The sequence below is a fragment of the Chitinimonas taiwanensis DSM 18899 genome (assembly GCF_900119825.1).
In the GTDB taxonomy this organism is placed as follows: Bacteria; Pseudomonadota; Gammaproteobacteria; order Burkholderiales; family Chitinimonadaceae; genus Chitinimonas; species Chitinimonas taiwanensis.
The window spans coordinates 113,751-169,171 of sequence record NZ_FPKR01000004.1 but is presented as its reverse complement, the minus strand read 5'-3'; the positions used below and the strand labels follow the sequence as shown (position 1 = coordinate 169,171).

Below are 55,421 nucleotides of genomic sequence, written 5' to 3'. Positions count from 1 at the left end.
GCGCGTGACTTCGCCGGGCGCGGCCAGCTGGAGAAGGTGGTCGAGCTGACCGCCAATACCGACGGCACCGCGCTGGAGATGTATCCGCGCTACTGGATCATCTCGGCACAGATCGACGAGATGCCCGAGTCGGAGCTGAATTTCTTTCTCGAGCGCTATGCCGGCAGCGTGCTGGCCGACCGCCTGCGCGGCGAATGGTTGAAAAGCCTGGGCAAGCGCGGCCAGTGGACGCTGTTCGAGCGCGAATGGCCGCGCCTGATCCAGTGGGAAGCCGGCAGCGAGCTGCACTGCTATCGCCTGCAGCTGGCCCAGCAGCGCAACGATGTCCGCCTGCTGCAACGCGAAGGCCGCCCGCTGTGGTTCAGCGCACGCGGGCGTAGCGATGCCTGCGCGCCAATCTTCGAGGCACTGTTCGATAGCGGCAGCCTGCGCCAGGACGATGTCTGGGCGCGCATCCGCCTGGCCCTGGAAGCGAATAGCCCCGACTTCGCCGCCCAGCTGCTACCGCGGCTGAACAATCCGGCCGGCCTGGACCGCGAACGCCTGCAAGCGATTGCCGCTAATCCGGCCAAGGGCAGCAAGGGCTTGGCGCTGAATAGCCGTGGCGGGCGCGAGGCCGCCTTGTTCGCCATCAACCGTGCCGGACGCACCAATGCCGCCGCCGGCCTCGTGCTGCTGCAACAGCTAGGGGGCGATCTGCCCGAGGCCGAGCGCCGCTATGCCTGGAGCCGGCTGGGCTACCATGCCGCACGCCAGCTGCGCCCCGAGGCACTCGATTACTACGCCCGCGGCCTGAGCCTGAAGGAGCTCGACGATGAGTCGCGTGACTGGTTGGTGCGCTCGGCCCTGCGCGCCGGCGACTGGAAGCAGGTCGCTGCCGCCATCGACGCCATGCCTGCCGAAGAACAGAAGGAGGCCGCCTGGCGCTACTGGCGCGCGCGTGCCCATGCGCAGGCCGGCCAGGTGCCGGAAGCCAACCGCCGCTATGTCGAGCTGGCCGGCGAGCATCATTTCTACGGTCTGCTGGCGCGCGAGGAACTCGGCGCAATCGCCGAGGTGCCCCAGGTCGGCTACAAGCCCAGCGCAGCCGAGCTACAGGCAGTGCGGCAGATTCCCTCGGTGGAGCGCGCACTGGCCCTGAACGATCTGGAATGGCGCACCGAGGCGCTGCGCGAATGGAACTGGGGCATGCGCGGCCTGAGCGACCACCAGCTGCTGGCCGCCGCCGAGGTAGCCAGGCAAAGCCGCTGGTATGACCGTGCCATCTATTCGGCCGAGCGCACGCGCGAGCTGCATGACTTCGGCCTGCGCTTTTTGGCCCCCTACCGCGATGTGACCCAGGTCTATGCGCGCCAGATCGATCTGGATGAAGCCTGGGTCTACGGCCTGATCCGCCAGGAAAGCCGCTTCGTGACCGTGGCCAAGTCCAGCGTGGGTGCGCAGGGCCTGATGCAGCTGATGCCGGCCACCGCCAGCTGGGTGGCCAAGAAAATGGGCATGCGCGATTACACCCCGGCCGCGGTGAATGAGATCGGCACCAATGTGCAGCTCGGCACCTATTATCTGAAGCACGTGCTGCAAAGCCTGGGCGACCAGCCGGTAATGGCCACCGCCGCCTACAACGCCGGGCCGGGCCGCGCGCGCAACTGGCGCGCCGATCATGCGCTGGAGGGCGCGATCTACGCCGAGAGCATTCCCTTCAGCGAGACGCGCGACTATGTGAAGAAGGTGATGGCGAATGCCATTTACTACGCGCAAGCCTTCGGACGCGGCGAAACCTCGCTGAAGAAACGCCTCGGCACCATTCCCGGCCGCGCCAGCAATGATCTGGCCATCGAAGACGGCACGCCCTGAACCACGGAGAAAATCCCCCATGCCCATTGCCCGCACCGCGCCCATCCTCGTTATCGGCGGCACCGGCTTTATCGGCCAGAGCCTGGTCGAGCGCCTGGTCAGCCGCGGCCATACCGTCACCCTGCCCTGCCGCGATCGTGAGAAGGTGCGCCAGAACCTGATTCCGCTGCCCGGCGTGACCGTGCTGAGCGCCGATGTGCACGACCCGCACGTGCTGGCCGAGCTGGTACCCAGCCATGCGGCGGTGATCAATCTGGTCGGCATCCTGCACGGCTCGCCTGCCGCCTTCCGGCGCGCCCATGTCGAGCTCAGCGACAAGATCATGGCCGCCATGCAGCAGGCTGGCGTGCGCCGCTATCTGCATATGAGCGCACTGGGCGCCAATCCGCAGGGGCCGTCGCAGTATCAGCAGAGCAAGGGCGAAGCCGAAGCCCATGTGCGCGCCAGCAAGCTGGCCTGGACCATCTTCCGTCCCTCGCTGGTATTCGGGCCGGGTACCTGCTTTCTGAGCATGTTCGCCGACCTGCTCAAGCTGGCCCCGCTGGTGCCGCTGGCCGGCGCCCAAACGCGCATGCAGCCGGTGTGGGTGGAGGATGTGAGCCGCGCCTTTGTTCGCGCGCTGGAGGACGATAGCCTGATCCAGCAGAGCCTGAACCTGGTCGGACCGACCGTGTACAGCATGCAAGAGCTGGTGCGCTATGTGGGGCGCACGGCCGGCACGCCGCGCCCGGTGTTCGGCATTCCCGACTGGGCCGGCCAGCTGCAGGCAGCCCTGCTGTCGGTGCTGCCCAATCCCCCACTGACCCGAGACAATCTGACTTCGCTGAAGGTCGACAATATTGACCCGGCCGGCTTCCCCGCTCAGCTCGGCTGGCAGCCGACTGCGCTGGAAGCGATTGCACCCGTCATGCTGGCCCGTGGTCGTGCACGCGATCGTTATCTGGCCCTAAGACAACAACACCGCCACTGAGGAAACCCCATGCTGCAGCTCGTCATCGGTAACAAAGCCTATTCATCCTGGTCGCTGCGCCCCTGGCTGCTGCTGCAGCAGTTCGGCATCCCTTTCGAGGAGGTGCTGATCCCGCTATACGCGCCCGACACCGCCAGCCAGATCCTGCGCTACTCGCCCACCGGCAAGGTGCCCTGCCTGCTGGACGGCCCTATCCAGGTGTGGGAATCGATTGCCATCTGCGAATACCTAGCTGAGCGCTATCCCGAGCATGCGATGTGGCCACGCGATATCGCCCAGCGCGCCGAGGCGCGCGCGCTGGCCGCCGAGATGCATGCCGGCTTTGGCGCGCTGCGCACCCATCACCCGATGAATGTGCGCAAGGTGAAGCCCGCCCGCCCGCTACGGCCCGATGTAGCCAGCGAGCTGAATCGTTTTGGCGCCATGGTGGCCGATCTACGCGGCCGCTTCGCCGCCCACGGCCCCTTCCTGATGGGCGAATTCAGCATCCTGGATGCCATGTACGCGCCGGTCGCCACGCGCTGCCGCACTTACAGCCTGCCGCTGCCACAGGCCGCCCAGGCCTGGGTCGACCATATGCTGGCCCTGCCGGCCATGCAAAGCTGGTTTGCGGCCGCCCAGGCCGAGCCTTGGGTAGTGGAAGCCACCGAGGCCGCCGGCGAATAGTCGCAAGCCTGCAAAGAAAACGGCGCCCTATCCATTGCGGTACGGCGCCGCTTTTTTTGTTTGCGCGCAGACTCAACCCCAGTGGCGCATCTCTTCCCTGCCCGGCTGCTGCGCGTTGCTGCCGATATTGACTTCGGCGCTATCCGATTCGAACAGGGCCTCAAGCTCAGCCATCGCATCGCGCGAGGTCTGCATCAGCTGGGTTTCGTCATGATGCACCGCGTACTGGCGCGCTAGCAGCGCCTCGTCGTGGCGGCGGAACAGGCTGAGCGTTTCATGGGTCTGCGCGGCATTCAGGCCAAGACCACCGAGCACTTCGCCGGCCAGTTCCAGGCTGGCGGCAAAGGTTTCGCGCGTAACCACCTCCACACCCAGATCGCGCAGCCGGTAGTAATGGAAGCGGTTACGGGCGCGCGCATAAATCTTCAGCTGCGGGAAATGCTGGCGCGCCGTCTCGGCCGCCTTGATCGAGGCTTCGACCTCGTCGATGGCCAGCACGAGTACCTCGGCCTTGTCGGCGCCGGCCGCGCGCAGCAATTCCAAGCGGGAGGCATCGCCATAGTGAATGCGGTTGCCAAAGCGGCGCACGAAATCGACCTGCTCGGGGCTGGCTTCCAGCACCGTGGCGGCAATCTTGCGCGTACGCAGCACGCGTGCCACGATCTGCCCGAAGCGGCCGAAGCCGGCAATGATCACCCGATGCTGCGCGCTGTCGATCGCATCGAAATCGCGCGGCGGCTTGGCCTCCAGGCGCGGCGCGATCCAGCGCTCATGCACGCTGACCAGCAGCGGGGTCAGCGCCATCGACAGCGTTACCGTCATGGTCAGAAGCTCGGCAGTGGGCTGGTCGAGCAATTGCTGACTGACCGCCAATGCCAGCAGCACGAAGGCAAATTCACCGCCCTGGGCCAGGAAGATAGCCAGGCGGCGCCCGGCCGGGTCATCCAGGCCCGCCACGCGGCCGATCAGATACAGCAGCAGCGCCTTCAGCAGCATCAGGCCAAGCGCCAAGCCGAGCAGCAAGAGTGGCTGGTTGAGCAGCAGGCCCAGATTGGCCGCCATGCCCACCGCCACGAAGAAGAGGCCGAGCAGCACGCCCTTGAAGGGCTCGATATTCGCTTCCAGCTCGTGCCGGTATTCCGAATCGGCCAGCAGCACACCGGCCAGGAAGGCACCCAGCGACATGCTGAGCCCGGCCGCATCCATGCCCCAGGCCATGCCCATCACCACCAGCAGGGTGGCCATCACGAAGATCTCATGGCTCTTGGCGCGCGCGACCAGGGCAAAAGCCGGGCGAAGCAGATAGCGCCCGCCGATGATGACCGCGAGCACGGCCAGAATGGACACCCAGGCCGGCGGGCGGCTCAACGTGCTGGCGGCCGGCGACAGCAGGGGCAGAATCGCCAGCAGCGGAATGACCGCTAGGTCCTGGAACAGCAGCACAGCGAAGCCATCACGGCCGTGCCGGCTGGTCAGCTGGTTCTTCTCCGCCAGCATCTGCAGCACAAAGGCGGTGGATGACAGCGACAGCGCGAGACCGGCCACGATGGCGGCGGTGGGTGGCAAGCCGAGCACCCAGGCCACGCCAGCAATGGCGGCGCTGCTGAGCAGCACCTGGGCACCGCCCAGGCCAAACACCGCCCGGCGCAGCACCCACAGGCGCGCCGGCTGCAGTTCCAGGCCAATGATGAACAGCAGCAGCACCACGCCAAATTCGGTGGCATGCAGGATAGCGCCCGGATCGCCGATCAGGCCCAGACCCCAGGGGCCGATGGCCACACCGGCGGCCAGATAGCCGAGCACCGAGGCAATGCCGAAGCGCTTGAGCAGGGGAACGGCAATCACGGCCGAGGCCAGCAGGACAACGGCTTGGGACAGAACAGACACGGCAGCACTCCGGAACAGGTGCCGCGATCATCGCAAGCCCGCCGCGTTTGTGCCAGCGACTCGCGCCGGGCACTAAATGGTGATTTCGATCCGATTGCCTTCCGGATCCAGCACCACGCTCTCGTAATAGCCATCACCGGTCAGGCGCGGGCCAGACAACAAGGGGCTGCCGGCCGCGCACAGCTGCTCGGTCAGCTCTTCCACCGCGCGCGCCGAGCCAGCCGAGAAAGCCAGATGGATGAGCCCGCGCGCCTGGCGCTGCACATCGTTGGCATTGGGCGGAATGCCATCCCGCTGCATCAGCTCGAGCCGCGCGCCCGAGTCGTAGTAGATGAAATAGGACTGGAAGCCGCTATGCGGATTCCGGTAGCGCTCGCTGGCCGAGCCGCGAAAGGCGCGGGTGTAGAAGTCCTTCATGCGCTCCAGGTCGGCCACCCACAGCGCCACATGTTCAATACGCATGCCAATCTCCGCACAAAGCAGCACAATCAGGCGCGAATAATGGCAGAATATCGGCAAAAAAACGAATATATCGGCATTGCAAGCCAGCAGAATCCCGCAAGACAACGCAAAGGTTGCCCATGTTTCTCAGCGAACGCCGTCAATTCATCTTGGATGCCCTGACCCGCGATGGGCGCGTGGAGGTCGCCCAGCTGGCCGCTAGCCTGGCCATCTCGGAAGACACGGTCCGGCGCGACCTGAAAGCGCTCGCGGAACAGGGCGTGCTGCAAAAGACCCATGGCGGCGCGGTTTCGCTGCTCAGCAGCCAGATTGCCTTCCCGATGCGCAGCCAGGTGCGCCGTGAGGTGAAGACGCGCATTGGCGAGCTGGCCGCCACGCTGGTGCAGCCTTACCAGACCGTGTTTATCGACGCGGGCAGCACCGCCACCGCGCTGGCGCGCGCGCTGACCGTGCAGCCGCTGCGGGTGATCACCAATTCCCTGGATGTGGCGCAATGCCTGAGCGATCAGGCGCAGATCGAGCTGATCGTGACCGGCGGCAGCTGGTCGACCAGCGAACACCATCTGAGCGGCAATGCCGCGCTGGCCACCGTGGCGCGTTACCGCGCCGATCTGGCCTTTATCGGCGCCTGTGCCGTGCATGCGCGGCTGGGCGTGACCGCCACCACGGCCGCCGATGCGGAACTGAAGGCCGCCATGCTCGCCCATGCGGCCCATGGTGTCTTGCTCAGCGATGCGAGCAAATTCGGCCAGATTGCCGCCCACCATGTGGCCAATCTCGATGCCTTCCACACCCTGATCTGCGAGCAGCCAGCCGAAGCACTGGGTGTGCTGCCGGCCGGCTTGCAGCTCCTGCTGGCCCAGCCGGAAGCAGAGCCCGGCAGCTCAGGCCAGGCCTAGGCTGCCCAGATGCTCGGCCAGATGGTAGGCATGCAGGCGCGCGTACTGATCGGCTGGCAGTGGGCCATAGGCAAAATGCTCGGCCAGCGGCCGCCCATGCGCTGCGGCCTGCTCGAAGGCATCCAGCGCGCGGTGCAGGCGTGCAAAGGCTTCGCTCAGGGCGCCGTCGGGCGCGATGGCCGGTGCGCCGGGCAGGGGTGCGTCCAGATCGTGCTGCATAGCGCCGCGCCATAGAAAATACTGAGCGGCCGAACGGCCCAGGCTGGCGCGGAACCAGCGCGGCTTCAGCTGCGGGTAGCCACTTAGCGAGTATTCAATGCTCTGCGCGCAATGCACGAGCGTGCGGTAGGGTGACATGCCGGCGCTGGACTGCAGCGTGCTGCGCGCTTGCAGCTGGCGGATGGCCGCACGGGCGGCCGGCAAGTCCGCCAGGCGCAACTCGCCAGCCAGGGCCGGCCCCCCTGCGGCCGCCACCCCCAGCAGCACGCCCTGCTTGAGCAGGCGGCGACGCGATGGATTCGGGCCACGCATCTCAGTAGCGAATCTGCAGGCGGCGGTAGACGAAGCCAAGCAGCCAGGCCGGCCCGACCAGCAGGAACTTCAAATCGTCGAAGAAGGACGGCTTCTTGCCTTCCACCTTGTGACCAATGAACTGACCGATCCAGGCCAGCACGAAAATGGCCAGACTCGTATACAGCACCTCGGGCAGCACGCTCAGTACCAGCAGCATGCTGCCGGCCAAAACTAACATGCCCAGCGCAATCGGCACGCTCAGGCGCAGGTAGAAGCCAAGCGAAAACACGGCAAAAACCAGCGCCAGCCAAGGGCTGGCGGCCCAGAGCAGGCCGAGCAGGCTGAAGGTGATCAGCGGTACGCACACCCAGTGCACGCGCTTATTGAAGGGGTTCTGATGGCTTTCGCCATAGCGCTCGAACAGCGTGTCGATCTGCCGCATCAGTGCATGCTCCTCGTCTTATTGGAGCGGCAACTCTAACCTGCGCACCCACAGCCGCGCTTGAACGATGCTGCTATCGCCTGGATGGCGCGGCGGACCGATGCCTGCGCCGTCTACTGCGCGCTCTCGGCACTGATCGCCACCCGGCTCAGCGTGGAAGGCACCACCCCGAAAGTGGCATGGAAGACCCGGCTCATATGCGCGAGATCGGCAAAACCCGCTGCATGGGCGGCGGTGGTCAGGTTCGCCCCATCGGCCAGGCGGGCAACCGCATCCAGCAAACGCATCCACAACACATAGCGCCGATAGGGCAAGCCGGTGTGCTGGCTGAATAGATGGCTGAAACGGCTGGGCGACAGGCCGATCCGCGCCGCCAGCTGGGCAATATCCTGGGCCGGATCCGCCTCGAGCAGGCTCAGCGCCTCGGCCACGCGTGCATCGAATACCGCAGCGCGGTCAAAACCGGCTAGCCAGCTGGCCTGCCAGTCGGCCAGCAGTGTCTCGCACTGGGCAAGTGGGCGCGGCGTGCGCCAGGCATCCAGCAAGGCGCTGCGTAGACCGGGCGCCAGCGCATCGGGCGCATTCAGATGCTGCCAGGCGTGCAGCGCACGCTGGCCGGGGTCGATAAACAGGTGGGCAATCAGTGCGCCATTGGCGGCGATCTTGTGCTGCTGGCCTGGCCACAGCATGGCGGCCTGGGTGGCTTGCAAAGAGCCGTCGCCACGGGCGAGACGGAATTCCCCTTCCAGGGCCAGGCTGAGCTGGATCGCGTGGTGGGCATGCGGAATCGAATCGGTCTCCACCCCCAGCACCAGCGCCTTGCCGCGCCATAAATACATGCGTCCTTGTCTCATGCGCCCAGTATAGGAGCGCACCCGCGGGGCTGCAGCACGGTGCGGCGGCAGTGGCGCGCGCCTGCAACAGCCGCGCTCAGACCTGGCCGAGGAACCAGTTCACGATATAGAAGTGGTCTTCGAACAGCTGCTCTTCCATGCGGTTAAACTCGAACAGCGGCACCCATTTGGCGCGCTCGGCATCGTCGTCGCCACGCACCTTGGGCAGGCCCTCGCTGGTCGGCGCCAGTTCGATCAGGAAGGCGTGGGTGATGGTGCGCCCGCGCAGGCTGCGCTGCGGATGGTCGAACACGCGGTTGGCGCGCATGGAACCGGCCAGCACCGGCGCCGGCACACGCAGGCGGGCCTCTTCGCGCAGCTCGCGGATCACCGCGTCCTTGATACGTTCGTCCGGATGCACAAAGCCACCCGGCAGCGCCCACAGGCCCTTGCCTGGCTGCGAGCGACGCCGCACTAGCAATACGTGTCCCGAGTGGATGACCACCGCATCGACGGTGACAAAGGTGGGCGGATAAGGCGCGGCCGCCCAGCTTTGCCGGTAGCGCTTGAGGAACAGGTATTCGCTTTGCAGATTGGCAAAGGTCTCGCTGGCGCGAAACGCATTCAACCAGGCGAATACCGGCGGCGGCAGCAGGGCCGCACAAGCCGGCCAATCGCCCTCGCGCTCGGGGTCGAAGAATGCATGGCGTACGCGCGAAGCATGTACATCGGGCAACTCGGGCGCTTCCACGCGCTGCCACTGCGGAAACAGCTCCAGGTATTCGGCATTGCCACGCTTGGCCCCGCCGATTGCCACGCCGCCATCCGCATGGCGGGCGCCGCGTGGCGGCCCAACGATACCGATGCGGAACTGCGCCTGGCGGCTGCCCACATCGGAGTTGTCGACCGCGATCACCCGGTCGACCAGGTTCTGCACCTCGGTCAGCCATTGCTGGTCGTTGTACATGCGGTCGGAAATCCCCACTACGAACACGCGCGACTGCACGTCCTCGGGCAGGGCCAGACGCATCATACGTTCGCGGTCTTCCACCGTGAACGGGTGCATGGGATTGCGCGCCTGGCGCGCCGAACCACACAGCACCACCACCTTGTCAGCGCGCTCAAGCGCATGCTGCAAGGTCCACAGATGGCCATTGTGAAAGGGCTGGAAGCGGCCAATGAAGATCAGGTAGTCGAATTCACGCATGGTCTTGAAATCCAAGTCTGGCACCGCGAAGCACACAGAAGATGCAGAGCCGGCCCGATGCGAAGCCGGCATGAAAAAGGGCAGCCTAGACTGCCCTGATTGCAAACGATGCTGGCTTAAGCCGGTACGGCCACCGGCTTGGGTGCCGTAGCCTTCTGCATCTGTGCCTCGCTGAAGGCCAGCATGCGTTCGATCGGCAGGCGGGCGGCGTCCATCTGTTCCGCCGTCAGGTAGTCGATACGCGTGCCCTCCCCGGCCTGGGCGCGCTGCACGCGTTCAACATTATTCATCTTCATATATGGGCACTGATTGCACTGGCAGCCGGCATAGATCGGCGCCTGCACGATCTTCAGGTCCGGCCGCGCCAGGCCCATGTTGTAGAGGATGCCGTCCTCGGTAGCAACGAAGATGGTGGCATCGGGCTCGCGCTGGAAGCTCTTCACCCAGTTCAGCATGCCGCTGGTGGAACCGACGTAATCGGCGCGCTTGAGCACCGGCAGCGGGCTTTCCGGGTGGGCGATCAGGTATTTGGCGCCTTCCACGGCAGCCATGCCCTCGTTCAGTGCGGTCTCGTTGAACTTGTCGTGCACTTCGCACACGGCCGACCACAGCGGCATATCGTAGCCGTACTGGTAGTTCAGATAGGCGCCCATATTGCGGTCGGGCGAGAAGATTACCTTTTTCCCCTCGGCATACAGATGGGCAATGATGTCGTCCACATTGCGGCTGGTGACGATCCAGTCGCTCAGTGCCTTATGTTCGGCCGAGCTATTGATGTAGGACACATGCACGTAATCGGCATGCTTTTCACGCCAGGCCTTCAGGCGCTTGACGTCGGTCTGGGTGACCAGCGAGCAGGTGGAGCCGGCATCGGGCAGGATCACCTCGGCTTGCGGGTTCAGAATCTTGGCGGTCTCGGCCATGAAGCGCACACCGGCGAAGACGATCACATCGGCATTGGCATCACGCGCATACAGAGAGAGTTCGAGCGAATCACCGACCTTGTCGGCCATCTGCTGGATTTCTGGCGCGGTGTAATAGTGCGCCAGCGTAACAACACGCTTGGACATGGAACTTCCTTCCACTTTGAAAACCGCCTCTCTGGCGGCTGACTGAGCCTCTTGCGAGGCGGTTCTTGCAGGCTGCCGGCGGAATCCCCGCCGTTTTTGCATCGCAGCACGCGCGAACCATAACAAAATCAAGGCCTTTGCGCTACCCGCCGGCTGGCGTATTTCCGGCCCCGCCTGCCTTGGTGTAGGGTTCGTGCGAATCCCCAACCTGATCGCCCCTGCCCCACGACGAGCCGCCCATGTCCCTGCTGTCTTTCGATGCCGCCCGGCAAGCCTTGCTGGATGCCGCCCTGCCCACCACCAGCCAGGAAACCCTGTCGCTGCAAGCCTGCGATGGGCGCGTGCTGGCCCAGACGCTGCACGCACCGCTCGATGTGCCCGGCTTCGACAATAGTGCGATGGATGGTTATGCCCTGAACCTCTTGGACCTGACCGCGCCGCCGGCGCGCCTGCCGGTCGTGCAGCGGATTGCCGCGGGCGAGACCGGCAGCCCCTTGGCCGCCAATAGCGCCGCGCGCATCTTTACCGGCGCACCGGTGCCCCCGGGCTGCAATCTGGTGGTGGCGCAGGAAGATACCGAGGCGGGTGAGGGCTGGGTCAGCCTGCGCAGCGCGCTCAAGCCAGGCCAGCATATCCGCCGCCGCGGCGAGGACATCGCAATCGGCAGCAGCGTGCTGGACGCCGGCCAGCGGCTGGGACCACAGCATCTGGCCCTGGCTGCCTCGCTGGGCATTGCCGCCCTGCCGGTATACCGCCGCCTGCGCGTCGGCCTACTGTGCACGGGCGACGAGCTGACCGCGCCGGGCCAGCCCCTGCCCGCGGGTGGCATCTACAACTCCAATCAGTTCGCGATTGGTGCGCTGATCCAAAGGCTGGGTGGCGAGCTGATCGACTTCGGCCAGGTCGCCGATACACGCGCAGCCACCGAGGCCGCCTTGCAGCGCGCCGCGGAGGCCTGCGATGTGGTGATCAGCTGCGGCGGCGTCTCGGTGGGCGAGGAAGACCATGTGAAAGCCGCCGTCAGTGCGCTGGGCCGGCTCGATCTGTGGAAGATCGCCATCAAACCGGGCAAGCCGCTGGCCTTTGGCAAGTTGGGCGCAGCCGACTTCATCGGTCTGCCCGGCAATCCGGTCAGCGCCTTCCTGACCTTTCTGCTGCTGGCACGCCCCTTTCTGCTCAAGCGTCAGGGCGCAGCGCCGGAACAGGCCACCAGCATCACCCTGCCGGCCGCCTTTCACTGGCCGCGCGCCGACAAGCGGCGTGAATTCCTGCGCGCGCGCCTGCTCACGCAGGACGATGGCGGCCTGGCCGTGGCCCTGTACCCGAATCAAGGCTCGGCGGTGATGAGTGGCCTGGCCTGGGCCGATGGCTTGGTCGACCTGCCACCCGACACCGTGGTGCAGCCCGGCCAGCCAGTGCGCTATCTTTCCCTTGCCTCCCTTTTGGCCTGAACCCATGCAAATCACCGTGCTCTACTTCGCGCGCCTGCGTGAAACCTTTCAGACGCCTAGCGAAACGCTGGACCTGCCCACGGGCGTGCAAAGCGTGGCCGGTCTGATCGCCCACCTGGCCGCACGCGGCGGTGCCTGGTCCGAGGAGCTGGCTGGCGGCAAGGTTTTCCGGGTGGCGATCAATCAGGAACTGGTCGACTTCACCGCCCAGCTGCAGGCCGGCGCGGAAGTGGCGATCTTTCCACCGGTAACCGGAGGCTGAATGGACAAGCTGCCGCAAGCGCGTATCGCGATCTCGGTCCAGACCGAGGACTTCGACCTCGGCCACGAGGCCGATGTGCTGAGCGCGGGCGACCGCGGTATCGGTGCTATGGTCAGCTTTGTCGGCCTGGTGCGTGATCTGAACCTGGCCGAGGATGTGGTGGCGCTTGAGCTCGAACACTATCCGGGCATGACCGAGAAGGCGCTGCTCGGCATTGCCGAAGAAGCCGCCGTGCGCTGGCCGCTCAATGCGGTGCGTATTGTGCACCGGGTCGGCCGCCTGCATCCGGGCGAGCGCATCGTGCTGGTGCTGACTGCCAGCCCGCATCGGCACGCGGCCTACGAGGCGAATACCTTCATCATGGACTTCCTGAAAACCCGCGCGCCGTTCTGGAAAAAGGAATGGACGCCGGATGGGCCACGCTGGGTGGAGGCACGCGATAGCGACCTATCCGCCGCCGCGCGCTGGCATCAGGTCGTCAGCAAGCAATACGGCAATACCGACCACGATTAAGCGCGAGAAACGCATGAGCCAGCCCCTTACCCATTTCAACGCCGCCGGCCAGGCCCATATGGTCGACGTGGCCGCCAAGCCGAAAACCCATCGCCTGGCCATTGCGGCCGGTCGCATCCATATGCAGCCTGCCACCTTCGCCCTGCTGGCCGCGGGCGACGCCAAGAAGGGTGATGTGCTGGGCGTGGCACGCTTGGCCGGCATCATGGCCGCCAAGCGCACCGGCGAGCTGATTCCACTCTGCCATCCACTGCCGCTCACCCATGTCAGCGTGGACTTCAGCCTGGATGCCGCGACCTCCAGCGTGCTTTGCCAGGCCAGTACCGAGACGGTCGGCCGCACTGGCGTCGAGATGGAGGCGCTCAGCGCGGTCAGCGTTGCACTACTGACGATTTACGACATGCTCAAGGCGGTGGACAAGGGCATGTGCATTGATGGACTGCAGCTGATCGAGAAGCGCGGCGGCAAGTCTGGCCACTGGCAGCGTCAGCCCTGAACGGCAAGCACGTCGCGCAAAAAACAAAACCCGGCAGCACGCCGGGTTTTGTTTGACCACGTGCAGCGCTCAGCCCATGCTCGGCCGCGCCGGGCGTAAATGCTGGGTGCCCTGCTTGAGCCAGTTGGCCAGGCCATCGCCCTGGATCGGCTTGGACACATAGAAACCCTGCGCGACATCGCAGCCCAGCAGACGGATCAGCTGCCAGTCGGAGGGGTTCTCCACCCCCTCGGCCACCGTGGTCAGGTGCAGCTTCTTGCCCATCTCTATCGTGCTTTGCAGCATCACATGCAGATGGGGCTTTTCCGATGCGCCGTGCACGAGCGAGCGGTCTATCTTCAGCTCGGTAAATGGGATGCGCGACAGCTGCTGCATGGACGAGAAACCGGTGCCGAAGTCGTCAATGGACAGGCCAAAGCCCTTCAGACGCAGACGCGCCAGCGTGCCCAGTGACAGGGCCAGATCGGACATCACTGCGGTTTCGGTGATTTCCAGCACCAGGTATTTGGGCTCGATGCCGATACGGCTGGTGGCGGCTGCTACCCGGTCGGCCAGATCGGGCGTGGATAGCGAACGCGCAGACAGATTGACCGCCACACTAATAGTCAGCCCGCGCGCATGCCAGTCGCGCAGCTGCTTGAGCGCGGTTTCCAGCACCCAGTCGGTCAGCTCGTCGATCAGGCCGTTTTCCTCGGCAAAGGTGATGAAGTGCGCCGGCGCCATCAAGCCATGCTGTGGATGCTGCCAGCGCACCAGTGCCTCCACGCCACGCATGACGCCCGAGTGGGTGGTGACCTTGGGCTGGTATTGCAGCAAGAGCTGCTTATTGATGATGGCTTCGCGCAATTCCTGTGCGCTGAAGTGGTATTGCGCCTCGCTATTGCGCGCGCCCACCTGGCCCGGCTCGAACTTTGCCAACAGACCGGCCAGATTGTCGTAAGACAGCGGCTTCTGGGCGATGCCGAGCACGATCAGGCCATGCTCGCGCGCCATGGTTTCCACCGTGGACAGGATGGTGGTCTCGCGGCTCGACACCACGATCAGCGCATTCACCTGATGGCTTTCGGCGATATGGCGGATCAGCTCGACGCCGTCCATATCAGGCATTTCCAGGTCAGTAATCAGGATGTCGATATGCCCCGCGCCGCCCAACACCTCGAGCGCATGCCGGCCGTTCTCAGCTTCCAGCGTGCGCTTGATACCCAGATTGGCCAAGAGATCGAGCGCGTGCATGCGTTGCACCGCGCTGTCCTCCACCACCATGACGCTGAGTTCTGTATTCACAAACATGCTCACCCCAGCCAGTGCCAAACATCAACAAAAGATAATATAGCGAATAGACTGCCAAAACGCCGCCAGCCCATCACGGCGAGCGGCTGTTACTACGTTCTATCAGACCCGGTATGTCCTGCAGACTGGCCACCGTATCGGCCGCCCCGAGGCGTATCGCTTCCTTGGGCATGCCAAACACGATGCAACTGGCTTCATCCTGCGCAATGGTGGGCGCGCCGCTGTCGTGCATTTCCAACAGGCCGCGCGCACCGTCGTCGCCCATGCCAGTCATGATCACACCCAAGGCATTGCGCCCCGCGCATTTGGCGGCAGAGCGGAACAACACATCCACCGAGGGTCGATGTCGACTGACCAGCGGGCCATCCACCACTTCCACGTAGTAGTGACTGGGCGCGCGCTTGACCAGAAGATGCTTGCCGCCCGGTGCAATCAGGGCCCGGCCGCGCATCATGCGGTCATTATTCTCGGCTTCCTTTACTTCAATACGCGACAGGTTATGCAAGCGTTGCGCAAACGTCGCTGTAAATTTTTCCGGCATGTGCTGGACGATGGCCAGTGCCGGGCAGGCCACCGATAGCCTGGGCAGCAATTCCTCCAGTGCCTGCACCCCGCCCGTTGATATGCCCAGCACCACAATCCGCTCGGTGATCGCCAGGCTGCCATTGCCGCTGGGGGCGGCCAGAATGGCATCGGCACTGAGCTTAGGCGACTGTATCTTCTCGGCAACAAAGGACAGACCGCTCGCCGGTCGGGCCAGCGGCGGTGGGCTGGGCGCGCGGGCAGGCGCTGGCGCTGGCGCAGCCGCCGGATCAGGCCGGCTGGCCAGCGGGCGCAATAGGCGCAAGCGACCAGTAGCGGCATAGGCCGCACGTATCGCCACCAGCAAGTCGGCCGAGCTGTCCTGCAGGAAGTTGCGCACCCCGATCGAGGGCTTGGTGATGATGCCCAGGGCCCCCAGCGACAGCGCCTCCATGGTGATCTTGGCGCCCTTCTCGGTCAGGCTGGAACAGATCACCACCGGAGTCGGGCGCTCGGCCATCAGTTGGCGCAGAAAGGTCAGCCCGTCCATGCGTGGCATCTCGATATCGAGAATGATCACATCGGGCCACTGCAGCTTCATGCGTTCCTGGGCAAAGATCGGGTCGGCCGCCGCGCCGATCACCTTGATATCGGGCTCACGGCCAAGCTCCTCGGTCAGTACCTGGCGCACGACAGCGGAGTCATCAACGATCAGCACACTGATGGGCATGACACTTTCCGTTGCAAGTCCGATCGGACCGGGCGCCCGGCATGGGCGTCAGGATTTTGGTAGGGGCGGCAGCTCGTCCTGCTGCGGGCGAAAGCGCACCCAGACATCGCCGGTCGCCACATCGAACACGATATGCCGATGGCCATGGCCGGCCAGGTGTTCGCGACTGAGGCGAAAGCCATGTTGTGCGAGCCAGTGCTTGCCGAACTCGATATTGCGTTCGCCCACGGCCGGCAGCTTGCCCCCCTCGGCAATCAACATCTGCCCGCCGCCGAACATCTTGACCTGGTAATCAGCTGGCAGCGTGCCGGCGGCTTGAATATAGCGCATGGTCAGCTGGAAAGCCTCCTCGGCATAGCGCCCATCCAGGGGGCCATCGCCGCGCGGATGACCGTGCGGGCGCTGCGGCAGCAGGTAGTGGCACATGGCGCCGATCTGGCGCTGCGGGTGCCACCAGGTGATGGCGATGCAGGAGCCAAGCAGCGTGCGGATACGCGTGTCCCGGTCCCCGAAATAGACCTCGCCCGGCTGCAGGAAGATATCGATCTGGAAGCTCATTGCTTGCAGTAGATCGTCGGCAGGATGGGCAGCAGATTAGCCGGCTGGCCGATCAGCGACTCGGAATGGCCGACCACCAGCCAACCACCAGGTTTGAGACGCTGGGACACCGCATTCACGACACGACGCTTGGTCTCAGCATCGAAGTAGATGATCACATTGCGCAGGAAGATCGCATCGAACAGGCCGATTTCCGGCAGCGGCTCGATCAGATTGATCGGCTTGAAGCGCACCCGCTTGCGCAGGCCACTCTCCACCAGCAGGGTGCCCATATAGTCGCCAGTGCCACGCAGGCAAAAGCGCTTGAGCAGCTCGGGCGGAATATGGTGGCCGCGTTCCATCGGGTAGAGCCCACGCTGGGCCGAGGCCAGCACGCGGCTGGAGATATCCGAACCCAGCACTTCCCAGGCGGCCTGTTCGCCCAGGACATCGGCCAGCACCATGGCCAGGCTGTAGCACTCCTCGCCGCTTGCGCAGGCGGCGCTCCAGATGCGCACCGGCTGGCCATTGCGCGTGGGCAGCAGGCGGCTGCGCAGCGCGTCGAAATGCTTGGGTTCGCGAAAGAAATAGGTTTCGTTGGTAGTGATCAGATCAATGGCGATCTGCCGCTCCTGCGCATCGCCGCCTTCGGCGATCCGGCGGAAATACGCGCCATAGCTGTCGAGCTGGCAGTCGCGCAGGCGCTTGGCCAGGCGGCCGGCCAGCATGGCCTTCTTGATCGGCGCCAGGTGGATGCCAGTCAGCCGCTCGATGAACTGCTGGTAGTCACGAAACTCCGCATCGCTCATCGCCACCAGGCCAAAGCCGGGCGGCAAGGACAGCAGTTCGCTGGGCGGCATGGCGGACACCGTGTCAGCGCTCCGTCTCGGCATCCAGCAAGCTGTCCACCCCGGCCAGCTCGGCCATTTCGCTGATGGACAGCACATGCTCCAGTGCCAGCACGATCACGAAGCGCCCATCCAGCTTGCCCATGCCGCGGATGAATTCGGCGCGCAGCTGGGCGCCGAAGGCCGGTGCCGGCTCGATGTCGTCGGGGCGCAGCTCGAGCACCTCATCCACCGCATCCACAATCACACCCAGGTCATGCCAGCCATCCGCATATTCGACCTCGACGATCACGATGCAGCTGCGCCGACCGATCTCGGTGGCCGGGCGGCCAAAGCGCACCGCCAGGTCGATGACTGGCACCACGGCGCCGCGCAGATTGATCACCCCGCGCAGAAAGCGCGGCATCAGCGGCACCTCGGTCAGCCCGCCATATTCGATGATCTCCTTGATATGCAGGATCTCCAGCGCATACACCTCGGCGCCGAGGCGAAAGGTCAGGTACTGCGGCTGCTCTATCGGTTCGACCTGCGGTGCGCTGCCGCGGCGCAGGGGCATCAGGGACTGGCTCATGGCGGCTCTCGTCAGAAGCGGACAAACTGGGTTTCATCGACCGGGCGAGCCGGCTGGCTCAGGGCGGTCGGCGTGGGCAACAGCGGGCGCGGGGCCTCCGTGGCGGGCGGCTTGCCTGGCGACGGCTTGGCAATCGGCTCAGCCGGACGGCTAGTCGATGCGACGGGCTTGGCGACCCCGCCCAACTGCAGGCTCGCCAACAACGCCTGCAGGCGTCGGGCATTGCTGTGCAGCTCTTCGGCCGAGGCCGACAGTTCTTCCGCCGAGGCCGCATTCGACTGGGTGGCTTGCCCGAGCTGCACGATGGCGGTATTCACCTGCACGATGCCTATGCTCTGCTCATTGCCGGCGGCGCTGATCTCGCCCACCAGCTCGGCGGTGCGGCGGATTTCCGGCAGCACACCATCGAGCAGCGTGCCGGCCTGTGCCGCCAGCGCATCCGATTCGGCAGCCAGGGTGCCGATCTCCGCCGCCGCGGCCTGGCTGCGCTCGGCCAGCTTGCGTACTTCCTGGGCAACCACGGCGAAGCCCTTGCCATGCTGGCCGGCCCGCGCAGCCTCGATGGCCGCATTCAGGGCCAAGAGATTGGTCTGGTAGGCAATCTCGTCGATCACGCCGATCTTGCGCGCGATCTGGCGCATGGCCTGGATGGATGCCACCACCGCCTGACCGCTCTCACTCGCCCCCTCGGCCGCCCGGCCGGCCAACGCGTCGGTTTCCTGCGCATGCTGAGCGCTGTGCGCCACGGCAGCACTGATCTGCTCAAGCGATGCTCCCGTCTGTTCAATACCGGAAGCCTGCTCGCTGGCTGTGTGCGCCAGTGCCATGGCAGCTGACTCCACCTGCGCGGAGATACGCACATTCGCTTCCGCTGCATCGCGCACTTCACTCAAGATGCGCGCCAACTGGCTCTGCATGCCGGCCAATGCGGCCATCAGACTGCGCTCAGCGCCAGGTTGGATCTGTACCGCGCTGCTGAGGTCCCCCTCAGCGACCCGGCGGGCAATGCGGAGCGCATCTTCCGGCTCCCCGCCCAGCAATCGGGTGATGTATCGCGCCACGAAGAAGCCGAGCAGCACCGCCAGTGCAAAGCCCAGCAACACCAATCCGCCACTATTACGCGCCACCACCAGCGCGAGCTGATGGCTTTCCTCCATACGCTGACGCGCGGTATTCAAGTTCACCGTCGCATTGCGTTCCAGGGCGCTTGCCAGCGGGCTGAAAGCCTCATCCAGGCGTCCGCGCGAGAGGGCGACCGCTTGCTCGGTTTCACCCAATTGCACGAGGCGCAACACATCCTGACTCACCGCAAGATAGGCCGGCCAAGCGGCCAGAATCTGTGCACGCAGCGGCACCTCCTCGGCCACCATGCTGGTGCGCAGATAGCGTTGCAGGCTCTCGTCCACCTTGGCCCGTGCGGCCTGTAAATGTCCAAATGCCAGGCTACGCTTGCTTTCGTCTGGCGCGAGCATCACATCGCGCAAAGCCAGGCGGTGCTGCAGCGCCCCGATCTGTGCCTGAGTGAGCGCCCCGGCACCTTCCAAGTAATTGCTACGCACGGACTCGAAACGCAGCTCGACCTGGCGCATACCCTGCACGGCACTTTGTCCCACCACCAGCAACAGCAGTGCCATCAGCCCGAAAGCCAGTAGGAGCTTCTTGAAAAGGGATAGACGTATCAGCCATTTCATCGGGTGTTTTCCTCGCGCAGGCTCAGACGTTTGGCCTCTTGCTGACTGGAGACGGCCAGACGGCGCTGCTCATCGATGGCGGCGCGCTGGATCAGATCAGGCACATCGAGGATCAGCGCCACCGCGCCACTGCCCAAGATGGTGGAACCGGCCAAGCCCTTCACGCCGCGGAACAGCTGGCCGAGCGGCTTGATCACCGCCTGCAACTCCCCTTCCAGACGGTCGACCACCAGGCCGGCGCGGTGGCTGCCGTATTGCACCACCACCACGGCCTGGCGCTGCGGGGCGATCCCGCCCACTTCGAACAACTGGCGCAGATTGAGGAAAGGCAGTACCTCACCACGCAGATTCAGGTAGTGACGGTTGGCTGCCACAGTGTCGGCCGGCAGGTCCAGGCATTCCAGCACCATATCGAGCGGAATCACGAAGGTGCTCTTGCCGAGCGCGACCTGGAAGCCATCGATGATGGCCAGGGTCAGTGGCATGCGCAGGCGCACCACCGTGCCTTCGCCGGGCATGGACTCGATCTCAATATTGCCCTTCATGGCCTCGATATTGCGTTTGACCACATCCATGCCCACCCCGCGCCCGGATAGGCTGGTCACGTTGTCGGCAGTGGAAAAGCCCGGCTCGAACACCATCTGCAATAGCGCCTGGTCGCCGATCACTTCGTCGGCACCAAGCAGGCCGCGCTCGATGGCGCGCACACGGATGCGCTCGCGTTGCATGCCGCCACCATCGTCGCCCACCTCGATCACTACACTGCCCGACTCATGGTAGGCATTCAGCCAGACCGTGCCGTAATCGGCCTTGCCGCGCTGGCGGCGCAGCTCGCTCGACTCGATACCGTGGTCAATCGCATTGCGCACCAGGTGCAGCAGCGGGTCGCCGAGCTTATCGACCATGGACTTGTCGAGCTCGGTGTCCTCGCCGGCCAGCTCGAGCTGGATATCCTTGCCCAGTTCACGCGCCGCATCACGCACCACGCGCGGGAAACGGCTGAAGATGTCGCCGACCGGCACCATGCGCAGGCTGAGCGCCTCGTCACGGATACGCTCGACCAGCTCGGACAAGGAAGACAACGACTCGAGCAGGGTAGCATTGCCGATCTGCTTGGCGAACAACTGGGAGGCCGCGCCGGCAATCACCAGCTCGCCGACCAGATCGATCAGCCCATCCAGACGTGCCGCATCAACGCGCACCGCGCGGTGCTCGCGCGTCTTGTGCGCGACCTGCTCGCGCTGCTTGTCCAGCGCCGCTTCCACGGCCTGCGGCGGTGCCAGCCGCTCTTCCACCAGCAACTCGCCCAGTTGGCGATGCTCGCCCGCCTCGGCCTGCTCGCGCTGTATGCCTAGCACCTCGTCCAGCTCCAGCGGGGTCAGCGCCCCGCCGCGCACCAAGATCTCACCCAGGCGCGACGCCCCTTCGGGCATCTCCTTGATCAGGCGTACATAGTCGGCGATGTGCGCATGCGGCGGCAGGATGCGCACATTGCTGTCATCGCGGATGAAGTCGAACACATTCTCGATGGCCAGCTTGTCCACATGGGCGGCGGCGGCAAACTGGATTTCCAGGCCCAGATAGCAGCTCTCCGCATCCATCTGATCGGGCTCGGGCAGCGCGTCGTACAGCGTGGTGATATAGACGATGCGCCCGAGTGAGCCGAGGTAGCGCACAAAGGAAATCGGGTCCATGCCATTGCGCAGCACGTCCGGGCCAAAGCGCAGCGAGATATGCCAGTAATCGGACGCCACGCCGTGCTCGCCGCTCCCCTGGCGCTCAACCTGGGCCTCGGGCCGCCTGGCCGGCGGCAGCGCGCTGCTATCGGCCGGCTGGTTCAGATAGGCATCCAGCTGTGCCTCCAGCGCTGCCGAATACGGCATCGCGCGCTTATCGTGCACGGCGGCCAGCATGGCCGACATATGGTCGCGGCAGGCAAACAGCAGTTCGATCAGATCGGCAGTCAGCGCGAGTTCGTTCTCGCGCAGGCGGTCGAGCAGGCTTTCGCAACGGTGGGTGAAGGCGACCATCTCGCCCAGGTCGAACAACCCGGCCGAGCCCTTGATGGTATGCGCCGCGCGGAACATGGCGTTCAGATGCTCGGCTCGCTGGGTACCAGACGAGGTCTCGACGGCGAGCAGGGCCGCCTCCATGGCCGCCAGCAGCTCCTCGCTTTCCTCATAGAAAACCTGCTTGGCGGCCTCGAGATTCATGCCTCATCCCCACTGGCCAGCACGACCGGATCGCCGAACACCCCGGCCAGGTTATAGAGGTCGAGCACCGCCAGCACCGCCTTGGAATGGCCGAGAAAGCGCAAGGGCTTGTCCAGCCGCCCCGCCTCGCGCTTGAGCAGCAACAGTATCTGCATACCGGCGGTATCGAATTCGCTCACCCCGGCCAGATCGATATCGAGCTCGCGGGCCAGGTTCAGCTCGTCCAACAGGCGCTGCTTGCTCTGGCGCGCCTCGTAAATGGTCAGCGGGCCATCCAGGTGCAGCGCGCAGCGATCATGGTGGTAGGCGGACGAGATCGGCATCGCGGCGGCGCTCAGGGCAGGATCAGCTTGGACACCGCGCGCAACATCTGCTCGGGCTGGAAGGGCTTGACCACCCAGGCCTTGGCGCCGGCCATCTGCCCCTCGATCTTCTTGTCCTCCTGCGCTTCGGTGGTCAGCATGATGATGGGCACGAAGCGGTAGTCATTCAGCTGCTTGACCGCGCGCACAAAGGCGATGCCGTCCATATTCGGCATGTTCACATCGGAAATGATCAGGTGGATGCGCCGGCCGTCCAGCCGGGCCAGGCCCTCGAAGCCATCGGCCGCCTCGATCACCGCATAGCCGGCCTCGACCAGGGCCAGGTGCACGACCTGACGCAGACTGGCGGAGTCATCAACGATGAGGATGGTTTTCTTGCTGTCAGCAACGGCCATGGAGCGGGTCTTCTCTCGATGATTCGTTGCATTGTAGTGCAGGCGGGCTAGCGCCTGCCAAACGGTATTGACGGCGCGTTCAGTCGCTTTCCGGCAGGCTGGGTGGGGCCGCATCGGGTAAGGGACGCGGGCGGCGGCCGTCGCGGTGCAGCAAATGTGGATGCTGACGCCACATCTCCAGACGTTCGCGGCGCTTCTCCAGCCGTTCGCGCAAGCGCTCGGCCTCGTGCGGGGTCAGGTCGCCGCGCTCAAGTGCCTCACGGATGCGTGCTTCGCGGTGCTGAAAGCGCAGCTCCATGCGCTCCGCCTTGTGCAGCGCAGGCGGCAGCGGCGCAGGCGGCTCGGCGGGCGCGGCCAGCACGGCGGGCAGGGCAAGCAGCAGGGCAAGGCGTACAGGCAGGCGGAACATGGTGGTGGGGCGAGGACAGATGGCTCAAGCATACGCGGCCCGGCGGGGCGCTTCGCGGCGCAATTGTAAACGGGCTTGCCCAGGCGCTACGCTGGCAATGCTTTTTTACAACTGTGACTGCCCGGCCCACAGCCAGCCGCTACACTGCCGATCATGACCTCTAGCCCCCAGCCCAGCAAGAAGATCCTGCTCATCGACGATGACCCGCGCCTGCGCGAACTGGTGCAGCGCTATCTGAACGAACAGGGCTTTTCCGTCGACGCCTTCGAAGATGCCAGCAAACTGGAAGCGCGCCTGCAGCGCAACCGCCCGGCCCTGGTGTTGCTCGACCTGATGATGCCGGGCGAGGATGGCCTGGCCGTGTGCCGGCGCCTGCGCGCTATGGGTGACAATATCCCCATCATCATGCTGACCGCGCGCGGTGACGATATCGACCGCATCATCGGCCTGGAGATGGGTGCGGACGACTATCTGCCCAAGCCCTTCAATCCGCGCGAGCTGCTGGCACGCATCAATGCCGTACTGCGCCGCCAGAAGGAGCCGTCGGCCCTGGCCGCGCCGCTGACCGAGGGCGAGCATTTCGAGTTTGGCGGCTTCCGCCTGGAAATCAGCAATCGCAAGCTGCTGCGCGGCGAGGAGCCGATTCCACTTACCAATGCCGAATTCGCCCTGCTGCGCGTATTCGCCAGCCACCCACGCCAGCCGCTCAGCCGTGAGCGCCTGATGGAGCTGGCGCGCGGACGTGAACACGAGGCTTTCGACCGCAGCATCGATGTGCAGGTCTCGCGCCTGCGCAAGCTGATCGAGGACAACTCGGCCGAGCCGCGCTATCTGCAAACCGTTTGGGGCTTTGGCTATGTGTTTGTGCCGGATGGCGGCGAACGCTGATCGCCGCCATGCGCCTGCCCCCGCTCTTTCCACGCACCATCTTCTGGCGCCTGACCTGGCTGACCGCGCTGGCCCTGATCGCCAGCCTGGCTTTCGTGGTGGCACTGTCCGGCTATAACCGCCAGCAGATGGTGGCGCGCCAGACCAGCGAGCAGATCGGCGAAATGCTGGCCGATCTGGAAGACCAGCTGGATGGCATGAGCGCCAGCGAGCAGGCGGAATGGATCGCCCTCACCCATAGGCCGTATGCGCCACATCTGGTAGCGCTGAACAGCACGGATGCCCCACCGGCCAAGGCGCCGCGCAGCCCGCAGACGCGCGCGATCGCCGCCGCGCTGCAGCAGCAGCTCGCTGGCGTGGGCGAGGTGCGCGAAACCCGCCAGCCCAAGAAGCAGCTGTGGGTGCGCGTGAATATGCTTGGCCAGCCCTACTGGCTGGTGATTCCCCTCGGGCGTTTCCAATCCGACCCGACTTGGACGCTGGCCGCCGCCGCCGCGGTCTTCGCGCTACTGGCGCTGAGCGTGGCCGGCCTGTTCGCCTGGCGGCTGAATCGCCCGCTGCGCGAATTGGGCGTGGCCGCCGCACGACTCGGACGCGGCGAGCGCCCCGAACCGCTGCCGGAAACCGGCCCGCGCGAAGTCGCGCAGCTCTCGGCCAGCTTCAACCGCATGCTGGCCGATCTGGATGCCACCGAGCGCGAGCGCGCGGTGATGCTGGCTGGCATCTCGCACGATCTGCGCACACCGCTGGCCCGCCTCAAGCTTGGGGTGGAAATGATGCAGGACATGAGCCTGCAGGATGGCATGCGCGAGGATGTGGAGGACATCGAGCGCATCCTCGGCCAGTTCATCGACTTTGCGCGCGGCCTGGGCGAGGAGGCGCTGCAGACCGTGGACCCGGCCGAGTTGGCGCGCAGCGTGCTGGCCCGCTTCGCGCGCACTGGGGTGGAGATCGAGCTGCATCTGGACGACGAGCTGCCGCTGGCCAGCCTGCGCCCGCTGGCGCTGACCCGCGCGCTGGTCAATCTGCTCGACAATGCGTGCCGCTATGGTGCCGCGCCGCTCAGCCTGAGCGTGCAGCAACACGCACAGCAGCTGGTCTTCCAGGTCTGCGATAGCGGCAGCGGCATCCCGCCCGCCCAGCTGGGCGATGCGCTGAAACCCTTTCACCGTCTGGATAGCGCGCGGCGCGCCGATGGCGGCAGCGGCCTGGGGCTGGCCATCGTCGAGCGCATCGCGCGCCTGCATGGCGGCATGCTGCAGCTGAGCAATCGGCGCGAGGGTGGCCTGTGCGCCGCGCTACGCCTGCCGCTGGCACGGGGCTGATACGCAAGCCGCCGCCCGCTGCACTATATTGGCCTGCATACCCCTTCTCCGGAGTGCTTGCGATGCAGCGTATCAAGCAAATCGTGCTGGGCCTCGTGGGCCTCATCGCCCTGATCGTGGTGGTCGGTTTCTTTCTACCCAGCGAATTCGCCATTGCGCGCAGCACGGTGATCAACGCCCCGCCCGAACGCATCTTTGCCCAGCTGGACGACCCGCGTGCCTGGAAGCACTGGACGGTGTGGAACCAGCGCGATCCGCAGATGCAGCTCAGCTATAGCGGCCCAGCGCGCGGCCTGAACGCGGGCTGGCAGTGGCGGAGCGCCAGCGAGGGCAATGGCGAGATGGTATTCACCGCCATCGATCCGAACCGCCAGCTCGATTACACGCTGAGCTTCCCCGACATGGGCATGCGCTCAAGCGGCGTGTTGCGCCTGGAAGCCAGCGGCAGCGGCACCCGGCTGACCTGGACCAATGCCGGCGATATGGGCATGAACCCGATCAATCGTTACTTCGGCCTGTTCATGGACCAGTTGGTCGGACCGGACTTCGAGGCCGGTCTGGCCAATCTGAAGCGGCGCGTGGAGCAAGGCTAGCCGCGCAGTAGGAGCAAAGCAAAACGGTGCCACAGGGGTACCGCTTTCTTTTCCGTCATCGATGTGGCTACTCGACACTCTGCACGCCGGTCACGTAATACATGGTTTCGCCAAAGCAGCTAGTGGGCACGCCCACGTGCTGGTCGTACTTGAGCGAGACCTTCTTGCCCAGCGTGGCATTGATCTGCTCGACCACCTTGTCATCGTGCACGGTGAAGAGGAATTTCTCCGACAGGGTGCCGGGGATATTGATCATGGCCAGCTCACCTTCCCAGGTCTTGCACAGCCAGCCCTTCTTGGACAGCTTCTGCACATAGCCGGCCCGCTCGCCCTCGGCATAGTTCCAGTTCAGCACCACCCACAGATAGGCGGCGCACAGCACCACGATCAGCATCAGGAAGCCGAGCACCCAACGGCCCCAGCGGATATTGGCAAACGGGTTCTGCATGGTTTTCCTCTCGCTTGTTATGGCTTGATTGTCTTGTGGCTCTTTAGGCGCCAGCCAGCAACTTTTTCAGATAATGCCCGGTGTGGCTCTTGGGGTTGGCGGCGATATCTTCCGGCGTACCGCTGGCCAGAATCTGTCCGCCACCGGCACCACCCTCCGGCCCCAGGTCCACGCACCAGTCGGCGGTCTTGATCACGTCCAGATTGTGCTCGATCACCACCACGCTATTGCCGTGCTCGCGCAGGCGGTGCAGCACCTTCAGCAACAGGTCGATATCGTGGAAATGCAGGCCGGTGGTCGGCTCGTCGAGGATATACAGCGTGCGGCCGGTATCGCGCTTGGACAGTTCCAGCGCCAGCTTCACGCGCTGCGCCTCGCCACCGCTCAGGGTGGTGGCACTCTGGCCAAGGCGGATATAGCTGAGGCCGACATCCATCAGTGTCTGCAGCTTGCGGGCGATTGAGGGCACGGCGTCAAAGAACTCGCGCGCATGCTCGACCGTCATCTCCAGTACCTCGGTGATGTTCTTGCCCTTGTACTGCACTTCCAGCGTCTCGCGGTTATAACGCTTGCCGTGGCAGACATCGCAGGGCACATACACATCGGGCAGGAAGTGCATCTCGACCTTGATCACGCCATCGCCCTGACAGGCTTCGCAGCGGCCGCCCTTCACATTGAAGGAGAAGCGCCCCGGCCCGTAGCCGCGTTCGCGCGCGGTGGGCACGCCCGCATACAGATCGCGGATTGGTGTGAACAAACCGGTATAGGTGGCCGGGTTCGAACGTGGCGTGCGGCCAATCGGCGACTGGTCGACATTGATCACCTTGTCGAACTGCTCAAGGCCGACGATCTCGTCGTGCGGCGCCGGTTCAGTATTGCTGCCATAGATGCTGCGCGCGGCGGCCGCGTACAGCGTGTCATTGATCAGGGTGGACTTGCCCGAGCCGGAAACGCCGGTAATGCACACCAAAAGACCAAGCGGCAGAGCCAGATTCACGCCCTTCAGATTATTGCCGCGCGCGCCCTTCAGCAGCAGCCAGCGATCAGGATCGGGCTGGCGGCGCACGCTGGGCACTTCGATCTTGCGCTGGCCGGACAGGAACTGGCCGGTAACCGAGGCCGGATTGGCCATCACCTCGCCCGGCGTGCCCAGCGCCAACACCTGGCCACCGTGCTCGCCCGCACCGGGCCCCATATCCACCACGAAGTCGGCCGCGCGGATCGCATCCTCATCGTGCTCGACCACGATCACGCTATTGCCGAGGTCGCGCAGATGCATGAGCGTGCCCAGGAGGCGGTCGTTATCGCGCTGGTGCAGGCCGATGCTCGGCTCATCCAGCACATACATGACGCCAGTCAGGCCCGAGCCGATCTGGCTGGCCAGACGGATACGCTGCGCCTCGCCACCGCTGAGCGTATCGGCCGAACGATCGAGGCTCAGGTAGTCGAGGCCGACATTGACCAGGAAGCCGAGACGGTCGCTGACCTCCTTGACGATCTTCTCAGCAATCTGCGCTTTATTGCCCTGCAGGCTCAGCTCGGCGAAGAACTTGCTCGAATCGCGCAGCGCGAGCTGACTCACGTCGTAGATATTCTTGGCGCCAATCAGCACATGACGCGCTTCCAGGCGCAGGCGTGCACCCTGACAGCTGGGGCAGGGCTGGTTGTTCAGGTATTTGGCCAGCTCCTCGCGCACCGCGGTCGAATCGGTTTCGCGGTAGCGGCGTTCGAGGTTCTGGATGATGCCCTCGAAGGGATGGATGCGCTCGAACTTGGTGCCGCGCTCGTTCAGGTAGATGAAGGCGATTTCTTCCTTGCCCGAACCGTGCAGCACCACCTCGCGCACTTCCTCGGTCAGCTCGTCGAAGGGCGTATCCACGCTGAAGCCGTAATGCTCGGCCAGGCTAACCAGCATCTGGAAGTAGAACTGGTTGCGCTTATCCCAGCCCTTGATGGCCCCGGCCGCCAGGCTCAGATGCGGGAAGGCGACCACGCGCTTCTCGTCGAAGAACTGGATGGCACCCAGGCCATCGCACTTCGGGCAGGCGCCCATCGGGTTATTGAAGGAGAACAGGCGCGGCTCGAGCTCGGGCAGCGAATAGCTACACACCGGGCAGGCAAACTTGGCCGAGAACCAGTGCTCCTTGCCGCCATCCATCTCCACCGCAATCGCGCGGCCATCGGCATGGCGCAAGGCGGTCTCAAAGCTTTCCGCCAGGCGCTGCTGCAGGTCGGCGCGCACCTTCAGGCGGTCAACCACCACTTCAATCGTGTGCTTCTTGTTCTTGTCCAGCTTCGGGATCGCGTCGATCTCGAACACCTCGCCATCCACGCGCACGCGCACGAAGCCCTGCGCGCGCAGCTCATCGAACAGATCCAGGTTTTCGCCCTTTTTGCCCATGATGACCGGCGCCAACACCATCAATTTGGTGTCCTCGGGCAAGGCCAGCACATGGTCGACCATCTGGCTGACCGTCTGCGACTCCAGCGGCTGCTGGTGATCGGGGCAGTACGGTGTGCCCACGCGCGCGTACAAAAGGCGCAGATAGTCGTGAATCTCGGTCACCGTGCCCACGGTGGAGCGCGGATTGTGGCTGGTCGCCTTCTGCTCGATCGAGATGGCCGGCGACAACCCTTCGATCAGGTCCACATCCGGCTTTTCCATCAGCTGCAGGAACTGGCGCGCATAGGCCGACAGGCTCTCCACATAGCGACGCTGCCCCTCCGCATACAGGGTATCGAAGGCCAGTGAGGACTTGCCCGAACCGGACAGGCCGGTGATCACGATCAGCTGATGACGCGGCAGATCGAGGCTGACGTTCTTCAGATTGTGCGTGCGGGCACCGCGGATGCGGATCAGATTATTCGGATCTATGGGGCGATAGCTCATGGCCGGCTCGGAGTGGCTGAAAAGCAATCGGCGAGTTTACCGGAGTTGGCGCCAAAGAGCGTGGCTAGCCTGCGTCTGTTGTACTGCTCATCCATGCCCCTCGCCGGCCTCGCCGCGACCAGATAAGCGCCGGGCCCGCCTCGGCTTTTGCTAGAATCGCGCCTTTCGCTGTTGCCGCATCGCTATCGCCCATGTCCCCGTTCGAACTCCGCGCTTCTGCTGGCCTTGCCGGCCTGTACGCCTTGCGCATGCTGGGCATGTTCCTGGTGCTGCCGGTGTTCGCCCTGTATGCCAGCCAACTGCCCGGCGGCGATAACCACGCGCTGGTCGGCATGGCGCTGGGCGCCTATGGGCTGACCCAGGCCCTGCTGCAGTTGCCGCTGGGCATGCTGTCCGACCACATCGGCCGCAAGCCGGTCATCTATGCCGGCCTCGCCCTCCTGGCCGTCGGTAGCGTGGTGGCCGCCTGCGCGCAGGATCTGCTCTGGATCACCATCGGTCGCGCCATGCAGGGTGCGGGCGCGATCTCCGCCGCCATCACCGCCCTGTTGGCCGATCTGACCCGCGAAGAAAACCGCACCAAGGCGATGGCCATGGTGGGTGGCTCCATCGGCCTGACCTTCGCCGTCTCACTGGTGGCGGCCCCGGCACTGGCTGCCAGCATCGGCCTATCCGGCATCTTCTGGCTGACCGCCGCGTTGGCCGTGGCCGCCATATTCGGTGTCTGGCAGATCATTCCCGACCCGTCGCGCAGCCGCTTCCACTCCGACGCCGAGGCCAATCCCAAGCGCCTGGGCGCGGTACTGCGCGATCCGCAATTGCTGCGCCTCAACTACGGCGTGTTCGCCCTGCATGCGGCGCAGATGGCGCTATTCGTGACCCTGCCGCTGGCGCTGGTGAACAGCGCGGGTCTCGCTTCCGGCGAGCATTGGAAAGTCTATCTGCCGGTGATGGCCATCGGCTTTGTGCTGATGGTGCCGGCCGTGATCGTGGCCGAGACCCGCAACAAGCTCAAACCGGTGTTCATCGGCGCGGTGGCACTGATGCTGCTGGCCCAGCTAGGCATGGCGGCCCAGTTCGATACCCTGACGCGCATCCTGGTCTGGCTGGGCGTGTATTTCATCGCCTTCAATATCCTGGAAGCGACCCAGCCCAGCCTGATCAGCAAGATCGCCCCGGCCGATGCCAAGGGCACGGCAATGGGCGTCTATAACACCACCCAGTCGCTCGGTTTCTTTGTCGGCTCGGTGGCGGGCGGCTGGCTGTACCACCAGGGCGGCGTGCTGCCGGTGCACCTGTTCTGCGCGGCGCTGATCGGCCTGTGGCTGCTGGTCACCCTTGGTTTGCGCCCACCGCTGCCGGTACGGACGATGATGTACCATATCGACGATATGTCGACTGAAGCCGCTGCCGATCTGGCCCGCCGGCTCAGCCTGCTGCCCGGCGTGAAGGAGGCGGTGGTCATCGCCGCCGAAGGCGTGGCCTACCTGAAGGTGCTGCGCGAGGGCTGGGACGAGGCCGGTGCACAGGCACTGCTGGCCGAGCAAGCCGCGTAACGGTATCAAGGCAGTCAGCTGAACGCGCTTCCCTGCGGCAGCGATGGCCTGCAGCAGCATCAACCCTTATCAAGGCCGGCTAGCGCCAGGCCTTAGCCGATGGGGAACGGCGGGTCGCCGATCGAAGCACACCAGGCTTCGCAACGATTCCAGCCGTCCCAACGGCCTATTGCTTAACGGGTCCAGCAACCCGAATTACTGACGGAGAAAGAACCCATGGCATCGCTCAATAAAGTCCTGCTGATCGGCAATCTGGGCCGCGACCCGGAAATGCGTTACATGCCCGACGGCTCGGCCGTGTGCAATTTCAGCATTGCCACCACCGAGACCTGGAAGGACAAGAACAGCGGCCAGAAGCAGGAAAAGACCGAGTGGCACAACATCACCATGTATCGCCGCCTGGCTGAGATCGCTGGCCAGTACCTGAAGAAGGGCAGCTCGGTGTATATCGAAGGCCGCCTGCAGACCCGCAAATGGCAGGACAAGACCACCGGTGCCGATCGTTACACCACCGAGATCATCGCTGACGAGATGAAGATGCTAGGCGGCCGCGGTGGCGCCGGCATGGGCGGTGGCTCGGAATACGACCAGACCCCACCCGCCTATAACGAAGCACCGCAAGCGCGTGGCGGCAATATGGGCGGCGGCGCACCGGCCGCAGCCCCGCAAGCGCGCCCCGCGCCGCAAAAACCGCAGAGCTTCGACGACTTCGAGGACGACATCCCGTTCTGAAGCGCAACACGCAGCAAAGCCCGGCCTCATGGCTGGGCTTTTTTTATCGCTGAGCGCCCCTGCCAGACAAGGGGGCGCGACACGTTGTGGCGTGGATGCCGCGCTCAGCCAGATTGGCCGACGAATAAGCATACCATTAGGTATGTTATGAATTATGCTGTTCCTTATCGCGGTGCGCTGCGCACCGAGCTCGCGAAAGACCTCCGATGCTGAAACATCTTGCCACCCTGCTGCTGCTTTTTACGCTGGGCACTAGCCCATTACAGGCCGCCGAGCCTGATACCGCCACCCCCAGCGTCACGCCGGCCGCTCAAGCCGCGCCGCCCGTTCTCGACCCGAAGGTGGCAACCCAGGCCTTCATGGATCGCCTGCAGGGCGAGGCGCGTGCCAAGTCGGATAGCTATGCCGAAGGCGGCTACTGGCTGCTGCTGTGGAACCTGCTCTATGGCCTGTTGGTGGCCTGGCTGCTGCTATCACGGCAGATTTCCGCCCACATCCGCGACTTTGCCGAACGGCGCAGCCAGGGTAAGCACCGCCAGGTGCTGATCTATGCGCTGATCTATACGCCGCTCACCACCCTATTGATGCTGCCGCTCAGTCTGTACGAAGGCTATTTCCGCGAGCATCAGTACGGCTTGTCCAATCTGAGCCTGGCCGGCTGGCTGGGCGAGTTCGGCATCGCACTGCTCGTGAATACCTTATTGATGAGTGTTGCTCTGCTGGGGCTGTATGCGCTGCTGCGCCGCCAGCCCCGCAGCTGGTGGGCCTGGGGCGGCGTAGGCGGCGCCGGTCTGATCGCACTGCTGATTATGATCGCGCCGGTCTTCATCAGCCCGCTGTTCAACACGTACAAGCCGCTACCGCAGGGCCAGATTCGCGATGAGATCCTGTCGATGGCGCGCGCGAACGGCATTCCGGTCGACAATGTCTACTACTTCGATGCCTCCAAACAGACCAAGCGGGTCAGCGCCAATGTCAGCGGCCTGTTCGGCACCACGCGCATCGCCTTGAACGACAATCTGCTCCAGCGCACCTCGCTGCCCGAGATCCGCGCCGTGATGGCCCATGAGATGGGCCACTATGTGCTCAACCATAGCTTCAAGCTGGCGCTGTATATGAGCCTCTTGCTGATGGGGGGCCTGCTGTTCATCAAGCTCAGCTGGGACTGGGCTGCAGAGCGCTTTGCCAACCGCCATGGCGTGCGTGGCATCAGCGATCCGGCCGGCTTGCCGCTGCTGGTGGCGCTACTGTCCGTGTATCTGTTCATGGCCACGCCGGTATTCAGCACCATCATCCGCAGCGCCGAGACCGAGGCCGATCTGTTTGGCCTGAATGCCTCGCGCGAGCCGGATGGTTTCGCCGAAGCGATCTTCAAACTGGCCGAGTACCGCAAGCTGCAGCCAGGCCCGGTGGAGGAGTTCATCTTCTTCGACCATCCGAGCGGCTACCAGCGTATCTACGCCGCCATGCGCTGGAAGGCCGAACAGCGAGCTACCGCCCCGGCTGCTACGCCCAGCCAGCCTTAGTCAGTATCTCAAGGCCCGCAGCCCCCCACCCTGGGTACGGTGGGGGCATCGCGCAGGTAGTGGGGTTTGACCAGGTACTCGCGCACACAATAGGTACCCTTATTGGTGTGGATGCGCGTGACGCGCTCATTGCCTTGCTGCGATTCGCTGCGCCCCAGCACCACCAGCTCGGCCAGCTCATGCTCAAAACTGCGCGCCAGCGCGGTTTGCAGAGCAGGCGGCAGCGATTGCAGATTGCGATGCGGCGCGGGCAGCGCCATTAGCTGGCCATTCGGGTGCGCCTGGGCCGCAGCCTGCAGTTCACGGTCTGCCGCTTGGAGGCCGGCGCGCGCGCGCTCGGCCAGGCTGAGCTCGGGCAAGGAAGGTTCAGGCATGGCCTCCGGCATGACCGGGGGCATCGCGGCTTCGGCGCCGGCATGCACTGGCGCTGTGGCGGTGACCGGGCGCGCAACCTGCGGGCGTGGAGCGCGACGCAGGCCCGACTGGCTACGGGCCGGCTTCGATGGTGTGAGGGCAGCGGGGGGCGACCATAGGCGCGCACTGAGGCGTACCTCCAACGCTCGTGGTTTGGGAATTGGACGCAGGCTAAGACCCGGCAGCAAGGCGAATATCAGCCCATGCATCAGAATGGACATGCTGGCGCCCAGTAGCATGCGTTGCTTCAATCCGCCCAAGCTCGCCTCGATGATGAATTGGAATGCACGGTGGACCAAGCGCCGCTTCAAGCGTTCCTGGCCGGTGCTATTATCGCCGCCTGTTTGCAAAGGATGAGTCATGTTCAACACCGCCGACCAAAGCCGCACGCCCGACTACCCCGCACTAAGCCGCCAGTTGCAAAGCCTATTTGAAGGCGAGCGCGACTTCATTGCCAATGCCGCGCAGTTCTCGGCCTTTATCTACCAGACTCTGGCGGCGCTGAACTGGGCCGGCTTTTACCTCGCCCGTGGCGAAGAGCTGGTGCTTGGCCCCTTCCAGGGCAAGGTGGCCTGCGTGCGCATACCCTTTGGTCGTGGCGTGTGCGGCACAACCGCCGTCAAGCGTGAAACCGTGGTGGTCGACGATGTGCATGCCTTCCCTGGCCATATCGCCTGCGATGCCGCCTCGAACTCGGAGATCGTGCTGCCCGTCATCGTCAACGAGCGCCTGATCGGCGTATTCGATATCGATAGCCCGGAGACCCATCGCTTCAGCGCGGCCGACCGCGACGGCCTCGAACAGCTGCTGGCCTGTTTTATTGCCGCAACCGACTTCCCGGCGGCCTGAAACAGCTGGCCCCAATAAAAAACCCCGCCGAGGCGGGGTTTTTTATTGGGGCTGGACGACTCAGCTTTCCTGGCGAATCTGCAGCTTGAAGCCTACCTTCAGCACGCCACGCGCCACTGGCCGGTTCCACTTCTTCAGCTCGCTCACGCTCACATCGTATTTGCGGGCGATCTCGTCCAGGGTATCGCCACGTCGCACCACGTGCTGGCGGGTCTTCACCTTGATCAGCTTGCCGGCAGCGGGCTTGCCGCGTACGGCAGGCGCAGGCTCGGCCTCGGCCGATACCTTGAGCAGGCGTCCGGCCGGCACATTATTGGAAGTCAGGCCGTTAAGCGCCTTCAGCTCCGCCACCTGCATGCCATAGCGCTTGGCAATGCCAAACAGCGTATCGCCGCGGCTGACCTTATGACGCTGCACGGTCGTCGCACGGCTGGCCTGCGCCGGCGCCGGGTCGTCCGCCTCCGGCTGGGCAATCGCAGCCACCGAGCCGGCGATCAGCGAAGCGAGGTTCTGCCGCTCATTGGCATCGCTCTCACCGCGGATAGGCACCAGGATGGTCTGACCATTGGCGGCACGGGCATTGCCGAGCTTGTTCACATCCTTGAGCTCGGCCAGTGCGATGCTGAACTTGTCGGCAATCGCATCCAGCGATTCGCCGCGCTTGGTGACATAAGGCTGCCAGGACAGCAGCGGTGCGTCATAGCTCTTCAGATTGCGCTCGAAGGTTTCCACCTTGTCGATGGGCAACAGCAGCTTGCGGTCTTCCTTGTGCGCGAACACCGGGCGGATGAAGCCCGGATTCAACATCATCAGCTCTTCCAGCGTGGTACCGGCCAGCTTGGCCGCCAGCTGCAGGTCCATATGCTTGCCGGTGCTCACCGGCTGGAAATAGGGCTGATCGGGCACCGAGGGAATCTTGATTCCATAGGCTTCCGGGTTGGCGATGATATTGCGCACGGCAATCAGCTTGGGTACGTAGTTCTCGGTCTCGCGCGGCTTCTTGATGGTTTCGAAGTCGTCATCGAGGCCCCTGGCGCGCGTCTTGGCCAGCGCACGACCGACACCGCCCTCGCCCCAGTTGTAGGCGGCCAGCGCGAGCTGCCAGTCGCCGAACAGGTTGTACAAGTCTTGCAGATAGTCGAGAGCCGCATAGGTGGCGGCCATCACATCCTGGCGGCCGTCATACCACCAGGTGCGCTCGAGGCCGTAACGCTGGCCGGTGGAGGGAATGAACTGCCACAGGCCCGAGGCCAGCGCGTGCGACTGAGCGCGCGGCACGAAGGCGCTTTCCACGATGGGCAGCAGCGCCAGCTCGGTCGGCATGCCGCGCCGCTCGACTTCACCGACGATGAAGTACAGATAGCGACGGCTGCGCTCGACCACCCGGCGCATGTACTCGGGGTGCTTGGCGTAGAACTGTTCCTGGGCACGCACTTGGGCATTGTCCAGATTGTCCATCTTGAAGCCTTGCCGCACACGGGTCCAAAGATCGGCGGGTTCGTTGGCAGCTTGGGTATTGAGCAGGGGCTGGCCGGCATCGAGCGGGACCTGCATGAGCAGGGCCGGGTCGTTGGCCGGAACAGCCGCGTCTTCCGCCAGGGCCTGCGGCGCAAACAGCGCGGCGACCAGGGCGAACAGGGGAAGGAGGCGGAATTCGATGATTTGCATGTCCGGAAAAGAAAAAAGCATGTCGGCGCAGGGGCTGTGCAAGACATGCTGGTGTCAAAATCTGGCCGGATGGTAAGGGCGGCCAGCTGCGCACGTCAATGAAAAATTTCCTTAATAATCAAATCGAAGGCTGCAATTCAGCCTGGCTATCGGACCCGATTTCAGCCACGGAACTGGTCCTTCCAGCGCCGCAGCGCGGCAAACACCTGCACCGGGCTGTCATCAACCGCCCCATGCTGTCGTGCTACCGCCATCAGGCTGGGCGAGTGCCAGCGCAAAAATGGATTGCTGGCTTTTTCCAGCCCTATGCTGCTGGGCAGCGTCGGCTCGCCGCGTACGCGGCGCGCACTGTCTGCCTCGGCCCGTTGGCGCAGCTCGGCATTATCGGGTTCGGCCGCCAGGGCAAAGCGCTGGTTGGCCAGCGTGTATTCATGCGTGCAGCACATCAGGGTGTCATCGGGCAGCGCCGCGAGACGCGCCAGCGAGGCCTGCATCTGTGCGGGCGAGCCCTCAAACAGCCGGCCGCAACCGCAGGCAAACAGCGTATCGCCGCAGAACAGCAGGCCTTCGCCGTAATAAGCCAAGTGGTCGAGCGTGTGACCGGGTACCGCTAGCACGCTGAAGCGCGAGCCCAGGCCAGCCAGCACGAGTGTTTCGCCGTCAGCCAAGGGCTGGTTGACGCCGGCAATACCCGCGGGCCCGTACACAGGACAATCGTAGTGGGCCTTCAGTTCCGCCAGACCGCCGATATGGTCATGGTGGTGATGGGTAATCAGGATGGCCTCGAGCTGCAGACCAAGCTCATTCAGCCTGGCCTGCACCGGGCCGGCCTCGCCCGGGTCGACCACGATGGCGCGCCCCGCCTGGTAGGCGAGCCAAACATAGTTGTCCTGCAGGATGGGAACGGGCAGGATATTCGGCATGCAAGTCTCCAATGAATCGGCCAATCGCAGCAGCGCGGCTTTCGCCGACTGGTTGCGCAGTCCGCTGGGCGAATATGTCGCCACGCGCGAGCAGGTGTTTTTCGACCGGGCGGTGGCCGATGTATTCGGTTATTACGCGCTGCAGCTCGATCAGCCCGCCCTGCCCTTGCTGCGCAGCAATCGCATGCCCACCCGCCTACTGGCGGGCCTCAGCGCAGCCTGCCCACTGCATTGCGACCCGGTTCAGCTACCCTTCCCCGCCGCCAGCATCGATCTAGTCATTTTGCCCCATACGCTGGACTTTCACCCCGACCCGCGCGCGGTGCTGCGCGAGGTCGAGCGCGTACTGGTACCGGAAGGTCGGGTCATACTCAGCGGCTTCAATCCCTGGAGTCTGTGGGGCGCCACCCGCCTGGGCAAGCGCCGCCGCGGCATGCCCTGGCAGGGTCAGTTTCTCAGCGTGCCGCGGGTCAAGGACTGGCTGGCCCTGCTCGGTTTCGAAACCACCGCCAGCCAGCTCGATTGCTATGTGCCGCCACTGCTGCGCGCCGGTTGGCGCGATAAATTCGCTTTCATGGAAAAGGCCGGGGCGCGCTGGTGGCCCATCGGCGGCGGGGTGTACTGCATCTCGGCGGTCAAACGGGTACGCGGCATGCGCCTGATTACCCCGGGCTGGAAAAAAGCCAAGCCGGTGGGCCGCGCGGTCGCGGTCGGCGTACCGGACCGGCGCAGCCAGCCGGCTGGCGCGCCGACCACACCGAAACAGACGGGTGTGACGGCACGCGCCACACCTACGCAGACCGACAACTAAGCTAAGGCCGTAAGCCTTATGCTGCCAGCAGGAGGCTAGTGGCTAAGCGCGGCGCGCTCTGCCCGCCAAGCCTGTACTGCCGGTGCCACTTCCAGCAGGCTGTCCAGACGCAGCACGCCTTCAGGCAGACGCTTCAGGCTGCCCGCTCCTGCCCCACCTATCCACAGTGCGATATGCGCCGGCAGGCGCTGGCGCAGCTTGACGATGATGTCGCCCGCATCGCGCCAGGGGAAGGACGAGGACAGCGACAAGGCGAGCACATCGCAATCGACCGCCGTACAGGCATCCACCATATCGTTGAGCGGCAGCGAGACGCCCAAGGACCAGGTCTGTGCCGACTGCATGCGCAGCATTGCCTCCACCATCAACAGGCCCAAGCCATGCTGCTCGCCGGCCGGCGTGGTCAGCAACACACGCGGCGGCACCAGCGATTGGCCGAGCGATTGGGTGGCCATGCGCACCACATGGGAAATCTGCTCGACATAGCTGTGTTCCTGCCAGGCGCTCAGCTCGCCGGCAAACCAGGCTTCGCCGATGCGGTTATTCGTGGCCGGCATGAAATTCGACACGAAATCGCGCAGGCCGCGCACCACCAGCTCGTGCTGCAGATAGCGCTGCAGCTCGGTCAGGTCGCGGCTGTGCAAGCAGTCGAGCAGCCTGTCCTTATCGGCCTGGGCGCTCGGCGCCTGGCCGCCGGTGTCGCTCATGCTTTCCAGCAGGCGGCTCAGGTCCTGGATATCGCTATGGACGATCTTGTTCGGGCGCAGGCCGCGGTCGAGCAGGCGGCGCACCAGGCGCAGCTTGTCCACCTGGGCGGGCGGGTAGACGCGGTCGCCCTGCTCATCGCGCGCCGGCAGCGGGAAGCCGTAACGGCGCTCCCAGATGCGCAGCAGCTCCTTGGAGAGGCCGGTTTCACGCTCCACCGCGCTGATATTGAGTCCTAGGGTCAGATCTTCTTGCATGACCGGGTTCCGTGCTGAAGGATATGGCCGAGATTATCACCGCAGAGCGCGCTCGCCTGCATTGCCTGTTTACAGAAGCGCCGTTTTGCCGGTGCGCCACAGGCCGAAAAGCGTCATGGCGCAGCCGCGGGGGCGTCGTTACAATGCAGCGGATTCTGGCGACTCCCGCCGCTGGAACACGATACCAATATGGGAGGTGACAATGTTTCACAAGCCGACATGGCTCGCACTGGGGCTGCTGTGCGCCCTACCGCTGGCAAGCCTGGCCGCTGGCAATCCGCAAGCCGGTGCCAAGAAGAACTCGATGTGCGTGGGCTGCCACGGCATCGACGGTTACAAGACGGCTTTCCCCAGCGTCTACCATGTGCCCAAGATCGGCGGCCAGCATGCCGATTACCTGGTGGCCGCGCTGCAAGCCTACAAGACCGGCACCCGCAAGCATCCGACCATGACCGGCCTCGCCGCCCAGCTGTCCGATCAGGACATCGCCGACCTGGCTGCCTACTATGCCGCCAAACGCTAAGGGGAAGACGATGAAGACGCTGATTTCCCTGCTGGCCCTGGCTGGTTTTGCGCTGCCCACGCTGGCGGCCGATCTGAATGCCGGTAAGGCCAAGGCCGAGCAGCTGTGCGCGAGCTGCCACAATGTGGATGGCAATAGCAGCAACCCGCAATACCCGGTGCTGGCTGGCCAGCATGCTGACTACCTGGCGCGCGTGCTGCTCGATTACCAGAGCGGTGCACGTAACAACGCCATCATGGCGGGCATGGCCAAGCCGCTGTCCAAGGCCGATATCGCCAATCTGTCGGCCTGGTTCGCCGCGCAGAAAAGCGGCCTGAATATGAAGCGCTAAAGCGCAAGCCGCAGCGTCGCCCCATCCAACGCCCGCCAGCCGGGCGTTGTGTTTTTATGCAGCCGCCTGCCTTCACAGCATGCCTAAGCCCGAGTGCCACCACCATGTCCCAGCCACTGCCCGAACTGAGCGATGGAGAACTGACTGTCCGCCTGGCCTCGCCCGAGGATATCCCGGCCATCCTGCGCTTCTTCCAGGCCAACCGCATGGCGCACGCGCCGTTCTCACCGCGCCGCCCCGATAATTTCTACAGCGCCGCCTTTTGGGAAATGCGCGTGGCGCTGAATCTCAGCCATTTTGAGCAGGCGCGCAGCGCCGGGCTGTTCATCTTCGACGCCGATCAGCGCGAGGTCATCGGCGATATCAATTTCAGCAGCCTGAGCGGCTACCCGTTTCATGGCTGCACGCTCGGTTACGCGCTCGCCCAAGCGCATTGGGGCCAGGGCCGCATGCAGCGCGCGCTGGAGCTGGCGTTGCCCTGGGCCTTCGAGGCCTTCAATCTGCATCGCATCGCGGCCAATCACCTGCCCGACAATCTGCGCAGCGCACGCCTGCTGGAAAAACTCGGCTTTCAGCGCGAGGGCTATGCGCGCGACTACCTGCTCATCGATGGGGTATGGCGCGACCATGTGCTGACCGCGCTGACCCGCTCGGACTGGCAGGCGCGCGACCATACAGCGCCCCTGGTGCACAATGGCCACGGCCGGCGCTAAGCTGCAACTCATCCATTTGCGGGATGTTCGGGCTGGCGCCGCCTGTCTATACTGCGCGGCACATTAAGGTTTACTGATTCAGCTGCCCTATGGTCCGACATCAGCGAGCCCCGTACCCCAGGAGTCGCGCGTGCTTGATTGGCTGAGTCAGTATTTTGTTGGCGCCGGCATGTTGCCCGAAGGCTATGAGATTGCCTGGTCGGCCGAGCTGGTGTGGCTGTTCGTGCTGGCCAATACCTTGACCGGCATCGCCTATTTCAGCATCCCGCTCGCCCTCGTCACCATCACCAAGATCCGGGGTGATCTGCGTTTCAACCGCCTGGTGCTGATGTTCGCCGCCTTTATCCTCACCTGCGGCAGCATTTTCTTTCTCGATACCCTGGCCATCTGGCACCCGATCTACTGGGTGGATGTCTGGCTGCGCGTATTCAGCGCCCTGCTCTCGCTATTCACCGCCATCATGCTGTGGCGGCTGATTCCCAGCATCGTGGCCATTCCCAGTCCGAGTCAGCTCGGTGAGGCCAATCTCAAGCTGTCCGAGGAGATTGCCGCCCGCAAGGACAAGGAGGCGGCGCTGGAAGCGCGCGAGGAAGAATTGCGCGAGCTGTCGGCCAATCTGGAGCGCAAGGTGGCCGAGCGCACCACCGAACTGGAAGAGGCGAACCGGCGTCTGCAGCGCGAGATGAGCGAGCGCCAGCAGATGCAGAACGAGCTGCAGATCTCGAACCGCAAGCTGGAAGAGGCACTGCGCCAGCAGGCCGTGCGCTCGAACGAGATGGACCAGCTGAACAAGATGGGCGACCTGATGCAAAGTTGCGTGTCGGTACAGGAGCTATCGCAGGTGCTGGCCAATTTCTCGGCCGGCTATCTGGAAGCCCAGAGCGGCGGCATCTATCTGATCGAAGACGAGGGCGGCCTGGCCGCGCTGGAAACCGGCTGGGGCGCGTTGCCTGAGGCCGAGCGCATCTTCCCACCGAACAACTGCTGGGCACTGCGGCGCGGCCAGCAGCACCCGGCCGACCGCATGCAGCAGAACCTGCGCTGCCAGCATGTAAGCGACGACAGCGAACATGTGTGCGTGCCGCTGATCGGCAGCGGCGAAACCCTCGGCCTGCTGCATCTGCGCAAGCTGCGTGGCCAGCACGACCCGGCTTTTCTGGATGGTGTGGCCAAGCGGGCCGCACTTGCTCTGGTCAGCCTGAAGGCGCGCGAGGCGCTGTTCAACGAGGCGATCCATGACCCGCTGACCGGCCTGTATAACCGCCGCTACCTCGATGGTGCGCTGGAGGAGGCCGAGCGCCGCTCACGACGCAGCAACCGCTCGGTCGGGGTGATGATGCTGGACATCGATCACTTCAAATCGGTCAACGACCGCTATGGCCATGATGTGGGCGACGAGGTCTTGCGCGAATTCGCCAAGCAGCTGCGTAGCGTGCTGCGCAGCGGCGATGTCGCCTGCCGCTATGGCGGCGAGGAATTCACCGTGCTGCTGACTGGCGCCAGCCTGGCCGCGACCCGCCTGCGCGGTGAGCAATTCCGCCAAAGCGTGGAGAAAATGCAGATCCTGCAGCGCGGCCAGCAGATCCGCCTGACCACCTCGATCGGCATCGCCGCCTTCCCACAGCACGGCGACCATCTGGAAGACGTGTTGCGCAATGCCGATACCGCCCTCTACCAAGCCAAGCATGCCGGGCGTAATCGCCTGGTGGCCTGCGGCGGCGGTGGCAATTTGATTGCCGTCTCCGAAGAGGAGTAAGTACGGCCTTTGGCAGCACCGCGCCTCCCAGCAAGGCAAGCCGGGCGCGAAAAAACGCCGGCAAACTGCACCGGCGTAGGAGGAGAGACGGTTTTGCAGGGGGAAGACCGCTAATTGGTCTTGAACACTACGCTCTTGTAACTGCCAGCCGTGCCCACCACGGCCATGCTGTAATCGCCACCGGCCACAAAGGTCTCGTAGTCATAGGTGGTGGAATCGGTATCGATCTTGAAGCTGCTTAAGAGCGCACTGTTCGCGCTTGCATAGAATGCCCCGTCGTACTGCACGCTCGCATACAGCTCGACCGCGTCGGAGCGGCTATTGCGCGCCAGGCTGGCGGCCAGCGGCTGGTAGTTGACAATGGCATCCACGGCGCTCTGATCGCCCGTGGCATTGATGAAGCTGGTGCGCACGGTGCCGCTGCTGATCGGCGCGTGACGGTTCTCGATCGCCACCGCCGTGGCCGCGCTGGCCAGGCCCTGGGTGAACAGCGTGTAGTCGCGCCCGCCTTCCAAGGTCGCGCTCAGGCTCGCGTAATCGCGGCCCGCATCCTCGTCCAGAAAGCTCAGCGTGCGGCTGCCGGCCGCGCGGGTCACATAATCAGTGGCGCTGCCAAACGGAATCGATTGATAGGTGGTCACGCCGTCCAGGCTGACGCGCGTTTTGGCCACATCGGGCGTGCCCTGCACCACGCGCAGACGACTGAGGCTGTTCGGCAATACGGTGGCGCCGCCATCGTTCGGCGTCAGCAGCATCGCAGTGGGCAGGGTGGCGCTGCCGCGGCTGAACAGGGCCAGCGTATAGGTGGCGCCGCTGCCAAAGCTCTGCGTGCTATCGAACAGTACGGTCTTGCTGCCGGATGGGGTCAGGCGCAGGCGGTAGGTGCCGGCGCTCAACTCGTCGCTGAAGCTGCTCAGACTGCCGGCCGTCACACCGCTGACGGTGGGCACCAGCGAGGCGATGCTCTCGTCCACACCAGTCAGATAGAGGTCGTAGGCCGACAGCACGCTGGAAGCCAGCAGGCTGCGGATCACGAATTTGCCGCTATCGAGATCGTCGTAGCCCTCGTCCTGGAAATAGATGGCCTGGGCGCTGCCGGCAATCGGGTAGACCACGATCGAGTAATGGGTTTCCTGGCTGGCACTCAAGGTAAAGCGGCCAAGCAGGCTGCCCGAGGCGCTGTTCACATCCAGCACCGAGCTACCGCTCCAGTCGCGCTCGACAAAGCTGGTGGCGGTTTCGAAGGCCACCGTGCTGAACACGCTTTCGTCGTCCAGCTCCACGCCCAGGCTGGCCTGTTCGGGCATCAGGTTCACCACCCGGAACCAGGGCTTGATGCTATCGTCGTCCTTCTTCAGATCACAGGCCGAGAGCCCCGCCAGGCTGGCCAATAAGGCCGCGCCGGCCGCCCAGCGCTTGAAAATTGCTGCTTGCATTACCGCTCCTGATCGCTTGCCCCGCCGGGGGCGGGAATCGCGTCAGACAGTAAGCGCGGGCTGTTGGGGAACTGTGTAGAGATTGCTAGGCAAATGTAACAGCCGTTAGCCAGCTGTAAGCCGCACGCCCGCGCTGGTTTGCGGGCTCAGGCCTGGCGCGCGGCGCGGTACAACTCGAGGTAGGCCTGGGCCGGGCCGCTCCAGTCGAACTGGCGCTGCATGGCATGGCGGCGCACTTCGCGCCACTGGGTGGGCTTGGCATACAGGGCAAACGCGCGCCGCACGGCCGCATCAAAATCGGCCTGCTCGAAACGCTCGAACACCAGGCCGCAGGCGCTGCCGTCGGCCAGATTCTCCAGGCTGCAGTCGAACACGGTATCGGCCAGCCCACCGGTGCGGCGCGCCAGCGGCAAGGCGCCATAACGCATGCCATACATCTGAGTCAGACCACAGGGCTCGAAGCGCGAGGGCACCAGCACCACATCGACACCCGCAAAGATGCGGTGCGAGAGCGCCTCATCAAACCCCAGCCGCACCGCCACACGCTCGGGATAATCCTGCTGCAACTGCTTGAAACCCGCTTCCAGGGCCAGATCACCGCTGCCCAGCAAGGCCAGCTGGCCACCCTGGGCGAGCAGCGCCGCCATGCCGGCCAGCACCAGGTTCAGGCCCTTTTGCTCGGTCAGCCGGCTGACCACGCCAAACAGCAGCGCAGCGGGCTCGGCCGCCAGACCCAGCTCGGCCTGCAGCGCGGCCTTGCAGCGCGCCTTGCCCACGGTCTTCTCGGCATCGAAGTGTCCCGGCAGGGCCGGATCGCTGGCCGGGTCCCACAGGCTGGCATCCACGCCATTCAGGATGCCGACCAGCTCGCCGGCGCGGTACTGCAGCAAGCCCTCCAGGCCACAACCATGCTCGGCCGTGCAGATTTCCCGCGCATAGCTGGGGCTGACCGTGGCGATGCGTTGGCTGAACTGCAACCCGGCCTTGATAAAGGACAGATGACCGTGGAACTCCAAGCCGTCGTAGCGGAAGAAGTCGCGCGGCAGCTCGAGCTCGGCAAAATGGCTGGCCGGGAACAGGCCCTGGTAGGCGAGGTTATGTACGGTGAACACACTGGCCGTGGCCAAGCCATCGTGGCGCAGCGAGCGCTCGCGCAGATAGGCCGGCGCGAGGCCGGCATGCCAGTCGTGCGCATGCACGAGGTCGGGGCGCCAATCGGCCAGCAAGCCATCGGCCACTTGGGCGGCCAGCCAGCCCAGCAGGGCAAAGCGGCGGTGATTATCGGCATAGGCGTGCTGCTCGCCATCGGCATAAGGGTTGCCTGGGCGGTCGTAGAGGCCGGGCGCGTCGATCATATACACGGGCGTGCCATCGGGCAGCCGGCCCTGCCAGAGGGCCAGGCTGCGCGCGCCAAAGCGCGGCGCCAGCGCCACGTTCAGCAGCCTTGCATCGAGCAGCCCGGCGCGAATGGCCGGAAAGCCGGGCAGCAGGATGCGTGCGTCCTGACCCAGCGCGCGCTGGGCGGCCGGCAGCGCGCCAACCACATCGGCCAGCCCGCCGGTCTTCAGCAGCGGAAAACACTCGGCTGCCACATGCAGAATCTTCAAGGAATCGCTCCTGGCTAGATAGGTCCCACCAAGCCCACGCTGCGGGCTTGGCCATGCCGTGCTAAATCTTCAGTCCCACCAGCATCTCGCGCGTCACCAGCACCACCCCGCCCTCGCTGCGATAAAAGCGCTTGGCATCCTTGTCGGCATCCTCGCCCACCACCAGGCCGGCGGGAATCTTGCAACCACGGTCGACCACCACGCGGCGCAGGCGCGCGCCTTCACCCACGTCCACATCGGGCAGCAGCACGGCCTGGTCGATCACGCAGTGCGGATGCACGCGCACCTTGTTGAACAGCACCGAGTTGGTGACCTGGGCCACCGATACGATGCAGCCGGCCGAAATGATGGTGTTATGCACACGATGCTCGCCGCCCGCATCCTGCACGAACTTGGCCGGCGGCAGCTGCTCCTGGTAGGTCCACACCGGCCAGCTGCGGTCATATAGATCGAGCTCGGGCGTGATCGAGGCGAGGTCGAGATTGGCGGCCCAGTAGGCGTCCACGGTACCTACATCGCGCCAGTAAGGCGCCGCATGCGGATAGCTGGACACACAGGACAGGCCGAAGGGATGGGCGACCGCGCGGCCGGCCTTCACCGCAGCGGGAATCAGGTTCTTGCCGAAATCATGCTCGCTGGCCACGTCCTGGATGTCCTCTTCCAGCAGCTGGTACAGATAATCGGCATCGAAGATATAAATACCCATGCTGGCCAGGGCCACGTCAGGCTTGCCGGGCATGGCCGGCGGCTGGGCGGGCTTTTCCACGAAGTCGATGATCTTGCGCGCCTCGTCCACCGCCATCACGCCAAACGCGCTTGCCTCGGTGAGCGGCACCTCGATGCAGGCCACGGTCACGCCGCCCTTCACGCCGAGCTTGTCCAGGCTTTGCACATGGTCGAGCAGCATGCGCGCGTAATCCATCTTGTAAATGTGATCACCGGCCAGGATCACCACATACTCGGGCCGGTAGCTGCGCACGATGTCGAGGTTCTGGTAGACCGCGTCGGCGGTGCCGCGATACCAGCTGTCCTCATCCACGCGTTGCTGGGCGGGCAGCAGGTCGATGAACTCGCCCATCTCGGAGCGGAACATGGCCCAACCGCGCTGCAGATGGCGCAGCAGCGAGTGGGATTTGTATTGGGTGACCACGCCGATGCGGCGTATGCCGGAGTTCAGGCAGTTGGACAGGGCGAAATCGATGATGCGGAACTTGCCACCGAAATAGACGGCCGGCTTGGCGCGCTTATCGGTCAGCTGCTTGAGGCGCGAGCCGCGCCCCCCCGCCAGTACCAGCGCAATACTGCGTCTGGGCAATTGGCGCGCAATGATCAGGTCGTCCATCTGAGGCCTCCGCTAGGATCTGCTCAGCAGCGTTCTGGGCGCTGCCGCGATATGGCGAGACTGCGAGGAAGGCCGCTCTGCCGCCCGCAACAGGCAGCCGCGCCTTCCCTATCCGGCTACTACCTTGGCCGAAAACCCCGAGGGAGTCACGCCTCAGGTCACTACATCGGCCGCCTCTCGCCCAGTCAGTGTGCGAATACCACCCAGTACGTCGCCCGCGGCAATCAGCATGGCCAGCGCTTGCTGGGTATCCTGCCCGTGCAGAGCCGGGTCGGCCACATAGCGCTCCAGATACACGCGCAGCGTGGCGCCCTCGGTGCCGGTGCCCGACAGGCGCAGCACCAGGCGCTCACCGCTCTCGAACACGATGCGCAGGCCCTGGCCCTGCGAGACCGAGCCATCCACGGGATCGGTATAGGCGAAATCATCGGCGCTGCGCACGCGCAGACCGGCCAGCGTGCTGCCGGCCAGGCTGGGCAGCTGGTCGCGCACCCGCTGCATGACTGCCTCGCCGGCCTGCACACTCAGGCCCTCGTAATCGTGGCGCGAATAGAAATGCCGGCCAAAGCGCGCCCAGTGCGCGTGCACGATCTCGGCCACGCTCTGTTTACGCACGGCCAGCAGATTCAACCAGGCCAGCGCGGCCCACACCCCGTCCTTCTCGCGCACATGGTCCGCACCCGTGCCATAGCTTTCCTCGCCACAAAGCTGGATGCGCCCGGCATCGAGCAGGTTGCCGAAGAATTTCCAGCCGGTCGGCGTCTCGTAGCAGTCAAAGCCGAGCGCCTCAGCCACCACATCCACGGCACGCGAGGTGGGCATCGAGCGCGCCACGCCACGTAGGCGGCCCTTGAACTGCGGGATCAGCTCGGCATTGGCGGCCAGGATGGCCAGACTGTCCGAGGGCGTGAGCACGCAATCGCGGCCAAGAATCATATTGCGGTCGGCATCGCCGTCGAAGGCCGCGGCAAAGTCGGGCGCGCCCGGCCCAGACATGGCGGCCAGCAGCTCGGGGCAGTGCGCGGGGTTGGGGTCGGGATGGCCGCCGCCAAAGTCGGGCTGCGGCGCGGCGTTACGCACGCTATTCATCTGCGCACCGAGCAGGTCTTCAAACAGGCGGATCGCATACGGGCCGCCAACGGCATGCAGGGCATCCAGGCGCAGGCGATGGCCGGCATCGATCCAGGCACGGATCGCGTCGAAATCCACCAGGGTCTGCATCAGCTGCGCATAGTCGGCCACCGGGTCGAGCACCGTCACCCGCATCGCCTCCAGGCGTTGTTCGCCGAGCAGATTGAGGTCGAGGTCGGGCGCGTCGCTGATCCGGTATTCGCTCAGGCACTGGCTGGCCGCGTAGATCGCATCGGTGAGCGCCTCGGGCGCCGGGCCGCCATTAGCGGTGTTGAACTTGATGCCGAAATCGCCATCAGGCCCGCCCGGATTATGCGAGGCGGACAGGATGATGGCGCCAGCCGCGCCATAGCGGCGAATCAGATGCGAGGCGGCCGGCGTGGACAAGAGGCCCATGCGCCCGACCAACACACGCGCCACACCGTGCGCGGCAGCCATCTTCAGGATGGTCTGCACGGCACGCTCGTTCAGATAGCGCCCATCGCCGCCCAGTACCAGGGTGGCGCCGGAGAGGCCAGGCACGGCATTGAAGATGGCCTGGACGAAGTTCTCCAGATAGGCGGGCTGGGCGAACAGCGTCACTTTTTTGCGCAGGCCGGAGGTACCGGGTTTCTGGCCGGCGATCGGGGTAGTGGACAGCGTGTGTAGCGGCATGACAGGTCTTCTTGGCAAAGTGGTCGGCGCAAGCAGCGGCGCCCCGCATTTGAGCTTAACGCATGCGGCGCCAGCCCGAACAGCCGCACCGGCCAGGGCGAACAAGATAATTTGCCCGACCTGCCTTATTCTGGAGTGAGCGCCGCCCGGCCGCGCCGCGTGCGTGGCACTGAAATCAGCCTGGCGCCACACCCGCCAGGCAGCGCCCGACCGACCCGAGTGGTACTGCAGCACGACAGGAATCGCCATGCGCCCTACCCAATTGCCCAGCCTGCTCGACCGCCTAGCCTCGCTGACCGCCATACGCGACACCGAGCTGCTCGAACACAGCCTGCTGCGCACGCTGCTGCCCATGCTAGGGGTGGCGACCTGCCAGCTGTATCGGGTCAACGAGCGGCATGAGTTCCTGCGTGCCATCCGCTTCGAGCGCGAAATCAGCGCCCAGGGCGAGGACAGCGCGCGCATCACCGAGAATATCGAGCGCGTACTGCACCAGGTCGACGTGCCCGAGGATATCCAGCTGCTCATCGATGTGGTGCGCCAGAACCAGCAGCCGACCTTTCAGAGCCTCGGTCAGGCCGTCTGCAATGTGTTTCCACTGCTGGGCGGCGTGGGCATCAATGGCTATCTGGTGTTCGAGTCGCGCCGCCCGCTCGCACAGAGCGAGGAAACCCTGGTGCGCGGCATCCTGTCCGTATATCGCAATTACGCGGCCCTGCTGGAGGAAAGCCAGCGCGACAAGCTGACCGGCCTGCTCAACCGCCACTCGCTCGACCAGAACGTGGACAAGCTGCTGACCAGCATCGTGGCCGACCAGCTCAGCCATAACCAACCGGATCAAGCGCAGGACAGCGCAGCTAGCCCACGCCAGTACTACTGGCTGGGCATCGTCGATATCGACCATTTCAAGCAGATCAACGACAACTTCGGCCATGTGATCGGCGACGAGGTCTTGCTGCTGGTGGCGCGCCTGATGCAGCGCAGTCTGCGCAGCAGCGATCTGCTCTACCGCTACGGTGGCGAGGAATTCATCGTGATCACCGCCTCAAGCGAACGCGCGGCGGCCGGCGAGCAGTTCGAGCGCCTGCGCCACGCCGTGGGCAAGCATCGCTTCCCCCAGGTGGGCCAGGTCACGGTCAGCGGCGGCTATGCCCAGCTGGACGGCCATTTTTCCGCGCATGAAATCATTAGCCGCGCAGACCAGGCCCTGTACCAGGCCAAGCGCGCCGGGCGCAATCGCATCTTCAGCTATGCCGAGTTGATCGAGGCCGGCGTGCTCAAGGAAGCCAGCTACGGCAGCGTCGAGCTGTTCTAGCGCTGCCCACAACCCCTAGTCGGCCTGCCATGCCAGCGTGCGCTGGCTGCTGAAGCTGCGTGGCTCGCCGCTGAAGGGGTCGATAAAGGCGATGCTGCGTGCCAAGAGTTGCAGCGGCCGACTGAAATCATCGCCCTTGGCCGGCAACAGGGTCGGATACCAGGGGTCGTGCTGGATGGGAATGCCGAGCGCCGCCATATGGGCGCGCAGCTGGTGCTTCTTGCCGGTGTGGGGCGACAGCCGGTAGTGTGCCCAATCACCGCGCCGTGCGATCAGCTCGACCAGGGTCTCGCTATTCGGTTCGCCCGCCACCTCCTGCATGGTGAAAAAGCCCTCGCCCTCCTCCAGGCGACTCCTGTGCACGCAAGGCAGGCTCAGATCGGTGCGCCAGGGCGCTATCGCCTCATAGGTCTTCTGCACGGTGCGCGCCTCGAACAGCTTCTGGTAGGCGCCACGGCTGGGCGGGTGCAGGCAAAACAGGGTGACGCCGGCGGTTTCGCGATCCAGGCGGTGGCAGGGCGTCAGCTCGGGCAGGGCCAGCTTGTGGCGCAGCCGGGTCAGCAGGGTTTCGCGCAGATGCTTGCCGGCCGGGATCATGGACAGGAAATGCGGCTTGTCCACCACCAGCAGGCGTTCATCGCGGTGCAGGATGGTTTCCTCGAAGGGCACCGGCGTCTCGTCCTCCACCTCGCGGTAGTACCAGATGCGCTTGCCTGGCTGAAACGGGCTCTGCGCGGCCAAGGGCTGGCCCGCCTCATCGACCAGCTCGCCGCGCGCCAGTCGGCCGCGCAAGACGGCCTCGTCCATATGCGGGAAGCGCTGCAGCAGAAAGGTGATCAGATCAGGCCATTGCTCGCAGGGCAGCCACAGATAGCTGGGGGCCACGCCATCGCGATGTGGCAGGGGGGAAGGCGGATGTTTCATGCAGACAGAGAACAGGACAAGGCCGCTAGTCTACCGCGCCCAAGCGGCAGCACGCAGGCACACGCTAGAATGAGGGCCGTATCCCTCCTCAGGCCCGCCGTATGACCCAGACTCAGCCCAACAACCCCAGCCATGGCGTGACCCTGGAAAAGATGCTGACCACCCTGGTCGAGTTCTACGGTTGGAAGGAATTGGGGCAGCGCATCGAAATACGCTGCTTTCAGCAGGACCAGAGCATCAAGTCCAGCCTGACCTTTCTGCGCCGCACGCCCTGGGCGCGCGACAAGGTGGAGAGCCTGTACGGCAAATGCCTGCGCGATATGGCCAAGCAGGCCAAGCTGCAGGCTGCCGCCAAGCAGGAAGCCAGCCCACCACCGGCCGATACCCCCAGCGCCGACTGATCAGGCGCGCGGATAGCTGCCGGGCAGCAGGATGCGCTGATCGACCTGGCGGATATCGGTGTGGCCGCAGAAGGCCATGCTCAGATCGAGTTCACGCTGGATGATTTCCAGCGCGCGCGTCACGCCCGCCTCGCCCAGCGCGCCCAGGCCGTAGAGGAAGGCACGGCCTATCAGGGTGCCCTTGGCACCCAGCGCCAGCGCCTTCAGCACATCCTGACCCGAGCGGATGCCGCTATCGAGCCAGACCTCAATGTCCTTACCCACCGCCTCCACGATGGCCGGCAGGGCCTGGATGCTGGATGGCGCGCCATCGAGCTGCCGACCGCCGTGGTTGGACACGATCAGCGCATCGGCCCCGCTCTGCGCCGCCAGGCGCGCATCTTCCACATCCATGATGCCCTTCAGGATCAGCTTGCCGCCCCAGCGCTGCTTGATCCACTCGACATCGTTCCAGCTCAGCGCCGGGTCGAACTGCTCGGCCGTCCAGGCACTGAGCGAGGACAGATCGCCTACGCCCTTGGCATGCCCGACGATATTGCCAAAGCCATGCCGGCGCGTGCCCAGCATGCCCAAGCACCAACGTGGCTTACCCAGCAGATTGAGGATATTGCGCAGCGTGGGCTTGGGTGGCGCGGACAGGCCGTTCTTCAGGTCCTTGTGGCGCTGGCCGAGTATCTGCAGGTCCAGGGTCAGCACCAGTGCACTGCAGCGCGCGGCGCGGGCGCGCTCGATCAGCGCCTCGATAAAGGCACGGTCGCGCATCACATACAGCTGGAACCAGAATGGTGCGGTGGTATGGGCGGCCACATCCTCGATCGAGCAGATGCTCATCGTCGACAGGGTGAAGGGCACACCGAATTTTTCCGCCGCGCGCGCGGCAAGGATTTCGCCATCGGCATGCTGCATGCCGGTCAGACCGGTCGGTGCGAGGGCCACCGGCATGCTGACCGTCTGGCCGGCCATCTGGCTTTGCAGGCTGCGATTGCGCATATCCACCGCCACGCGCTGGCGCAGCTTGATGGCCTGGAAGTCGGCCGAATTGGCGCGGTAGGTGCTTTCGGTCCAGGAGCCCGAATCGGCATAGTCGTAAAACATGCGCGGCACACGGCGCTCGGCCAGTACGCGCAGGTCCTCGATGCTGGTGATGACGGACATGCAAGGCTCCTGAGGAAATCACAGCACCGATTCTGCGGCGCCCGGCAGCGCACAACAACCGTGGTAAATCCCTAAGCGCGAGCCTGACCCAACTCGCCTAGCACGCCCGCAGCACAAAATAAAACAGGGCAGCCCGAAGGCTGCCCTGTTTCTCACGAATGACCGGCTTAGCCGTTTTGCTGAATACCGGCTACCACCCAGCCTGAGCGGCCGTCGTTATTGCGGCTCAGGTGCCAGGTTTCGTCGAAGCGCTCGGCGCTGGCCTCGGCCGCTTCGCGGACCAGGCCGGTGAAGCGCACGCTGGCGATGTCGCGACGACCTTCCTGGGCGTAGTCGACCACCTCGGCATCCACCTGCACCACATCGGTCTGGTTGGCCGCGCCCTGGCGCTCGCCGATCTGCAGCTTGATCTCGGCGAACATCTCCGGCGAGGTGAACTCGCGGATATCGTCGAGGTCGGCGCTGTCGTAAGCGGCCTGCAGACGCACGAAGTTCAGCTTGGCCACGCGCACGAAGGCTTCGCGGTCGAAGTCGGCCGGGAACTGCGGCGCAACCGGGGCGCTGCCGCCGCTGAAGGCCGGCGCTTCATTCACCGCGCCATAGGGCTGCTGGCCCTGATACTGCATCGGCTGTTGCGCCGGGCCACCCGCATACTGGGCGCGCGGTGCCGCGGGCTTCATGCGGCGCATGATGAAGGCGATAACAGCGAAAGCCACCACGGCCAACAGGACGATCATCATGAAGTTGGCAAAGCCCTCGCCCATACCGAGGTGCGAGAACAGTGCGGCGAGGCCCAGACCTGCAGCCAGACCGGCGATCGGGCCGAGCCAGTTACGCTTGGGCGTGGCTGGGGCCGCCTGCTGGCCCTGAGTCGGGCGCTGCGGGGTCACATCGCGCTGCGGTGCGCTGCGCTGCATGCCCGAGGACTTGCCTCCGCCGAAGCGCTTGGCCTCGGCCTCCGAGACCATGAAGCTCAGGCTGAAGAACACCGCAAACACGGCAAACAGAATTTGTTTCATTGCGCTCTACATCCCTATTGTTTGGAAAAGCCATCGCATTCTACCGACGACTGGCTATCTTTGACTGCGCAGGCCGAGCAAGTTCCGCGACTGGACATGATTTCGTAGGCGACAAGCGGCGCCAGCTCGGTTAAAAAAGCCTAAGTACTGCGCACAGAACTCCGTGCAAGGCAGCCAGGGTGGATGCGTGGCGCAAACAGGGATTGAGCGTACTTACAGGAGGATATTCATGTCAGAACCCCTAAGGGTCGGCCTGGTTGGTTATGGTTATGCGGGCCGTACCTTTCACGCCCCCTTGATTGCCCATACCGCGGGCATGCAACTGGCAGCAGTGGCCAGCAGCCAAGTCGGGGCAGTCCAGGCCGACTACCCGGCTGCCCTGCTGTGCGATACACCGGAAAGCCTATTCGCCCGCGCCGATATCGACCTGGTGGTACTGGCCACCCCGAATGCCAGCCACTACCCGCTGGCACGCGCCGCACTGCGCGCCGGTAAGCATGTGGTGGTGGATAAGCCGTTCACGCTGACCGTGCAGGAGGCCGAAGCCCTGCATGCGGCGGCCAGCCAAACCGACCGCCTGCTGTCGGTGTTCCACAACCGCCGCTGGGACAGCGACTTCCTGCTGATCAAGCAGCTGCTGGCCCAGGGTACGCTCGGACGCATCACCGCCTTTGAATCGCATTTCGACCGCTTCCGCCCGCAGGTGCGCAAGCGCTGGCGCGAAGCGGCCGTGCCCGGTGCCGGCATCTGGTTCGATCTCGGCCCGCATCTGATCGATCAGACCCTGCAGCTGTTCGGCATGCCGGAAGCGATCCAGGCCGATATCCACGCACGGCGCGAGGGGGCGGAAGCCGCCGACGATGCGCTGGCGGTGCTGCACTACCAGGGCATGCGCGTGCTGCTGGGCGCCAGCTGCCTGATGGCCGGTGGCTCGGCGCGCTTTCTGCTGGCCGGCACCGAGGGCAGCTTGCGCATTGATGGCCTCGACAGCCAGGAAGACCAGCTCAAGGCCGGCTTGCGGCCGGGCGCCGCCGGCTGGGCCCAGGACTCGCGCCAGGCCACGCTCTACGATGTAGGCGGTGCGCGCAATCTGAGCCTGCCCAATGGCCAGTACAGCCATTATTACGCGGCCGTGGCAGCGGCGTTGCGCGGCGAAGCGCCGAACCCCGTGCCGGCCAGCGAGGCGCTGGCGGTCATGCGCATTATCGAAGCCGGCATGGCTAGCAGTGCGCAGGGCGCGCGGATTGCACTAGGCTGAAAGGCCGTGTTCTTTTCCTGCCCAAGCCATGTTGATGGATAAACCCTTCTCCCCCGCCTGTGCCCGCAATGCCGAGCCGATTCTGGCCATCCTGCGCGAACGCCTGGTCGGCCGCGACACGGTGCTGGAAATCGGCAGCGGCACTGGCCAGCACGCCGTGCACTTCGCTGCCGCCCTGCCCTGGCTGCAATGGCAGAGCAGCGACCGCGCCGAGCATCTGCCCGGCATCCGCCTATGGCTGGATGAGGCGGCGCTGGCCAATACTTTGCCGCCGCTGGCGCTTGATGTGGATGGCGCCTGGCCCACCACACGCTACGACGCGGTGTTCAGCGCCAATACCCTGCATATCCTGGCCTGGCCCAGCGTGCAGCAACTGTTCGCCAAGCTGCCGACGGTGCTGGCGCCGGGCGGGCTATTGATTGTCTATGGGCCGTTCAACTATGCCGGCCACTTCACCAGCCCGAGCAATGCCGCCTTCGATGCCGCGCTCAAAGCCCAGGACCCGGCCATGGGCATTCGCGACTTCGAAGCGGTGTTCGAACTGGCCGAGGCAGCCGGCCTGCGTCTTCTGGAAGACCATGCCATGCCGGCCAATAACCGTTGCCTGGTCTGGCAGGCCGCTGCCTAGGCAGCGATACTGGCGCCTTCCTCGCTTCACAGCCTGCCACCATGCCCGCCACCGCCCGCAGCCAGCTGCGCCAAAGCTGCCATACGCTTTATCCCGGCTGGACCAGTCCTAGCCCGGCGGAAGAATTCCGCGCCATGGCCGACTGGTGCGCGCAGCAGCAGATCGAAGCTGACCGCTATGGTAGCGGCGCGCTGATCGAGGACTTCGAGGCCAAGCTGGCCAGCCTGCTCGGCAAGCCGGCTGCCGTCTTCCTGCCCAGCGGGGTAATGGCCCAGCTGATTGCCATGCAGATCTGGGCCGAGCGGTGCGGCCTGCGCCGCTTTGGTCAGCACCCGACCTCCCATCTGGCCCTGCACGAGGAAGAAGCCCATGCCGCCCTGCTCGGGCTGCATGCGGTGCCGGTAGGGAATCGCCTGCGTCCGCTGGAGGCCAAAGACCTGGCGGCCTGCCGGCAGCCCTTGGCCAGCCTGATAGTGGAATTGCCAATACGCCATGCTGGTGGACAGCTGCCCAGCTGGGACGCGCTGCAAGCCCTGAAGGCCACCGCAGCCGAGCGCGGACTGCCGCTGCATCTGGACGGGGCACGACT

At 64.8% G+C, this 55,421-nt stretch carries 55 protein-coding genes (2 of these 55 cut by a window edge); 25 read left to right on the top strand and 30 right to left on the bottom strand.

All coding sequences use genetic code 11. The annotated features are described in order from the left end of the window. The 3 genes in view from BT173_RS06290 to BT173_RS06280 are tightly spaced (at most 19 nt apart) and all read left to right on the top strand, a layout consistent with a single transcriptional unit that may run on beyond the window. A protein-coding gene (locus BT173_RS06290; protein WP_072427783.1) for a lytic transglycosylase domain-containing protein crosses the window boundary here: on the top strand, positions 1-1,854 show its 3' portion. Its footprint begins 90 nt before the window's first position; only the last 1,854 of its 1,944 coding nucleotides appear in the window; its start codon lies off the left edge, out of view; its stop codon occupies positions 1,852-1,854. A gap of 19 nt (positions 1,855-1,873) precedes the next feature. After that, positions 1,874-2,824, top strand: coding sequence for a complex I NDUFA9 subunit family protein (locus BT173_RS06285; RefSeq protein ID WP_072427782.1), 951 nt, complete (start codon positions 1,874-1,876; stop codon positions 2,822-2,824). Between the two features lie 9 nt (positions 2,825-2,833). Next, the gene (locus BT173_RS06280) at positions 2,834-3,490 is read left to right on the top strand and encodes a glutathione S-transferase family protein (RefSeq protein WP_072427781.1); all 657 of its coding nucleotides are present in this window, start codon (positions 2,834-2,836) and stop codon (positions 3,488-3,490) included. 72 nt (positions 3,491-3,562) lie between these two features. Here the strand turns inward: BT173_RS06280 and BT173_RS06275 are convergent, their stop codons facing one another. Both BT173_RS06275 and BT173_RS06270 read right to left on the bottom strand, forming a co-directional pair. Further along, positions 3,563-5,377 (bottom strand): monovalent cation:proton antiporter-2 (CPA2) family protein, encoded by a 1,815-nt coding sequence (locus BT173_RS06275; RefSeq protein ID WP_072427780.1) that lies wholly within the window; start codon positions 5,375-5,377, stop codon positions 3,563-3,565. A gap of 72 nt (positions 5,378-5,449) precedes the next feature. After that, on the bottom strand, positions 5,450-5,839 hold the full coding sequence (locus BT173_RS06270; RefSeq protein WP_072427915.1) for a VOC family protein: 390 nt from the start codon (positions 5,837-5,839) through the stop codon (positions 5,450-5,452). A 119-nt stretch (positions 5,840-5,958) separates the two neighbouring features. Here BT173_RS06270 and BT173_RS06265 point away from each other — a divergent pair, with 119 nt between their 5' ends. Further along, complete coding sequence (locus BT173_RS06265) at positions 5,959-6,738, top strand: DeoR/GlpR family DNA-binding transcription regulator (RefSeq protein WP_072427779.1); 780 nt, start codon at positions 5,959-5,961, stop codon at positions 6,736-6,738. Here the strand turns inward: BT173_RS06265 and BT173_RS06260 are convergent. From BT173_RS06260 to nadA, 5 genes are all read right to left on the bottom strand, one after another. Continuing rightward, positions 6,724-7,269 carry a DUF1569 domain-containing protein gene (locus BT173_RS06260; protein ID WP_072427778.1) on the bottom strand — a complete coding sequence of 182 codons (546 nt, stop codon included), beginning with the start codon at positions 7,267-7,269 and terminating at the stop codon, positions 6,724-6,726. The genes BT173_RS06265 and BT173_RS06260 overlap by 15 nt on opposite strands. A gap of 1 nt (position 7,270) precedes the next feature. Continuing rightward, positions 7,271-7,693: an Mpo1 family 2-hydroxy fatty acid dioxygenase gene (locus tag BT173_RS06255; protein WP_072427777.1), complete on the bottom strand. Its 423-nt coding sequence runs from the start codon at positions 7,691-7,693 to the stop codon at positions 7,271-7,273. A gap of 113 nt (positions 7,694-7,806) precedes the next feature. Beyond that, complete coding sequence (locus tag BT173_RS06250; RefSeq protein ID WP_072427776.1) at positions 7,807-8,532, bottom strand: helix-turn-helix domain-containing protein; 726 nt, start codon at positions 8,530-8,532, stop codon at positions 7,807-7,809. A 91-nt stretch (positions 8,533-8,623) separates the two neighbouring features. Further along, positions 8,624-9,733 (bottom strand): bifunctional nicotinamide-nucleotide adenylyltransferase/Nudix hydroxylase, encoded by a 1,110-nt coding sequence (locus BT173_RS06245; RefSeq protein WP_072427775.1) that lies wholly within the window; start codon positions 9,731-9,733, stop codon positions 8,624-8,626. A 116-nt stretch (positions 9,734-9,849) separates the two neighbouring features. After that, positions 9,850-10,803: a quinolinate synthase NadA gene (nadA, locus tag BT173_RS06240; protein WP_072427774.1), complete on the bottom strand. Its 954-nt coding sequence runs from the start codon at positions 10,801-10,803 to the stop codon at positions 9,850-9,852. Positions 10,804-11,042: 239 nt separating this feature from the next. Here nadA and BT173_RS06235 point away from each other — a divergent pair, with 239 nt between their 5' ends. From BT173_RS06235 to moaC, 4 genes are read left to right on the top strand one after another with little or no spacing between them, the layout of a single operon-like run. Further along, positions 11,043-12,254: a molybdopterin molybdotransferase MoeA gene (locus tag BT173_RS06235; protein ID WP_072427773.1), complete on the top strand. Its 1,212-nt coding sequence runs from the start codon at positions 11,043-11,045 to the stop codon at positions 12,252-12,254. A gap of 4 nt (positions 12,255-12,258) precedes the next feature. Further along, a complete protein-coding gene (gene moaD / locus BT173_RS06230) occupies positions 12,259-12,516 on the top strand; it encodes a molybdopterin converting factor subunit 1 (RefSeq protein WP_072427772.1) in 258 nt (85 codons plus the stop codon). Beyond that, positions 12,517-13,029, top strand: a complete 513-nt coding sequence (moaE, locus tag BT173_RS06225) for a molybdopterin synthase catalytic subunit MoaE (RefSeq protein ID WP_217651411.1) — start codon at positions 12,517-12,519, stop codon at positions 13,027-13,029. A 13-nt stretch (positions 13,030-13,042) separates the two neighbouring features. After that, entirely contained in the window at positions 13,043-13,525 is a 483-nt protein-coding gene (gene moaC / locus BT173_RS06220; protein WP_072427771.1) for a cyclic pyranopterin monophosphate synthase MoaC, read from the top strand. A gap of 69 nt (positions 13,526-13,594) precedes the next feature. Here the strand turns inward: moaC and BT173_RS06215 are convergent, their stop codons facing one another. The 10 genes from BT173_RS06215 to BT173_RS06170 all read right to left on the bottom strand — a co-directional run bounded on the left by BT173_RS06215 (position 13,595) and on the right by BT173_RS06170 (position 23,054). After that, positions 13,595-14,815, bottom strand: a complete 1,221-nt coding sequence (locus BT173_RS06215) for an EAL domain-containing response regulator (protein ID WP_072427770.1) — start codon at positions 14,813-14,815, stop codon at positions 13,595-13,597. A gap of 73 nt (positions 14,816-14,888) precedes the next feature. Next, a complete protein-coding gene (locus tag BT173_RS06210) occupies positions 14,889-16,067 on the bottom strand; it encodes a protein-glutamate methylesterase/protein-glutamine glutaminase (RefSeq protein WP_072427769.1) in 1,179 nt (392 codons plus the stop codon). A gap of 48 nt (positions 16,068-16,115) precedes the next feature. Continuing rightward, positions 16,116-16,625, bottom strand: coding sequence for a hypothetical protein (locus tag BT173_RS06205; protein ID WP_072427768.1), 510 nt, complete (start codon positions 16,623-16,625; stop codon positions 16,116-16,118). Further along, positions 16,622-17,464, bottom strand: a complete 843-nt coding sequence (locus BT173_RS06200) for a CheR family methyltransferase (protein ID WP_072427767.1) — start codon at positions 17,462-17,464, stop codon at positions 16,622-16,624. Before BT173_RS06200 ends, BT173_RS06205 begins: the two co-directional genes overlap by 4 nt. Before the next feature lie 13 nt (positions 17,465-17,477). Next, positions 17,478-18,023 carry a chemotaxis protein CheW gene (locus tag BT173_RS06195; protein WP_072427766.1) on the bottom strand — a complete coding sequence of 182 codons (546 nt, stop codon included), beginning with the start codon at positions 18,021-18,023 and terminating at the stop codon, positions 17,478-17,480. 11 nt (positions 18,024-18,034) lie between these two features. After that, positions 18,035-19,714 carry a methyl-accepting chemotaxis protein gene (locus BT173_RS06190; RefSeq protein WP_072427765.1) on the bottom strand — a complete coding sequence of 560 codons (1,680 nt, stop codon included), beginning with the start codon at positions 19,712-19,714 and terminating at the stop codon, positions 18,035-18,037. Next, positions 19,711-21,927: a chemotaxis protein CheA gene (locus tag BT173_RS06185; RefSeq protein WP_072427764.1), complete on the bottom strand. Its 2,217-nt coding sequence runs from the start codon at positions 21,925-21,927 to the stop codon at positions 19,711-19,713. Before BT173_RS06185 ends, BT173_RS06190 begins: the two co-directional genes overlap by 4 nt. Continuing rightward, positions 21,924-22,250: an STAS domain-containing protein gene (locus BT173_RS06180; protein ID WP_072427763.1), complete on the bottom strand. Its 327-nt coding sequence runs from the start codon at positions 22,248-22,250 to the stop codon at positions 21,924-21,926. The genes BT173_RS06185 and BT173_RS06180 overlap by 4 nt, the downstream gene beginning before the upstream one ends. Before the next feature lie 11 nt (positions 22,251-22,261). Continuing rightward, positions 22,262-22,645, bottom strand: coding sequence for a response regulator (locus BT173_RS06175; protein ID WP_072427762.1), 384 nt, complete (start codon positions 22,643-22,645; stop codon positions 22,262-22,264). Between the two features lie 79 nt (positions 22,646-22,724). After that, positions 22,725-23,054, bottom strand: a complete 330-nt coding sequence (locus BT173_RS06170) for a hypothetical protein (RefSeq protein ID WP_072427761.1) — start codon at positions 23,052-23,054, stop codon at positions 22,725-22,727. 153 nt (positions 23,055-23,207) lie between these two features. On the opposite strand from BT173_RS06170, the gene ompR reads away from it, so the two are divergent. The 3 genes from ompR (at position 23,208) to BT173_RS06155 (ending at position 25,860) form a co-directional block, all read left to right on the top strand. Then, positions 23,208-23,942, top strand: coding sequence for an osmolarity response regulator transcription factor OmpR (gene ompR / locus BT173_RS06165; protein WP_139256063.1), 735 nt, complete (start codon positions 23,208-23,210; stop codon positions 23,940-23,942). A gap of 8 nt (positions 23,943-23,950) precedes the next feature. Further along, positions 23,951-25,267, top strand: coding sequence for an ATP-binding protein (locus tag BT173_RS06160; protein ID WP_072427759.1), 1,317 nt, complete (start codon positions 23,951-23,953; stop codon positions 25,265-25,267). A gap of 62 nt (positions 25,268-25,329) precedes the next feature. Then, on the top strand, positions 25,330-25,860 hold the full coding sequence (locus BT173_RS06155) for an SRPBCC family protein (protein ID WP_072427758.1): 531 nt from the start codon (positions 25,330-25,332) through the stop codon (positions 25,858-25,860). A 67-nt stretch (positions 25,861-25,927) separates the two neighbouring features. Here the strand turns inward: BT173_RS06155 and BT173_RS06150 are convergent, their stop codons facing one another. After that, positions 25,928-26,308 carry a DUF8785 domain-containing protein gene (locus BT173_RS06150; RefSeq protein WP_072427757.1) on the bottom strand — a complete coding sequence of 127 codons (381 nt, stop codon included), beginning with the start codon at positions 26,306-26,308 and terminating at the stop codon, positions 25,928-25,930. Positions 26,309-26,351: 43 nt separating this feature from the next. Next, positions 26,352-29,198, bottom strand: a complete 2,847-nt coding sequence (gene uvrA / locus BT173_RS06145) for an excinuclease ABC subunit UvrA (protein ID WP_072427756.1) — start codon at positions 29,196-29,198, stop codon at positions 26,352-26,354. A 191-nt stretch (positions 29,199-29,389) separates the two neighbouring features. Between uvrA and BT173_RS06140 the strand changes: the two genes are divergently transcribed. The 3 genes from BT173_RS06140 to BT173_RS06130 all read left to right on the top strand — a co-directional run bounded on the left by BT173_RS06140 (position 29,390) and on the right by BT173_RS06130 (position 33,012). Next, entirely contained in the window at positions 29,390-30,754 is a 1,365-nt protein-coding gene (locus BT173_RS06140) for an MFS transporter (RefSeq protein WP_072427755.1), read from the top strand. Positions 30,755-30,970: 216 nt separating this feature from the next. Next, entirely contained in the window at positions 30,971-31,486 is a 516-nt protein-coding gene (gene ssb, locus BT173_RS06135) for a single-stranded DNA-binding protein (RefSeq protein WP_072427754.1), read from the top strand. A gap of 206 nt (positions 31,487-31,692) precedes the next feature. Further along, a complete protein-coding gene (locus BT173_RS06130) occupies positions 31,693-33,012 on the top strand; it encodes a M48 family metalloprotease (protein WP_084658248.1) in 1,320 nt (439 codons plus the stop codon). Positions 33,013-33,020: 8 nt separating this feature from the next. Here the strand turns inward: BT173_RS06130 and BT173_RS19240 are convergent, their stop codons facing one another. Next, positions 33,021-33,386, bottom strand: coding sequence for a hypothetical protein (locus BT173_RS19240; RefSeq protein ID WP_139256062.1), 366 nt, complete (start codon positions 33,384-33,386; stop codon positions 33,021-33,023). Positions 33,387-33,786: 400 nt separating this feature from the next. On the opposite strand from BT173_RS19240, the gene msrC reads away from it, so the two are divergent. Then, on the top strand, positions 33,787-34,275 hold the full coding sequence (gene msrC, locus BT173_RS06120; RefSeq protein ID WP_072427752.1) for a free L-methionine (R)-S-oxide reductase MsrC: 489 nt from the start codon (positions 33,787-33,789) through the stop codon (positions 34,273-34,275). A gap of 60 nt (positions 34,276-34,335) precedes the next feature. Here the strand turns inward: msrC and BT173_RS06115 are convergent, their stop codons facing one another. Together BT173_RS06115 and gloB are read right to left on the bottom strand one after the other, a co-directional pair. Further along, positions 34,336-35,943, bottom strand: coding sequence for a LysM peptidoglycan-binding domain-containing protein (locus BT173_RS06115; protein WP_072427751.1), 1,608 nt, complete (start codon positions 35,941-35,943; stop codon positions 34,336-34,338). A 161-nt stretch (positions 35,944-36,104) separates the two neighbouring features. Continuing rightward, positions 36,105-36,866, bottom strand: a complete 762-nt coding sequence (gloB, locus tag BT173_RS06110; RefSeq protein WP_072427750.1) for a hydroxyacylglutathione hydrolase — start codon at positions 36,864-36,866, stop codon at positions 36,105-36,107. Here gloB and BT173_RS06105 point away from each other — a divergent pair. Next, complete coding sequence (locus tag BT173_RS06105) at positions 36,865-37,677, top strand: class I SAM-dependent methyltransferase (RefSeq protein WP_072427749.1); 813 nt, start codon at positions 36,865-36,867, stop codon at positions 37,675-37,677. The two genes, gloB and BT173_RS06105, sit on opposite strands and share 2 nt — an antisense overlap. Positions 37,678-37,712: 35 nt before the next feature. Here the strand turns inward: BT173_RS06105 and BT173_RS06100 are convergent, their stop codons facing one another. Continuing rightward, on the bottom strand, positions 37,713-38,639 hold the full coding sequence (locus BT173_RS06100) for a MerR family transcriptional regulator (RefSeq protein WP_072427748.1): 927 nt from the start codon (positions 38,637-38,639) through the stop codon (positions 37,713-37,715). A 202-nt stretch (positions 38,640-38,841) separates the two neighbouring features. Here BT173_RS06100 and BT173_RS06095 point away from each other — a divergent pair, with 202 nt between their 5' ends. The 4 genes from BT173_RS06095 (at position 38,842) to BT173_RS06080 (ending at position 41,962) form a co-directional block, all read left to right on the top strand. Beyond that, entirely contained in the window at positions 38,842-39,162 is a 321-nt protein-coding gene (locus BT173_RS06095; RefSeq protein ID WP_072427747.1) for a c-type cytochrome, read from the top strand. A 10-nt stretch (positions 39,163-39,172) separates the two neighbouring features. Further along, a complete protein-coding gene (locus tag BT173_RS06090) occupies positions 39,173-39,493 on the top strand; it encodes a c-type cytochrome (RefSeq protein WP_072427746.1) in 321 nt (106 codons plus the stop codon). Positions 39,494-39,597: 104 nt separating this feature from the next. Beyond that, on the top strand, positions 39,598-40,206 hold the full coding sequence (locus tag BT173_RS06085) for a GNAT family N-acetyltransferase (RefSeq protein WP_072427745.1): 609 nt from the start codon (positions 39,598-39,600) through the stop codon (positions 40,204-40,206). Positions 40,207-40,336: 130 nt separating this feature from the next. Continuing rightward, on the top strand, positions 40,337-41,962 hold the full coding sequence (locus BT173_RS06080; protein ID WP_072427744.1) for a sensor domain-containing diguanylate cyclase: 1,626 nt from the start codon (positions 40,337-40,339) through the stop codon (positions 41,960-41,962). 110 nt (positions 41,963-42,072) lie between these two features. Here the strand turns inward: BT173_RS06080 and BT173_RS06075 are convergent, their stop codons facing one another. The 4 genes from BT173_RS06075 to BT173_RS06060 all read right to left on the bottom strand — a co-directional run bounded on the left by BT173_RS06075 (position 42,073) and on the right by BT173_RS06060 (position 48,132). Next, on the bottom strand, positions 42,073-43,398 hold the full coding sequence (locus tag BT173_RS06075) for a DUF4397 domain-containing protein (protein WP_072427743.1): 1,326 nt from the start codon (positions 43,396-43,398) through the stop codon (positions 42,073-42,075). A 146-nt stretch (positions 43,399-43,544) separates the two neighbouring features. Beyond that, a complete protein-coding gene (gene glgA, locus BT173_RS06070; protein WP_072427742.1) occupies positions 43,545-45,005 on the bottom strand; it encodes a glycogen synthase GlgA in 1,461 nt (486 codons plus the stop codon). Between the two features lie 61 nt (positions 45,006-45,066). Further along, positions 45,067-46,347 carry a glucose-1-phosphate adenylyltransferase gene (glgC, locus tag BT173_RS06065; protein ID WP_072427741.1) on the bottom strand — a complete coding sequence of 427 codons (1,281 nt, stop codon included), beginning with the start codon at positions 46,345-46,347 and terminating at the stop codon, positions 45,067-45,069. A gap of 153 nt (positions 46,348-46,500) precedes the next feature. After that, positions 46,501-48,132, bottom strand: coding sequence for an alpha-D-glucose phosphate-specific phosphoglucomutase (locus BT173_RS06060; protein WP_072427740.1), 1,632 nt, complete (start codon positions 48,130-48,132; stop codon positions 46,501-46,503). 247 nt (positions 48,133-48,379) lie between these two features. Here BT173_RS06060 and BT173_RS06055 point away from each other — a divergent pair, with 247 nt between their 5' ends. Next, positions 48,380-49,447, top strand: a complete 1,068-nt coding sequence (locus BT173_RS06055; RefSeq protein ID WP_072427739.1) for a GGDEF domain-containing protein — start codon at positions 48,380-48,382, stop codon at positions 49,445-49,447. Positions 49,448-49,462: 15 nt separating this feature from the next. Here BT173_RS06055 and BT173_RS06050 read toward each other — a convergent pair whose 3' ends face one another. Then, complete coding sequence (locus tag BT173_RS06050; RefSeq protein ID WP_072427738.1) at positions 49,463-50,371, bottom strand: RluA family pseudouridine synthase; 909 nt, start codon at positions 50,369-50,371, stop codon at positions 49,463-49,465. Between the two features lie 101 nt (positions 50,372-50,472). Here BT173_RS06050 and BT173_RS06045 point away from each other — a divergent pair, with 101 nt between their 5' ends. Further along, positions 50,473-50,772: a VF530 family protein gene (locus BT173_RS06045; RefSeq protein WP_072427737.1), complete on the top strand. Its 300-nt coding sequence runs from the start codon at positions 50,473-50,475 to the stop codon at positions 50,770-50,772. On the opposite strand, the gene BT173_RS06040 is transcribed toward BT173_RS06045, so the two are convergent. Together BT173_RS06040 and BT173_RS06035 are read right to left on the bottom strand one after the other, a co-directional pair. Further along, on the bottom strand, positions 50,773-51,927 hold the full coding sequence (locus BT173_RS06040) for an alpha-hydroxy acid oxidase (RefSeq protein ID WP_072427736.1): 1,155 nt from the start codon (positions 51,925-51,927) through the stop codon (positions 50,773-50,775). A 167-nt stretch (positions 51,928-52,094) separates the two neighbouring features. After that, positions 52,095-52,946, bottom strand: coding sequence for a Tim44 domain-containing protein (locus BT173_RS06035; protein ID WP_072427735.1), 852 nt, complete (start codon positions 52,944-52,946; stop codon positions 52,095-52,097). Positions 52,947-53,175: 229 nt separating this feature from the next. Here BT173_RS06035 and BT173_RS06030 point away from each other — a divergent pair, with 229 nt between their 5' ends. The 3 genes in view from BT173_RS06030 to BT173_RS06020 are tightly spaced (at most 41 nt apart) and all read left to right on the top strand, a layout consistent with a single transcriptional unit that may run on beyond the window. Continuing rightward, complete coding sequence (locus BT173_RS06030) at positions 53,176-54,204, top strand: oxidoreductase (protein WP_072427734.1); 1,029 nt, start codon at positions 53,176-53,178, stop codon at positions 54,202-54,204. Between the two features lie 34 nt (positions 54,205-54,238). Further along, the gene (locus BT173_RS06025; RefSeq protein WP_072427912.1) at positions 54,239-54,832 is read left to right on the top strand and encodes a DUF938 domain-containing protein; all 594 of its coding nucleotides are present in this window, start codon (positions 54,239-54,241) and stop codon (positions 54,830-54,832) included. Between the two features lie 41 nt (positions 54,833-54,873). Then, positions 54,874-55,421, top strand: the 5' portion of a protein-coding gene (locus BT173_RS06020; RefSeq protein ID WP_072427911.1) for a threonine aldolase family protein. Its footprint extends 559 nt past the window's final position; the window shows 548 of its 1,107 coding nt (coding positions 1-548); its start codon is at positions 54,874-54,876; its stop codon lies off the right edge, out of view.

Coding starts and splice junctions, on each gene's coding strand:
- BT173_RS06210 (WP_072427769.1), bottom strand. CDS start 16,067: ATGCCCATCAGTGTGCTGATCGTTGATGACTCCGCTGTCGTGCGCCAG.
- moaD (WP_072427772.1), top strand. CDS start 12,259: ATGCAAATCACCGTGCTCTACTTCGCGCGCCTGCGTGAAACCTTTCAG.
- BT173_RS06195 (WP_072427766.1), bottom strand. CDS start 18,023: ATGAGCCAGTCCCTGATGCCCCTGCGCCGCGGCAGCGCACCGCAGGTC.
- BT173_RS06050 (WP_072427738.1), bottom strand. CDS start 50,371: ATGAAACATCCGCCTTCCCCCCTGCCACATCGCGATGGCGTGGCCCCC.
- BT173_RS06035 (WP_072427735.1), bottom strand. CDS start 52,946: ATGAAACAAATTCTGTTTGCCGTGTTTGCGGTGTTCTTCAGCCTGAGC.
- gloB (WP_072427750.1), bottom strand. CDS start 36,866: ATGCCGAATATCCTGCCCGTTCCCATCCTGCAGGACAACTATGTTTGG.
- BT173_RS06185 (WP_072427764.1), bottom strand. CDS start 21,927: ATGAATCTCGAGGCCGCCAAGCAGGTTTTCTATGAGGAAAGCGAGGAG.
- BT173_RS06205 (WP_072427768.1), bottom strand. CDS start 16,625: ATGAGCTTCCAGATCGATATCTTCCTGCAGCCGGGCGAGGTCTATTTC.
- BT173_RS06105 (WP_072427749.1), top strand. CDS start 36,865: ATGCAAGTCTCCAATGAATCGGCCAATCGCAGCAGCGCGGCTTTCGCC.
- BT173_RS06055 (WP_072427739.1), top strand. CDS start 48,380: ATGCGCCCTACCCAATTGCCCAGCCTGCTCGACCGCCTAGCCTCGCTG.
- BT173_RS06075 (WP_072427743.1), bottom strand. CDS start 43,398: ATGCAAGCAGCAATTTTCAAGCGCTGGGCGGCCGGCGCGGCCTTATTG.
- BT173_RS06115 (WP_072427751.1), bottom strand. CDS start 35,943: ATGCAAATCATCGAATTCCGCCTCCTTCCCCTGTTCGCCCTGGTCGCC.
- BT173_RS06235 (WP_072427773.1), top strand. CDS start 11,043: ATGTCCCTGCTGTCTTTCGATGCCGCCCGGCAAGCCTTGCTGGATGCC.
- BT173_RS06215 (WP_072427770.1), bottom strand. CDS start 14,815: ATGTTTGTGAATACAGAACTCAGCGTCATGGTGGTGGAGGACAGCGCG.
- BT173_RS06140 (WP_072427755.1), top strand. CDS start 29,390: ATGTCCCCGTTCGAACTCCGCGCTTCTGCTGGCCTTGCCGGCCTGTAC.
- ssb (WP_072427754.1), top strand. CDS start 30,971: ATGGCATCGCTCAATAAAGTCCTGCTGATCGGCAATCTGGGCCGCGAC.
- BT173_RS06250 (WP_072427776.1), bottom strand. CDS start 8,532: ATGTATTTATGGCGCGGCAAGGCGCTGGTGCTGGGGGTGGAGACCGAT.
- ompR (WP_139256063.1), top strand. CDS start 23,208: ATGACCTCTAGCCCCCAGCCCAGCAAGAAGATCCTGCTCATCGACGAT.
- msrC (WP_072427752.1), top strand. CDS start 33,787: ATGTTCAACACCGCCGACCAAAGCCGCACGCCCGACTACCCCGCACTA.
- BT173_RS06045 (WP_072427737.1), top strand. CDS start 50,473: ATGACCCAGACTCAGCCCAACAACCCCAGCCATGGCGTGACCCTGGAA.
- BT173_RS06255 (WP_072427777.1), bottom strand. CDS start 7,693: ATGCGGCAGATCGACACGCTGTTCGAGCGCTATGGCGAAAGCCATCAG.
- BT173_RS06090 (WP_072427746.1), top strand. CDS start 39,173: ATGAAGACGCTGATTTCCCTGCTGGCCCTGGCTGGTTTTGCGCTGCCC.
- BT173_RS06270 (WP_072427915.1), bottom strand. CDS start 5,839: ATGCGTATTGAACATGTGGCGCTGTGGGTGGCCGACCTGGAGCGCATG.
- BT173_RS06170 (WP_072427761.1), bottom strand. CDS start 23,054: ATGTTCCGCCTGCCTGTACGCCTTGCCCTGCTGCTTGCCCTGCCCGCC.
- BT173_RS06100 (WP_072427748.1), bottom strand. CDS start 38,639: ATGCAAGAAGATCTGACCCTAGGACTCAATATCAGCGCGGTGGAGCGT.
- nadA (WP_072427774.1), bottom strand. CDS start 10,803: ATGTCCAAGCGTGTTGTTACGCTGGCGCACTATTACACCGCGCCAGAA.
- BT173_RS06155 (WP_072427758.1), top strand. CDS start 25,330: ATGCAGCGTATCAAGCAAATCGTGCTGGGCCTCGTGGGCCTCATCGCC.
- BT173_RS06285 (WP_072427782.1), top strand. CDS start 1,874: ATGCCCATTGCCCGCACCGCGCCCATCCTCGTTATCGGCGGCACCGGC.
- BT173_RS06160 (WP_072427759.1), top strand. CDS start 23,951: ATGCGCCTGCCCCCGCTCTTTCCACGCACCATCTTCTGGCGCCTGACC.
- BT173_RS06245 (WP_072427775.1), bottom strand. CDS start 9,733: ATGCGTGAATTCGACTACCTGATCTTCATTGGCCGCTTCCAGCCCTTT.
- moaC (WP_072427771.1), top strand. CDS start 13,043: ATGAGCCAGCCCCTTACCCATTTCAACGCCGCCGGCCAGGCCCATATG.
- BT173_RS06150 (WP_072427757.1), bottom strand. CDS start 26,308: ATGCAGAACCCGTTTGCCAATATCCGCTGGGGCCGTTGGGTGCTCGGC.
- BT173_RS06085 (WP_072427745.1), top strand. CDS start 39,598: ATGTCCCAGCCACTGCCCGAACTGAGCGATGGAGAACTGACTGTCCGC.
- BT173_RS06180 (WP_072427763.1), bottom strand. CDS start 22,250: ATGCCGATCTCGTCCGCCTACCACCATGATCGCTGCGCGCTGCACCTG.
- BT173_RS06025 (WP_072427912.1), top strand. CDS start 54,239: ATGGATAAACCCTTCTCCCCCGCCTGTGCCCGCAATGCCGAGCCGATT.
- BT173_RS06095 (WP_072427747.1), top strand. CDS start 38,842: ATGTTTCACAAGCCGACATGGCTCGCACTGGGGCTGCTGTGCGCCCTA.
- BT173_RS06280 (WP_072427781.1), top strand. CDS start 2,834: ATGCTGCAGCTCGTCATCGGTAACAAAGCCTATTCATCCTGGTCGCTG.
- moaE (WP_217651411.1), top strand. CDS start 12,517: ATGGACAAGCTGCCGCAAGCGCGTATCGCGATCTCGGTCCAGACCGAG.
- BT173_RS06030 (WP_072427734.1), top strand. CDS start 53,176: ATGTCAGAACCCCTAAGGGTCGGCCTGGTTGGTTATGGTTATGCGGGC.
- BT173_RS06175 (WP_072427762.1), bottom strand. CDS start 22,645: ATGGCCGTTGCTGACAGCAAGAAAACCATCCTCATCGTTGATGACTCC.
- BT173_RS06040 (WP_072427736.1), bottom strand. CDS start 51,927: ATGTCCGTCATCACCAGCATCGAGGACCTGCGCGTACTGGCCGAGCGC.
- BT173_RS06060 (WP_072427740.1), bottom strand. CDS start 48,132: ATGCCGCTACACACGCTGTCCACTACCCCGATCGCCGGCCAGAAACCC.
- BT173_RS06200 (WP_072427767.1), bottom strand. CDS start 17,464: ATGCCGCCCAGCGAACTGCTGTCCTTGCCGCCCGGCTTTGGCCTGGTG.
- BT173_RS19240 (WP_139256062.1), bottom strand. CDS start 33,386: ATGCCTGAACCTTCCTTGCCCGAGCTCAGCCTGGCCGAGCGCGCGCGC.
- uvrA (WP_072427756.1), bottom strand. CDS start 29,198: ATGAGCTATCGCCCCATAGATCCGAATAATCTGATCCGCATCCGCGGT.
- BT173_RS06190 (WP_072427765.1), bottom strand. CDS start 19,714: ATGAAATGGCTGATACGTCTATCCCTTTTCAAGAAGCTCCTACTGGCT.
- BT173_RS06265 (WP_072427779.1), top strand. CDS start 5,959: ATGTTTCTCAGCGAACGCCGTCAATTCATCTTGGATGCCCTGACCCGC.
- BT173_RS06260 (WP_072427778.1), bottom strand. CDS start 7,269: ATGCGTGGCCCGAATCCATCGCGTCGCCGCCTGCTCAAGCAGGGCGTG.
- BT173_RS06130 (WP_084658248.1), top strand. CDS start 31,693: ATGCTGAAACATCTTGCCACCCTGCTGCTGCTTTTTACGCTGGGCACT.
- glgC (WP_072427741.1), bottom strand. CDS start 46,347: ATGGACGACCTGATCATTGCGCGCCAATTGCCCAGACGCAGTATTGCG.